This window comes from Pseudoduganella buxea (genome assembly GCF_009720835.1).
Lineage (GTDB): Bacteria > Pseudomonadota > Gammaproteobacteria > Burkholderiales > Burkholderiaceae_D > Rugamonas > Rugamonas buxea.
On sequence record NZ_WNKZ01000023.1, the window covers coordinates 1 to 57,043 of the forward strand.

The following is a 57,043-nucleotide window of genomic DNA, read 5'->3' on the forward strand; positions in this document are numbered from 1 at the left end:
GGCCGGTGCACCGTGGCCGTTCGCGCAGGTCGCGGCCGAACGGCGCGCCCGGCAGGTGGACGGTCTCGCCGCGCGCTTCGGCCCCGATGCTTGCGGTCCGTATGAGGAAGCGCCCCGGTCGGCCGTGGTGCTGCCCGTCGTGCTGCCGGGGCAGCAGGAGCCGTTCGGCTTCGTCGTGGCCGGCGTCAGCGCCCGCCGCGCGCTGGACGAGGACTACCAGAACTTCCACGCGCTGCTGCTGGCCGCCGTCAACACGGCCGTCAGCAACGTGCTTGCCTACGAGCAGGAGCAGCGCCGCGCCGAGGAGCTGGCCCAGATCGACCGCGCCAAGACGGCCTTCTTCTCGAACGTGTCGCATGAATTCCGCACGCCGCTGACGCTGATCCTCGGGCCGCTGGAGGACGCGCTGGCGGCCGAGGACGAGGCCTTGAGCCCGCGCCAGCGCCAGCGGATCGAAGTCACGCAGCGCAATGCCCTGCGGCTGCTGAAGCTGGTCAATTCCCTGCTGGACTTCTCGCGCATCGAGGCGGGCAGGGTGCAGGCCCGTTACGTGCCGGTGGACCTGGCGCGCGTGACGGCCGACCTGGCCAGCGTGTTCGAATCGGCCATGACGAAGGGCGGCCTGGCGTACCGGCTCGACCTGCCGGCGCTGGACGAGCCGGTGTACATCGACCGCGAGATGTGGGAGAAGATCGTCTTCAACCTGCTGTCGAACGCGTTCAAGTTCACGCTGGCAGGCGCTGTGACGGTGACACTGCGCCGGCACGGGGCGATGGCACGCCTGTCCGTCAGCGACACGGGCAGCGGCATCGCGGCCGCGGAACTGCCGCGCGTGTTCGAGCGCTTCCACCGCATCGAGGGCGCACCGGGGCGCACCTACGAGGGCAGCGGCATCGGCCTGGCACTGATCCAGGAGCTGGTGCGCCTGCACGGCGGCACCATTGGCGTGCACAGCACCGTCGGCATGGGCACGACCTTCGACGTCGATCTGCCTTTCGGTTGTGCTCACCTCGATCCGGCGCGCATCGGGCCGCACGATGTCTCGGCCGCCGAGGCAGCCGAGACGCGCATCGGCGCCTCGTACGTGGAAGAGGCTCTGCGCTGGCTGCCGGATGGGGATGAAGCGGCGGTCGCCGGCGCCGCGCATGCACTGCCCGCGAGCCGGCCCCGCATCCTGGTCGCGGACGATAACAACGACATGCGCGCCTACGTGAAGGCGTTGCTGGAGCCGTACGCCGACGTTGTCGCCTGCGCCGACGGCGAAGCGGCATTCGAGCGGTTGCAGCAGGACCAGCCGGACCTGTTGCTGAGCGACGTGATGATGCCGCGGCTGGATGGCTTCGGCCTGCTGTCCCGCATCCGTGCCAGCGACGACTTGCGTCACCTGCCGGTCATGCTGCTGTCGGCCCGCGCCGGCGAGGAGGCTCGCATCGAAGGCCTGGGGGCCGGGGCGGACGACTACCTGGTGAAACCCTTCTCGGCCAACGAACTGCTGGCGCGGGTGCGCCACCAGATCGACCTGGCACGCGAGCGCCAGTCGCACCGGCGCGAAGCGCAGCTGCAGGAGGCCTACTTCCGCACGCTGATCGATGCCTCACCCGTCACGCTGTGGACCACCGACGTCGACGGCTGCTGCACCTACCTGAGCCGGCGCTGGTATGACTACACGGGCCGCACGCCGGAGCAGGACCTGGGCCTGGGCTGGCTGGAAAACGTTCATCCGGACGACCTGCCGGCCACGCGCGAGAAATTCCTCGCGGCCAGCGCAACCCAGCTGCCCTTCTCGATCGACTACCGGCTGCGGCGCCACGACGGCAGCTACCGGTGGGCCATCGATGCGGGCATGCCGCTGGTCGACGGCGACGGCCGTCCCGCCGGCTTCGTCGGCACCGTCATCGACGTGCACGAGCGCAAGGTGCTGCAGCAGCGCTTCGAACGGGTGGCGCAAGCCGGCGATATCGGCGTGTGGTACGCCGACGCGCCATTCACGAACTTCCAGATGAACGAGCAGATGGCGGCGCATTTCGACCTCGATGGCCGGCGCGACATGGCACTGGCCACCTTGCTGGAACAGGTCGACGCCGGCCAGCGCGCCGCCCTTGCCGACGGCATCGCGCTGGCGGTGGCGGGCGGTCCCGCGCTGGACGTGGAACTGCGCGTGGCGGGCGCCGGCCAGCGCTGGCTGCGCGCCGTCGGCTGGTGCGACCTGGACGACACGGGCACGCCCCTGCGCTTCGATGGCGTGACTTTCGACATCAGCACGCACAAGCTGGCGCAGCAGGAACTGCAGCGCCTGGCCACCGAGCTGGCGGAAAAGAACCGCATGCAGAGCGAATTCCTCGTCACCCTGGCACACGAGCTGCGCAACCCGCTGGCGCCGATCCGCACCGGCCTGGAACTGATGCGCGCCGGCGCGCCGGCGGCGGCCCTGCCGGACGTGCGCAACATGATGGAGCGCCAGGTCGACCACATGGTCCATCTCGTCAATGACCTGCTGGACGTGGCCCGGCTGACCCAGGGCAAGCTGACCTTGCGGCGCGAATCGGTGGCGCTGGCGGACGTGGTGCACCAGGCCGTGGACATGAGCCGGCCGCTCGTCACGGCACGCAAGCATGAACTGGCCGTGCATTTGCCGGAACGGCCGATACTGCTCGATGCCGACCGCCACCGCATCGCGCAGGTGCTCAGCAACCTGCTCAACAACGCGGCCAAGTACACGCCGCCGGGCGGGCGCATCGTGCTGGACGTGAACGCCACGCCGGCCGGCGTGACGATCTCGGTGTCGGACAACGGCGTGGGCATCGGGCCGGAGCTGTTGCCGGCCGTCTTCGAGCTGTACACGCAGGCCCCGCACCGCGAAGGCGTCGTGCAGGGCGGCCTGGGCGTGGGCCTGAACCTGGTGCGCAAGCTGGTGCAGCTGCATGGCGGCGACGTGGCGGCGGCCAGCGACGGCGCCGGCAAGGGCAGTACGTTCACCGTGACGCTGCCGTGCGCCGATGCGGTCCGCGCGCCGCGGCAGGACGCCGAGCAGGTGCCGCTTGCCGCGAACGCGCTGCGCATCCTTGCGGTGGACGACAATGCCGACGCCGTCGAAAGCCTGGCCGCGCTGCTGGCGCTGCAGGGGCACGAGGTGCGGGTGGCTTACGACGGCACCAGGGCGCTGGAGCAGGCGGCACTGTTCGCGCCGCAGGTGGTGCTGCTCGATATCGGCCTGCCCGGCATGGACGGCTACGACACGGCGCGGGCCATGCGCAGCCTTGCCGGCATGGGCGAGGCGACCTTGATCGCCGTCACCGGCTGGGGCACCGAGCAGGATCGCCGGCGCTCGGCGCAGGCGGGCTTCGACCTGCACCTGACCAAGCCGGTCGAACTGGCCCGGCTGCAAGCCATCCTGGCCGCCCCCGGAGCGCGGCGGTAGGGCAGGCTGGCCGGATCAGACGCTGTCGGCGGCGACCGGCAAGCCTTCGCTGTTCCAGCGCAGCATGCCGCCGGCCAGGTTGGCGACCTGGCCGAAGCCGGCCTTGGCCAGCAGCACGCAGGCCTGGGCCGAGCGCACGCCGGAGCGGCACACGGCAATGACGGGGCGCTCCCGGTCCAGCTGCGGCAGGTACTGCGGCAGCTGCGACAGCGGTACCAGCCGGGCACCGGGCAGGTGGCCCAGCCGGTCGATGAACTCCGGCGCTTCCCGTACGTCGACGATCTGCGCATCCACCGCATGCTCCAGCAAGGCCATCGGTTCGATTTCCCACACACCGGAGAAACGCAGGGTCAGTGGCGCCCACGCGGGCGTGTCGAGGGGCAGCTCGTCGCCTTCGGGCCGGCCGCAGCGCAGGTTGGCCGGCACGGCCACGGCGATCAGCTTCGGGTGCGGCAAATGCAGGTTGTTCATATGTCCCGTGAAGTCGCCCACGTCGACGGCGCCGCCCAGGCGCGGATTGAAGCGGCGCTCCTCGGCCACGCTGGTGACGGTGATGCCCCGGTAGTCGTGCGCCGGATACAGCAGGCAACCATCGGGCAGGGTGAATATCTGCTCGTGCACGGAAGCAAACAGCTGCTGCGGACTGCCCTGCTGGAAGTCGGTGCGCCCGCAGCCCCGGATCAGCAGGCTGTCGCCCGTGAAGGCCATGCTGGCGTCGTCCAGTACATAGGTCAGGCAGCCGTTCGTGTGGCCGGGTGTCGCGCGCACCTCCAGGTGGCGGCGGCCGAAGGCGATGCGGTCGCCATGGTGCAGGGGCCGGTCGACCGGCGCGGCGCCGGCCGAGGCCGACAGCCCGATGGCGCTGCCGCAGCGCTGGTGCAGGCGCCAGGCGCCCGTCACATGGTCGGCATGCACGTGCGTATCCAGGGTCGCCACCAGGCGCAGGCCCAGCTCCTGCACCAGCGCCAGGTCGCGCGGCACCTGCTCGAAAACTGGATCGATCAGCACGGCCTCGCCGGCGTCGGCAAGCAGGTAGGTGTAGGTCGACGACGTGGGGTCGAACAACTGGCGGAAGATCATGGGCAGCTCCGGATAGGTTGTGCAGGGCATCCGGCGCGCGCGGTTGGCGTGCGCCGCCGCGCGATTATCCCATATCGAAGTCCCGGCCGGCTCAGGCGGCCGGTGCCGCCGGTATCGGTACGGCCGGCAGCGCCTGCAGGCGGTGCAGGGCCAGGAACTGGGCGCAGACGAGAGCCGAATAGGCGTACAGCTCCAGCAATTCTTCCCATACCTCCGCGCGGGGTGCGTCCAGGTGCAGGCCCAGAGCGAAGTGGCCTTCGGCGCCGGTGGACAGCACGGCCGCCACGACGGCCAGCACGATCTGGAAGGTGGCGCGGTGGCAGCCGGCGCCGATCATGCGCAGCAGCCGGTCGACCCGGTGACGCCATGCGTTCGACAGCGACCATGCGAGCATCAACAGGATCACGGGTGCCACCGCCGGCTTGTACCACAGCTCATGGGAGGAGTACACGGGCTGGGCCTGGTCGAAGCCGACCGGCGCGAAGAACACGGCGCCCCAGCTCAGTTCCCGGCCGACGAGGACGGCCCATACAGGGGCGGCACTGAGGGCCAGGGTGGCCACCGGCATGCCGCGCCGCCGCAGCGCCACGAAGCCGGCCCACAGGCAGCCCACCAGCAGCACGGCGACCTGGGCGTTCTCGATGAGGCCGTCTTCCCACGCCCATTCGGCCGGCAGGAGGCTGGACAGCTGGTAAGACAGCAGCAGCACGAGCACGCTGCAGGCCTGTGCGATGCGCACGCGGAGGGGAATCGGTCGATACATGGTTTCGCGTTAGAAATGAATACAGGGAATAGAAAACAGGCGATGCAGATGTCGGCGAGGCATGCCGCCGACGGCGAGCGAGCCTGTTGCCGACCGGTTGGTCATTAATGAATATTAGCGAAAGTTACTCAAACCGGCGGCACGATTGAACGCCGTTTGCATCGACGGATTGGCAGCACGGCGCGATGGTGGCGTCGCGGCCCGCCATTACGGCCGAGCCAGGTTGACAAAAAAGCAAACGGCACTAGGCTGGGGTCAGCGCGACCATTGTCGGCGCGCCCCTCTGCAACGACGTTTCTTTGGAGTTGATATGCGATCACCCACGTTTGTCAGATGGACGGGCGCGGCGGCGCTCGCGGCATCCCTGGCGGGGCCGGCCCTGGCCGAGACCCGGTCCGTTACCTATACCGACCTGTCAGCGAGCGCTACCGTAGAGGAGGCGCTCGGTGCCGGCGACAACCTCTTCGTCGACACCTTCACCACCCGGCACGGCGCGCTCTACCAGAGCACCAGCTTCACCTTGAGCGAACGGGGCGACATGAACGGCCTGGCGGGCTGGATTATCGACACGGCCGACGGCCAGGGCCCGCTGCTGGTGGGTGTCAATATCGATATCCTCGACCAGTGGCGTTCCGTCGTTGCCAGCGACAGCTTCACGGGTGTACTGGGCGGCTTTGGGCACTCCAGCTTCCTCGGCAGCCTGGGGCCGGGCAGCTATACGCTGGTGGCCACGGGCGACGCCGTGCGCGATGCCTCGCTGGACATCTCGCTGTCGTTTACGCAGCCCATACCCGAACCGGAGACGTACGCCATGATGTTGGGTGGACTGGCGCTGCTGGGCGCCGTGGCGCGACGGCGGCGCTGACGTCCGGCCTGGCCGGGGAGGGCGCCGCGCGTGCACGAGCGCCGGCTACCCGCGTCGAGCGGGCGGCCAATGGCACCGTGCGTGATGACGGCGCCTGCGATTGCCTTCGCTTATTCGTCGAAGTCTTCGGCCAGGTTCTTCCAGCCGCGGCTTTGCGCGAAGGTGGTGAATTCCTCCGGCGCTTCCAGCACGATCAGCTTGCTTTCCTGCAGGCCCGGATCGCCCAGGCCGAAGTCCGGGCCCTTGTAGCCCAGGCTGCGCAGGCGCTCGACGATCGACTTCAGCAGAACGCTGTCCTTGTGGCCGCAGTCGATGGTCCTGGCGAAATCGACATACACGTCGATGATGCCGTAGCCTTCGTCGAAGATACGGATGGCCTTGACGTCGTGCGCATGGCCGCTGCTGTCGGTGGCCTTGAAGGGGCCGGAGAGTTCGATATCGGATTCGGTGGTCATGGCGCCAGCATAGCAGATGATGGCGTCTCCCATGGCCTCGCACGCCCACCCTTGTCCGCTTCCTGGCATCAGGTACCGGCCGGGTTGCGCACGCCTTCCCAATAGCCGGGGCCGTTATAGATGGCCCGCAGGTAGTCGATGAAATGCCGGATCTTGGCGGGCAGGTAGCGCTGCTGCGGGTAGACGGCCTGGATCGGGTATTCCTGCACGGCATACTGGTCCAGCACCGTCACCAGTTCACCACGCTTGAGCTCCGACTGGATTTCCCACGTCGAGCGCCAGCCGATGCCCAGGCCCTGGCGCACCCAGTCGAACAGCAGTTCGCCATCGTTGCAGGCCAGGTCGCCGTCCACGCGCACGGCGATCAGCTTGCCGTCGCGCAGGAAGGTCCAGCCCCGTTGCTGGCCGCCCTGCAGGTTGAAGGCCAGGCAGTTATGCCGCACCAGGTCTTCCGGCGCCTGGGGGATGCCGTGGCGCTCGAAATAGGCCGGCGTGCCGCACACGACACGGCGGTTCGGGAACAGGGGCACGGCCACGTAGTTCGGGTCCGTCACCTCGCCGATGCGGATCGCCATGTCGTAGCCTTCGCGCACCAGGTCGACGACGCTGTCAGTGAAATTGAACGACATCTTCAGTTCCGGGTGGATGGCGCGGAACGGCGGCGCGTGCGGCGCCACGTGCGAGCGTCCGAACGCGGCCGGTGCCGACACCACCAGGTGACCCTGCACCGTGCTGCGCCCGGCGCTGATGCTGTTCTCGGCGATATCGAAGTCGCGCATCAGCTGGCGGGCCGGCTCGATGAATTGTTCGCCCAGCGCCGTCAATGTCAGGCCCCGCGTGGAGCGGTGCATCAGGCGCACGCCCAGGCGCTTTTCCAGGGTGTCCAGGCGGCGCCCCATCACCACCGGGGTGACGCCCTCGGTCAGGGCGGCGGCGGCGAAGCTGCCTTTTTCCGTGACCAGTAAAAAACTGCGAATTTCAGTGTAGCGGTCCATTCAATACTCCAAGTATCGACTGATCGGATAGTAGCAGCAATTCAACAGGGTGGGGTTTGTCCGTATGCTGATTTCACTGAACCAACATTACCAACATTTGCAGCATCTACCCATCTGTCACACTACTGGAGACCAACCATGGCCCGCATGAGAGCAATCGACGCAGCAGCAGAAGTATTGCGCAAGGAGGGAGTCAGCACCGTATTCGGCGTACCCGGCGCGGCGATCAACCCGCTGTACTCGGCAATGAAGAAGAACGGCGGCTTCAACCACATCCTGGCACGCCACGTCGAGGGCGCCTCGCACATGGCCGAAGGCTATACCCGCGCCAAGGCCGGCAATATCGGCGTGTGCATCGGCACCTCCGGTCCCGCCGGCACGGACATGATCACGGGCCTGTACTCGGCCTCCGGCGACTCGATTCCCATTCTGTGCATCACGGGCCAGGCCCCACGTGCCCGCCTGTACAAGGAAGACTTCCAGGCCGTCGACATCGAAGCCGTGGCGAAGCCGGTCAGCAAGTGGGCCGTCACCGTACGCGAACCCGCCCTGGTGCCACGCGTGTTCCAGCAGGCCTTCCACGTGATGCGCTCGGGCCGCCCCGGCCCCGTGCTGATCGATTTGCCGTTCGACGTGCAGATGGCCGAAATCGAATTCGACATCGACACCTACGAGCCGCTGCCGATCTACAAGCCGGCCGCCACCCGCGCCCAGGCCGAGAAGGTGCTGGAGATGCTGCAGGCGGCCGAGCGTCCGCTGATCGTCTGCGGCGGTGGCGTCATCAATGCCGACGCGGCCGCGCTGCTGCAGGAATTCGCCGAAATCACCAACGTGCCCGTGATTCCGACCCTGATGGGCTGGGGCGCCATCGCCGACGACCATCCGCTGATGGCCGGCATGGTGGGCCTGCAGACCTCGCACCGCTACGGCAATGCGACCCTGCTCGCATCGGACCTGGTAATCGGCATCGGCAACCGCTGGGCCAACCGCCACACCGGTTCCGTCGACGTCTACACTGCCGGCCGCAAGTTCGTCCACATCGACATCGAACCGACCCAGATCGGCCGCGTGTTCGGCCCGGACTACGGCATCGTCTCCGACGCCGGCGCCGCGCTGGAACACCTGATCGCCGTGGCGCGCGGGCTGGACTCCGTCAAGTCGCTGCCGGATCGCAGCGAATGGGTCAGCCAGTGCCAGGAACGCAAGCGCACCTTGCTGCGCAAGACCCACTTCGACGCCGTGCCGATCAAGCCGCAACGCGTGTATGAAGAGATGAACCGCGCCTTCGGCCAGGATACCTGCTACGTCAGCACGATCGGCCTGTCGCAAATCGCCGCCGCCCAGTTCCTGCACGTATACAAGCCGCGCCACTGGATCAACTGCGGCCAGGCCGGCCCGCTGGGCTGGACCATTTCCGCCGCCCTGGGTGTGCGCGCCGCCGACCCGGAACGCAATGTCGTGGCCATCTCGGGCGACTACGACTTCCAGTTCATGATCGAGGAACTGGCCGTGGGCGCGCAATTCCGCCTGCCTTACCTGCACGTCGTCGTCAACAACGCCTACCTGGGCCTGATCCGCCAGGCGCAGCGCAACTTCGACATGGACTACTGCGTCCAGCTGGCGTTCGAGAACATCAATTCGCCGGAACTGGCCAACTACGGTGTCGACCACGTCGCCGTCGTCGAAGGCCTGGGCTGCAAGGCGATCCGGGTGCGCGAAGTCGAGGACATCGGCCCGGCCTTCGCCAGGGCGCGCGAGATGATGAAGGAGTTCCGCGTGCCCGTCGTGGTCGAGATCATCCTGGAACGGGTGACGAATATCTCGATGGGCACGGAGATCAATGCCGTGAACGAGCTCGAACCGCTGGCCCAGGACGATGCCGACGCACCGACCGCCATCGCACTGCGCTGAAAGCGTCAGTTATTAGCTTCAACTAGGAGAAGAAGATGCCAAGATTTGCCGCCAACCTGACCATGCTGTTCAACGAACTGCCGTTCCCGGAGCGCTTCGGCGCCGCCGCCGAAGCGGGCTTCAAGGGCGTTGAATACCTGTTCCCCTACGCCTTCGACAAGGACGAACTGGCCGCCCGGCTGGACAAGTTCGGCCTGACCCAGGTGCTGCACAACCTGCCGGCGGGGTATTGGGAAAACGGCGAACGTGGCATCGCCTGCCATCCGGGCCGGGTCAGCGAGTTCCAGGACGGCGTCGGCCGCGCCATCGACTACGCCAAGGCGCTCGGCTGCAAGCAGGTCAACTGCCTGGCCGGCATCGCACCAGGCGGCACCAGCGAGGATGCGCTGTACCGCACCTTCGTCGAGAACCTGCGCTTCGCCGCGGGCAAGCTGAAGGAAGCCGGCATTGCGCTCCTGATCGAGCCGGTGAATACCTTCGACATTCCCGGCTTCTACCTGAACCGCACGGACCAGGCCATCCGCGTCATCGACGAAGTGGGCTCGGACAACCTGTTTCTGCAATACGACATCTACCACGCCCAGCGCATGGAAGGCGAGATCGGCAAGACCATCGAACGCCACCTGGGCCGTATCCGCCACATCCAGCTGGCCGACAACCCGGGCCGCAACGAGCCGGGTACGGGGGAGCTGAACTGGCCGTGGCTGTTCCGTCATATCGACAAGCTGGGCTACGACGGCTGGATCGGCTGCGAGTACAAGCCGGCGGGGGCCACGCGCGACGGCCTTGGCTGGATCGAACAACAACGTTAAACTCTGGAGACTATCATGGCAAATATCGGATTCATCGGCCTGGGCATCATGGGCACCCCAATGGCGGGGCACCTGGTCAGCAATGGCCACACCCTCTACACCTACTCGCAGACGCCGATTCCATCGAGCCTGATCGAGGCCGGTGCGAATGTCTGCGCCAACAGCGCGGACGTCGCGTCGAAGGCCGACGTCATCATCGTCATGGTGCCGGACACGCCGCACGTCGAGGATGTACTGTTCGGCGAGACGGGCGTCGCCAAGGGTCTGTCGGCCGGCAAGATCGTCGTGGACATGAGCTCGATCTCGCCTGTCGCGACGAAGGATTTCGCCAGCCGCATCAACGCGCTGGGCTGCGAATACCTCGATGCCCCCGTGTCGGGCGGCGAAGTGGGCGCCAAGGCCGGCTCGCTGACGATCATGGTGGGCGGCAGCGAAGCGGCCTTCGACAAGGTCAAGCCCCTGTTCCAGCTGATGGGCAAGAACATCACGCTGGTGGGCGGCAACGGCGACGGCCAGATCACCAAGGTGGCCAACCAGATCATCGTCGCGCTGACCATTGAGGCGGTGGGCGAAGCCCTGCTGCTGGCCGCCAAGGCCGGCGCCGATCCGGCCCGCGTGCGTGAAGCGCTGATGGGCGGTTTCGCCGCCTCGCGCATCCTGGAAGTGCACGGCGAGCGCATGGTCAAGCGCACCTTCGACCCGGGCTTCCGCATCGACCTGCACCGCAAGGACCTGAACCTGGCCCTGACGACGGGCCGCCAGCTGGGCGTGGCACTGCCCAACACGGCCACCGCGCAGGAACTGTTCAATACCTGCGCCGCCCACGGCGGCGGCAACTGGGACCACTCCGCCATGGTGCGGGCACTGGAAATCATGTCCAACTTCGCAATCGGCCAGGGCCAGGCGGAAAAATGAACATCACGCCGCGCGACCTGCTGAAGAATATGTTTGCTGCTGCGGTCGACGCGGCGCAGCCCGATCTCTGTATCCCGAAATACCTGCCGCCGCCGCCGAAGGGCCGCACCGTGGTGATCGGCGCCGGCAAGGCGTCGGCCGCGATGGCGCGGGCCCTGGAGCGGCACTGGCCGGCGCCCCTGTCCGGCGTCGTGGTCACGCGCTACGGCTACGCCGTGCCGTGCGAAACCATCGAAATCGTCGAGGCGGCCCACCCCGTGCCCGACGCGGCCGGCCTGCAGGCGGCCGAGCGCATCCTGCAAACGGTGCAGGGCCTGACGGCCGATGACCTGGTGATCTGCCTGATTTCCGGCGGCGGCTCCTCGCTGCTGCCGCTGCCCGGGGCTGGTGTCACGCTGGAGGACAAGCAGGCCATCAACCGCGCGCTGCTGAAAAGCGGCGCGACGATCACGGAAATGAACTGCGTGCGGCGGCACCTGTCGGCCATCAAGGGCGGCCGCCTGGCTGCCGCCTGCCATCCGGCGCGGGTGGTGACGCTGTTGATCTCCGACGTGCCGGGCGACCACCCGGCCGATATCGCTTCCGGCCCCACCGTGGCCGACGCCAGCACCTGCGCGGACGCGCTGGAAATCGTGCGGCGCTACGGCATCGAGCTGCCCGCCGGCGCCCGCGCGCAGCTCGACAGCGGTGCCGGCGAAACCGTCAAGCCGGGCGATCCGCGGCTGGCCAACGCGACGGCGCACATCATCGCTTCCCCGCAGATGGCGCTGGAAGCGGCCGCCGAGGTGGCGCGCCAGGCCGGCATCACGCCCGTGCTGCTGGGCGACAGCATCGAAGGCGAGTCGCGCGAAGTGGCCCGCGTGATGGCCGGCATTGCGCTGCAGGTGCGGCGGCACGGCCAGCCGTTCCCCACGCCGTGCGTGCTGCTCTCCGGCGGCGAGACGACGGTGACGGTACGCGGCAACGGCCGCGGCGGACGCAATGTCGAATTCCTGCTGGCCCTCGCGCTGGCGCTGGACGCAGCACCGGACGTGCATGCCGTGGCGGCCGACACGGACGGCGTCGACGGTGCCGAGGAAGTGGCCGGCGCTTTCGTGACGCCGCACACCCTCGCGCGCGCCTGGGCCCAGGGCCTGCGTCCCCGCGACAGCCTGGATAACAACGACGGCCACGGCTTCTTCGGCGCGCTGGGCGATGCCCTGGTCACGGGCCCGACTCTGACCAATGTCAACGATTTCCGCGCCATCCTGGTGCTGTGACCGAACGACTCATTAAAGGAAAACCATGGTACGCAATCGACGTTCCCGCATTCTGGCCACACTGGGGCCGTCCAGTTCCACGCCCCAACGCATCCACGCCCTGGTGCAGGCCGGCGTGGACGTATTCCGCCTGAATTTCAGCCACGGCAGCCACGAGGATCATGCCGAGCGCTATCGCACCATCCGCGCCGTCGAACGCGATATCGGGCGACCCATCGGCGTGCTGATGGACCTGCAGGGACCGAAGCTGCGCATCGGCCGCATGGCCGGCGGCAAGGCCGTGCTGGAGCAGGGCAGCCGATTCCGGCTCGACCTGGACCCGGCCGAAGGCGATGCCGCCCGCGCCAACCTGCCGCATCCCGAGATCTTCGCCGCGCTGGAAGTGGGCACGGCCCTGCTGCTGGACGACGGCAAGCTGCGCCTGCGCGTGGACGCCTGCGGCCCCGAATATGCCGACACCACCGTCATCACGGGCGGCGTGCTGTCGGACCGCAAGGGCGTCAACGTACCCGGCGTCGTGCTGCCGATCTCGCCGCTGACGGCCAAGGACCGCGCCGACCTGGCTTTCGGCCTGGAGCTGGGCGTGGACTGGGTGGCGCTGTCGTTCGTGCAGCGCCCCGAGGACATCACCGAAGCCAGGGCCCTGATCGGCGACAAGGCCTGGATCATGGCCAAGCTGGAAAAGCCGGCCGCCATCGACGCATTGACCGATATCGTCGCGCTGGCCGACGGCATCATGGTGGCGCGGGGCGACCTGGGTGTCGAACTGCCGGCCCACCAGGTGCCCGTGCTGCAGCGGCGCATCGTCCACGCGGCCCGCGCCGCCGGCAAGCCCGTGGTCGTCGCCACGCAGATGCTCGAATCGATGATCGCCGCGCCCGTGCCCACGCGCGCGGAAGTGTCCGACGTGGCCACGGCCATCTACGACGGCGCCGACGCCGTCATGCTGTCGGCCGAATCGGCATCCGGCCAGTTCCCGCTGGAAGCCGTCGTCGTGATGGACAGCGTCATGCGCGAAGTCGAACAGGACCCGGGCTGGCGCGCCGGCCTGGACGCCAGCCATACGCCGGCCACGGCCAGCACGGCCGACGCCATCTGCTGCGCACTGCGCCGCGTGGCCCGCCTGATCGAGCCGGCCGTCACGGTCACGTACACCTTCACGGGCGCCAGCTGCCTGCGCGCCAGCCGCGAACGGCCGGACACGCCGATCCTGGCCCTGACGCCGCAATTGTCGATCGCCCGCCGCCTGTCGCTGGCCTGGGGCGTGCACCCGGTACCGTTCGACGAAGCCCGCACCCTGGGTGAGATGGTCACGGACGCCGCCGCCGCGGCCGTCAGCCACGGCCTGGCCAAGACCGGCGACGACGTCGTCATCGTCGCCGGCTTCCCCGCTGGCCACCCCGGCAGCACGAACCTGCTGCACGTCGTGCGCATCGGAGAGGATCCAGCCACCGCCTGAAAAAACCGGGGACAGTCCCCTGTTTCGAAGCAGTAGAGAAGGGCGCCTGCGGGCGCCCTTTGCCGTTCACGCCCCCTGCACAGCCGAGACCGTGTCCACCTTGGGGGCGGAGGCGGGATTTCGAGGAGCGCAGCTCCTCGCCGACGTCGCGGGCACCGGCTTACAAGCCGGTGCCTCCTTCCAGACCCCGACATGGACACGGACTCGTCTACAAAAATCACTGAGCCTGTGTCCTTGCCCGTGCCTGGAGGGCGGTGCCCGCTTGCAAGCCGGCGTCCGCTGCGTCGGCGAGGCGCTGCGCTTCCCGAAACGCCGCCTTTGTCCCGGATGTTGTCGCGGGCCGAGCCCCTGTACGCGGCTGAGCTTGTGTCCATGTTGACGCGAACCCGGCGGGTTCCCGGCAGCAGAGAATGGCGGGCGAAAAAAAACGGACGCCGCGGCGTCCGTCTTGTCCCGATGCGGAAAGCTTAGTCGAGCAGGTCGAACAGCGTACGGGCGACGACTTTCGTTGCGCGGCGCAGGTCTTCCAGGTCGATATGCTCGTCGGCGCGCTTGGCGTTGCTTTCGCCGACCGTGCGCGGGCCGCAGCCGTACAGCACGGCCGGGATGCCCTGTTCGCCGAACAGGCGGGCGTCCGTGTACAGCGGCGTGCCGGCGGCGCCGATCTGCTCGTCGAAGACGGCGGTGGCGTGGCGCGACAGGGCATCTACCAGCGGCTGGTTGCCCGGCAGCGGCTGCAGGGCGTTGGCCAGCAGCATGCGCTTGATGTCGACCTTGACGCCGGCGAAATCGGCCACGGCGTCCTGGATCACGCGCTGCAGCGTCGCTTCCACTTCCAGCGGATTCTCTTCCGGGATCATGCGGCGGTCCAGCTTCAGCACGACCTTGCCCGGCACGACGTTGGTATTGGTGCCGCCTTCGATCAGGCCCACGTTCAGGTAGGGGTGGGTGATGCCCTTGACCTGGCTCGTGATTTCCTTGTACAGCACGTTCTGCTGGTACAGCGCCGTCAGGATCAGGTTCGCGGCGTGCAGCGCATCGATGCCCGTTTCCGGCACGGCCGCGTGGCCCATCTTGCCGTGGACCGTCACTTCCATCTGCAGGCAGCCGTTATGGGCCGTCACCACCTGGTAGCTGAAGCCGGCCGCAATCAACAGGTCCGGCTTGACGATGCCGTTTTCCAGCAGCCAGCCCGGTCCCAGTTCGCCGCCGAATTCCTCGTCGTACGTGAAATACAGCTCGACGCCGCCCTTGCGCGGTGTGCCCAGCGCTTCCAGCGCGCGCGTGGCGAAGGTAAACGTGGCGAAGTCGCACTTGCTGACGGCGGCGGCGCGGCCGAACAGTTTGCCGTCGACGACATCGCCGCCATATGGCGGGTGGCTCCAGCCTTCGCCCGGCGGCACCACGTCGCCGTGGGCGTTCAGCGCCACGGTGCGGCCTTCGCCGTACTTGCGGCGCACCACCAGGTTGGTGATGGTCTGCAGGCCGGCCTGGGCAACCCGGTCGGCCGGCACCACGTGCTGCTCGGCCTCGAAGCCGAAGTCCTGCAGCAGGGCGGCCGTACGTTCGGCGTGCGGCGCATTATTGCCCGGCGGGGTGTCGGAAGGCACGCGCACCAGCTCCTGCAGGAAGCGCACCTCCTCGTCGAAATGCGCGTCGATCCAGGCGTCCAGGTTTTCGTAGGGAGTAAGAGTGGTCATGTCAGGTCCGTGGCTGGTTGTTGTCGAGTTGATTGAGCAGGTGCTGGAACGCGCGCACGCACAGTTCCGTGTCGTCGTTGGTGATGGCTTCGAGCGGGTTGTGGCTGATGCCCGCGTTCAGCCCGCGCAGGAACAGCATCGCCTGCGGCATGATCTGGTGCAGCATCATGGCGTCGTGGCCGGCGCCGCTGGGCAAGGTGAATACGGGCAGGCCGATCGATTCGACGGCCTGTTCCCAGCGCGCCTGCCATGCCGGCGCACTCGGCGCGGCCGCCGCGCGCATGGTCTCTTCCAAAGTGTAGCGCAGGCCGCGGCGCTGGCAGATGGCGGCCAGTTCGGCCTGGATATCGGCGGTGGCGGCATCGCGTACTTCGTTGGTGGTGGCGCGCACGTCCAGGCTGAACTTGCAGCGGCCGGGAATGACGTTGATCGAGCCGTTCGGCACTTCCAGCATGCCGATGGTGGCCACCAGGTCCGGTACGGCCGCACCGCGCCGCTCCACGAAGAGGGCCAGTTCGGCGGCCGCGCACGCGGCGTCGCGGCGCATCGACATCGGCGTCGTGCCGGCATGGCTGGCCGTGCCGACGATCTCGCCCAGGAACCGCACGCTGCCGTTGATCGACGTGACGACGCCCAGCGGCAGGTCCAGGTCGTTCAGCACGGGGCCTTGCTCGATATGGACTTCGACGAATCCCAGGTAGTTCGCCGGATCGCGCTTGAGCGCATCGATGGCGGCGATGTCGCAGCCGGCATCGAGCATGGCCTGGCGCATCGTGATGCCGTCGGTATCGGCCTGCTCCAGCCAGCCCGTGTTGAACTGGCCCGTCAGCGCGCCCGAACCGAGGAAGACGGCCTTGTAGCGCTGGCCTTCCTCTTCGGCGAAGCCGACCACCTCGATGCCGTAGGGCAGGCGGCGCCCCTGGCGGTGCAGCTCGCGCACGCAGGCCATCGGCACCAGGATGCCCAGGCGGCCGTCGTACTTGCCGCCGTTGCGCACGGTGTCGTAGTGCGAACCGGTGAGCAGGCGCTTTGCCTGCGGGTCGCTGCCATGGTAAATGCCGACCACGTTCCCGACGGCGTCGATACGCACGTCGTCGAAACCGCACTCGTCGCGCATCCACACGGCCAGGCGCTGGGCACTGGCGCGGTGCGCCGCCGTCATGTAGGTGACGCACAATTCTCCCCGTTCGGCATAACCGGGGTCGCTGTATTCGGCCAGTTGCTCTGCCCAGTCCCACACCTGGTTGCCCAGCAGGGGCTCCTGGCCGAACTTGTCGTTCAGGCGGATTTCCGCGATGCGGTGGATATTGCGCAGCGCTTCGGCAAATTCGAAGTCGGCCGAGTTGTCCAGGCGGCGCGCGAAGGTGTCGATGATTTCCTGTTTCGGCAGGCCCTGGCCGCGCGGGCCGCGCACGGCCAGGATGAACGGGAAGCCGAAGCGCTCGTTGTAGCTGGCGTTGAGGCGCTGGATCGCGGCGAATTCCTCCGGGGTGCACTGCGTCAGGCCGGCCTTGTTCTGCTCATTGGTCGACTCGGCCGTCAGCGACTTGGCCACCATGGCCTTGCCGGCCAGCTCCGGGTGGGCACGGATCAAACCCAGTTGCGCCTCGCGCGGCGCGGCACGCAGCGCCTCGATCAGGCCGCGCTTCAGGTGCGCCAGGCTGCGGAAAGGGCGGGCCAGCCAGGCCTGTTCGGCGATCCACGGCGAATGCTCGTAGACGCCGTCCAGCAGCCGGGTGAACTCGGCCTGGCTCGAATCGTTCAGTACTTCCAGAGTCAACATGTTTACTCCCACGCGAAGGCGCTGTCGGGGTTGAAGGGATGCGCGCTTTTCCAGTGCCGCGCAATATCGACGCGGCGGGTCACCCAGACGCGATCGTGTTGTTCTATATAGTCGAGGAAGCGCTGCAGCGCGCGCATGCGGCCCGGGCGGCCCAGCAGGCGGCAGTGCAGGCCGATGCTCATCATCGACGGCCTTTCCTCGCCCTCGGCGTAATGGACGTCGAAGGCGTCGCGCAGGTACTGGAAGAACGGGTCGCCGTGCGAATAACCCTGGGGCAGGGCGAAGCGCATGTCGTTGCAGTCCAGGGTGTAGGGCACCACCAGCTGCGGCGCCTGGGTGCCGTCCGTCTTGCGCACGTTCAGCCAGAACGGCAAATCGTCGCCGTAGTAATCGCTGTCGTATTCGAAGCCGCCGAAGTCGGCCACCAGGCGGCGCGTGTTGGGGCTGTCGCGGCCCGTGTACCAGCCCAGTGCGCGCTGGCCCGTCAGGCGTTCGATGGCCGCCATGCCCAGCGCCATGTGCTCGCGCTCGACGGCCTCGTCGACGTTCTGGTAGCTGATCCAGCGCCAGCCGTGGCAGGCGATCTCGTGGCCCAGCTCCGTGAAGGCGGCCGTCACGTCCGGGCAGCGTTCCAGCGCCATGCCGACGCCGAACACCGTCAACGGCAGGCCGCGCCGCTCGAATTCGCGCAGCAGGCGCCACACGCCCACGCGCGAGCCGTACTCGTAGATGCTTTCCATCGACAGGTGGCGCGCCGGGAAGGCGGCGGGGTTGAACATCTCGGACAGGAACTGCTCGCTGCCGGCGTCGCCGTGCAGGACCGAGTTCTCGCCGCCTTCTTCGTAGTTGAGGACGAACTGCACGGCGACGCGGGCGCCGCCGGGCCAGCCGGCGTGGGGTGGATTGCGGCCGTAGCCCGCCAGGTCGCGGGGATAGGATGAAGTCATGGTTTGCCTTGGGTTGCGGTTATTTGCCGAGGATGTCGGCCAGGTCCACGCGCTGCGGGTCCAGGTTCAGGTTGTGCTGTACATTGACCAGGTGCTTGCCGACGAGGCGCACGGCGGCCTTGGCGTCGCGCCGCTCGAAGGCCTCGACGATGGCCACGTGCTCGCTGTGCGACTCCTCGGCCGAATGCGAGGACTGGTGCATCAGCGCGATCAGCGAGGAGCGCGTCAGCAGTTCGCCCAGCATCTGCGTCAGCACCTGGTTGCCCAGCATCTGGGCCAGCACCAGGTGGAAGTCGGCCAGCAGGCGCGTGCGGCCCGGCACTTCGGCGTTCGTCACGGCCGCCTGTTCCTGGCGCAGGTGCTCGCGCAGCTGGGCGACCTGCTCGTCCGTGATGGTGGCGCACAGCCGCTTCGTCACGGCCGTCTCGAGGATACTGCGCATTTCGAACACGTCGCGCGCTTCCTCGGCCGTGGGCGTGGCGACAAAGGCGCCGCGCGCCGGTTCCAGCACCACCAGCCAGTCGCGGCTCAGCTGATTGAAGGCCTGCCGCACGACGGTGCGGGACACCTTGAAGATGTCGCCGATCTTCTGCTCGGACAGTTTCGTGCCCGGCATCAGGCGGCGCTCGGCGATGGCGTTGGTGATAGCGTCGACGATGCGCTGCGTGGCACCGGCCGGCGGACCGGCGGCGTCGTCCGGCAGCACGTCGACATCGAACGGATTGCTTGCGACGATTTTCAGCGGTGTGCGGGTCCTGGCCATGGAATTTGCTAAATAAGTTGACATCGAATCTGAAGTGTATACACTTTTCAAAAAAAGAAAAGCGGAAAGTGTATGCAATCTGCATCGGCAGCACTTCCGCCCCCCAGTTTATTCACCTTGAAGGAAGCACTAGAAAATGGGACACCTCAGCACACACGTACTCGACACGATGAACGGCTGCCCTGCCGCCGGCATGCGCGTCCAGCTGCTGCGCCTGGATGGCGACACCAGCACCACCATCAAGGACATCGTCCTCAATGCCGACGGGCGCAATGACGGCGGCCCGCTGCTGGATGCCTCGACGATGGCCGTTGGCCGCTACCGCCTGGTGTTCTCGGTGGCGCAGTACTTCCGCCAGCGCGACGTGCGCCTGCCGGAACCGGCCTTCATCGACGAAGTGCCGATCGACTTCGGCATCGCCGACGCGGCCGGCCACTACCACGTGCCGCTCCTGGTCAGCCCATGGGCGTATTCGACGTACCGCGGTTCCTGATCCGTCCATACGTCAAAAAACTTATACCCTTATTATTCAAGATCGTATACAGTTGGATTGCGTCGCCGCGGAGCACACCGGACCGGACACGGAAAAGTGGTTGCGATGTTTTGCCCCTCACAGAGCCCGCTGTGGTGAAGGGACTGTACGGCGTCATGCGCCGTGCTTCCTATATGTTTGAGGCTCTATGGAAATGTACCTGCTTGACTGGGTCAACCTGCTGCTGCGGTGGACCCACGTAATCACGGCGATCGCCTGGATCGGCGCATCGTTCTACTTTGTCTTCCTCGACAACAGCCTGCACAAACCCACGGCGCCCGACCTGGTTGCCAAGGGCGTGGACGGCGAACTGTGGGCCGTGCACGGCGGCGGCTTCTACCACCCGCAAAAATACCTGGTGGCCCCGAAGGCCATGCCGGACAACCTGCACTGGTTCTACTGGGAGAGCTACGCCACTTGGCTGTCCGGTTTCGGCCTGTTCACGGTGCTGTACCTGTTCAATGCCGGTACCTTCATGGTCGACAAGAGCGTGCATGACTGGTCCGCCAGCGCCGCCGTCGGCAGCGCGCTGGCCTTCCTCGTCGTGTTCTGGCTGATCTACGACATCATCTGCCGCACCTTCGGCCGCAAGAAGAACGGTGACCTGATCGTCGGCGTCATCGTGTTCGGCTTCGTCGTCTTTGCCTCCTGGCTGGCCTGCCAGCTGTTCGCCGGTCGCGCCGCCTTCCTGCTGGTGGGTGCGATGTTGGCCACGGCGATGAGCGCCAACGTCTTCGTGTGGATCATTCCAGGCCAGCGCAAGGTGGTGGCCCAGCTGAAGGCCGGCCAGCCGGTCGACCCGATCTACGGCTGGCGCGCCAAGCAGCGCAGCGTGCACAACACCTACTTCACCCTGCCCGTGCTGATCGCCATGCTGTCGAATCACTACGGCTGGCTGTACGCCGGTGAGCACAACTGGGTCGTGCTGGTGCTGATGATGCTGGTCGGCGCGCTGATCCGCCACAGCTTCGTGGCCCGCCACAAGGCGCTGGTGCACGGCAAGCGGGTACCGTGGGAACACGCCGGTGCCGGCGTCCTCGTGCTGCTGGCACTGATCGTCTGGCTGGTACCGAAACCGGAACCGGTCGCCCCGGCCGAGGCCAGCGCGCCGGTGACGGCGCCGGCCGACGGCTCGGCCCCTGCCGCCGCCAACGGCGTTACGTTCGCCCAGGTCAAGACCATCGTCGACCAGCGCTGCGCCATGTGCCATTCGGCCCAGCTGCAAAGCAAGGGCATTGCCCTGGATACGCCGGCCCTCATCAAGCGTCACGCCCAGGGCTTGTACCAGCAGGCCGTGGTGCTCAAGCTGATGCCCCTCAATAACGCCACGCAGATCACCGCGGGCGAGCGCGACCTGCTCAAGCGCTGGTACGAGGAAGGCGCGACCGTGAACTGAGTGTAGTCCGGAGCCCAGGGGCCCCGCGGAGGACAGGCAGCATGCATTGATATGGTTTTTGAATCGCGTTCAATAACAATCAGGAGACAAGCATGACCCACCACAGCGTCGACCCGGTCGACGAGCGCTTACCTCTCGGGCGCCTCAGTGCCCTGGGCCTCCAGCACGTGCTGGTGATGTACGCGGGCGCCATCGCGGTGCCCCTGATCGTCGGGCGGGCCCTGAAGCTGCCGCCCGAGCAGGTCACGATGCTGATCTCGGCGGACCTGTTCTGCTGCGGCATCGTGACCCTGATCCAGTCGTTGGGCCTGTCGAAGTGGTTCGGCATCAAGCTGCCCGTGATGATGGGCGTGACCTTCGCCGCCGTCGGCCCGATGGTCGCCATCGCCAACGCCGTCCCCGGCGCGGCCGGGGCCCAGGCCATCTTCGGCGCCGGCATCGGCGCCGGCGTGCTGGCCATGCTGCTGGCTCCCTTGATGAGCCGGATGCTGCGCTACTTCCCGCCCGTCGTCACGGGCACCATCATCCTCATCATTGGCGTGAGCCTGATGCGCGTCGGCGTGGGCTGGGCCATGGGTGGGCCGGAATCGGCCGCGCAATCGGTCAACGTCGAAGCGCTGGTGCCGATGGTCGAGCAGGCCAGGGCGACGGCCGCGGCGCTGCCGGCCGATGCCGCCGCGCCGATGAAACTGCCGGGGAAGATCCCGATGGTGGACAACCCGAACTACGGCGCGCTGGACAACCTGGGCATCGCCGCCTTCGTGTTGCTGTTTATCCTCGCGCTGGTCCGGTACGGCCGTGGCTTCATCTGCAATATCTCCGTGCTGCTGGGGATCGTGGCCGGCTGCGCGGTGGCCTACGCGATGGGCAAGATGACCTTTGCCAAGGTCGCCAACGCCCACTGGTTCGACATCGTCACGCCGTTCGCCTTCGGCATGCCCACGTTCGACCCGGTGATGATCCTCACGCTCACCGTCGTCATGGTGGTCGTGATGATCGAATCGGCCGGCATGTTCCTGGCCCTGTCTGACATGACGGGCAAGCAGCTCGACCAGAAGCAGCTGGCGGCGGGCCTGCGCACGGACGGCCTGGGCACGCTGCTGGGTGGCATCCTGAATACCTTCCCGCACACGAGCTTCTCGCAGAACGTGGGCCTGGTGGCCGTCACGGGTGTTAAGAGCCGGTGGGTTTGCGTGGCCGGGGGCATCATCATGATCGTGCTGGGTATGCTGCCGAAGGTGGCGTCGGTGGTGGAAGCCATTCCCCAGTTCGTGCTGGGCGGCGCCGGCCTCGTCATGTTCGGCATGGTGGCGGCGGCGGGTATCCGCATCCTGACGCGGGTCGACTTCAAGGGCAACCGCTTCAACCTGTATATCGTCGCGCTGTCGATCGGCTTCGGCCTGATTCCGCTGGTGGCGCCGCGCTGGACCCAGCAGATGGCGCACAGCCTGCACCCGCTGCTGGAATCGGGCATCCTGCTGACGGCCATCGCCGCCGTCGTGCTGAACCTGTTCTTCAACGGCGCCGGCGAGGAAGTGGCCGAAGCGCACGAGGAAGTGGCGATGTCGGGCGCTTGACGTCAAGCGCCGGGGTGGAGGAGGGCGGGCGCGAGCCCGCCTTTTTCGTTAACGCCGCCTTTACAGCGCCGTCCAGCGCGACCCGGCGGCATGGCTGGCCAGTACCGCATCGATGAAACGCATGCCCGCCACGCCATCGATCACGGTCGGCAAATCCTTCGCTGCATCCGGAAGCGGCAGCCCCGCCTGCACCGCGTGGATGCAGGCCGCCGCATCCCGGTACAGCTGGGCGAACGCTTCCAGGTAGCCTTCCGGGTGACCGGCCGGCACACGGGTCGCGTGGGACGCGGCGGCGCCGCCAACCCGGCCGCGCGTGAGCCGCTGGGCCGTGCCGCCCTGAGGTGTCAGCCACAGTTCATTCGGATTCTCCTGGTCGAAGGCGATGCTGGCCTTGCTGCCGAAGACGCGCAGCTTCAAGGCATTCTCGCAGCCCGTCGCCATCTGGCTGGACCACAGCATGCCGCGCGCACCGTTCGGGTAGCGCAGCATCACCTGCACGTGGTCGTCCAGCACCCGCTCCGGCGTAAACGAGTGAAGTTCCGCCAGCAGCTCGCCAGGCTGGATACCGCTGACGAAGCCGGCCAGGTGGAAGGCATGGGTGCCGATATCGCTGGTGCAGCCAGTGGGGCCGGCGCGCCGGGGATCGTTGTGCCAGTCGTTCGCCTGGAAGTGGGCACCTTGCTTGTCCGCCTCGGCCATCCAGTCCTGCGCATACTCGACGTGCACCAGGCGCACGTCGCCGATGGCGCCGGCGGCCACCAGTTCGCGCGCATGCCGCACCATCGGGTAACCGCTGTAGGTATGCGTCAGGGCGAAGACGCGATTGCGTTCCCGCGCGAGGCGCGCCAGCGCTTCGCCTTCGGCCAGCGAAATGGCCAGGGGCTTGTCGCAGATGACGTGGATGCCTGCCTCCAGGAAGGCGGTGGCCACCGGCGCGTGCAGGTGATTCGGCGTGACGATGGCCACGACGTCGATACCGTCCGGGCGCGCCGCTTCCAGCCGGGCCATTTCACGGTAGTCCGTGTAGCTGCGCGACGGCTCGAAGCGCAGGGCCGCGCCGCTGGCCAGCGCCCGATCCGGATTGCCGGACAGGGCGCCGGCCACCACCTCGTAGCAGTCGTCCAGCCGCGCGGCGATGCGGTGCACCGCGCCGATAAAGGCGCCGTCGCCACCGCCCACCATGCCCAGGCGCAGCCTGCGGGGTACCTGATTGCTCATGTTCTTCCTCTTGTCCTATTGAATTCCCATCAGCTGGCGCAGCGCCGCCCCGTCCACGCCGCTGCCGGCAAAATCGTCGAAGGCCCGGTCGGCCACGCGGATGATGTGCCGCCCGATGAACTCCGCGCCCTCGCGCGCGCCGGCTTCGGGGTGTTTCAGGCAGCACTCCCATTCGAGCACGGCCCAGCCGGCGTAATCATACTGCGCCAGCTTCGAGAAGATGGCGGTGAAGTCGATCTGGCCGTCGCCGGGCGAGCGGAAACGGCCGGCACGTTCCAGCCAGCTGCCGTAGCCGCCGTACACGCCCTGGCGTCCGTCCGGGCGGAATTCCGCATCCTTGACGTGGAAGGCCTTGATGCGAGCGTGGTAAAGGTCGATGAACCGCAGGTAGTCGAGCTGCTGCAGCAGGAAGTGGCTGGGGTCGTACAGGATATTGGCGCGGCGGTGGCCGCCCACGGCGTTCAGGAAGCGCTCGAAGCTGACGCCGTCATGCAGGTCCTCGCCCGGGTGCAGCTCGTAGCACACGTCCACGCCGGCTTCGTCGAAGGCATCGAGGATCGGGTGCCAGCGCCGTGCCAGTTCGGCGAAGGCTTCCTCGACCAGGCCGGCCGGCCGCTGCGGCCATGGATACAGGTAAGGCCAGGCCAGCGCGCCGGAAAAGGTGGCGTGCGTGGCCAGCCCGAGACGGTGCGAGGCCCGGGCGGCCGCCTTCAGCTGGCCTACTGCCCACTGCTGGCGTGCGGCCGGGTCGCCCCGCAGCGGCACCGGGGCGAAGCCGTCGAACAGCTGGTCGTAGGCGGGGTGCACGGCCACCAGCTGCCCCTGCAGGTGGGTCGACAGTTCCGTGATCGCCAGGCCGTGGCCGGCCAGCATGCCGGCGATATCGTCGCAGTACGCCTGGCTGTCGGCCGCCACGTCCACGTCGAACAGGCGCTTGTCGGTGGGCAGCTGGATGCCCCGGTAGCCCAGCGAGGCGGCCCAGCCGGCCAGGTGCTCGAGCGTGTCGAACGGCGCCTTGTCGCCGATGAACTGGGCCAGGAAGATGGCCGGTCCCTTGATGGTCCGCATGGCGTGCTCAGTAAGGCGAATCGGGGAAGTAGAACTGCTGGGCGTTGGCCCGCGTGATCAGCACGGACGGGATGATGGTCCGCGCGGGCAGGGCCTCGCCCTTCAGGCGTGCGCTAGCCGTCATCCTGATGGCGTCGTAGATGAACTTCGGCGAGTACGACACATTGGCCTGCACCAGCGGATCGCCGTCGATGACCTTTTTCACCGCGAACTTGGCGCCGGCGCCGCCGAACACTTCCTTGATGTCGGTGCGCCTGGCCTGGCCGATGGCCTTGATGGCGCCGATGGCCATGTCGTCGTCGGCCGCCCACACGGCGTCGATCTGCTTGAAGCGGGTCAGGTAGTCCTGCATCACCTTGAAGGCATCGTCCCGGTTCCAGTTGCCGTATTTCGCGTCCAGCAGCTTGATGCCCGGGTGTTTCTTCATCTCGGCCTCGAAGGCCGTCACGCGCTCGTTGTCGATGGTGCTGGGCATGCCGCGCAGGATCACGAGATTGCCCTTGCCGTTCAGCTTTTTCGCCAGGTACTCGGCCGGCAGCCGCCCGAAGGCCGTGTTGTCGCCGGCGACGTAGGCATTCTGCGCGGCCGGGTTGGCCAGGCCCCGGTCGACCACCGTCACGTAGACGCCCTTGTTCTTCAGCTGCGCCACGGGCTGCGTCAGCGAGCTCGATTCCAGCGGCAGGATCACCAGCGCATTGATCCGGTTCACGGCCAGCAGGTCCTGCACCTGGTTGGCCTGCTCGGGCGTGCTGGCGGCCGTCTTGACGATGATCTTCAAGCCCGGGTTGGCCGCCTCCAGTTCGCGCCTGGCCTGGTTGGCCCACCACACGATGCCCCCGGTGAAGCCATGGGTGGCGGTGGGAATGGCCACGCCCAGCGTGACTTTTTCGGCGGCCAGGGCACCGGTGGCGGCGCAGGCCAGCAGGCAGGCGGCCAGTGTTTTCAATTGCATGTCGGTCCTCGTTGGATTGAATGTTCAGCGGCGGCCGCGCTGCAGGTAGGCCACCGCGACGATCACCACGCCCTGCACGGCGGCGTTCAGGTGCACGCTGATGATGCTGGTCAGGTTCAGGATATTGCCAATCACGGACAGCAGGATGGCACCGACGACGGTGCCGACGATGCGCCCGGAACCGCCCCGCAGCGACGTGCCGCCCACGACGACGGCGGCAATGGCTTCGAGCTCTCACAGGATGCCCGTGGTCGGCGTGGCCGAGCCCAGGCGCGGCACGTACAGGATCGTGGCCAGCGCCACGCACACGCCCAGCAGCAGGTAGGTGAGCAGCTTGACCCGGTCGACGCGGATGGCGGCGTAACGCGCCACCTGTTCGTTCGAGCCGATCGCCTGGACGTGCTGGCCGAAGGCCGTGCGGTTCAGGATCACGACGCCGGCCAGCGCCACCAGCGCGAAGACCCAGACGGGAACCGGCACGCCCAGCAAGCTGCCGTAGTACACGGGGCCATAGGCTTCGGACAGGTTGAAGTCCAGGGTCAGTGCGCCGCCGTCGGACAGCCATGTCAGCACGGCGCGGAAAATGCCCAGGGTGCCCAGGGTCACGATGAACGCCTCGATCCGTCCGTGCGTGACGAGCAGGCCGTGCGCCAATCCGGAAGCGGCGCCCAGTCCCAGTGCCAGCGCGATGCCGAGCGCGATGATGGCCGACGCCCCGGGCGGCGCGGCGCTTGAGGCCAGCGCATTCATTGCCACGATCATCACGCCGGCGATCAGCGCCGCCAGCGAACCGACGGACAGGTCGATGCCGCCGGAGACGATGACGAAGGTCATGCCGACGGCGATGATGCCGATGAAGGCCGTGCGGGTCAGCACGTTGAGCAGGTTGTCGACGGTGGCGAAGTCCGGATTGAGCAGGGCGCCGGCGATGCACAGCAGGACCAGGGCGACGGGCGGGCCGATGCCGCGCAGGCGGTGCAGCGCGGGCAGCGTGAGCGGTGCTTTGCCGGACAAATCAGTGGCGGGTGTTGGTGGCATGGCGGATCAGGTTTTCTTCGGTGAGTTGGTCCGGCCCGAGCACGGCCTGCAGGCGCCCGCCGTGCAGCACGGCGACGCGGTGGCACAGGCCGATCAGTTCGATCAGCTCGGAGGAGATGACGATCACGGCGCGGCCTTCGGCGGCAAGCCGGTGGATCAGCGCATAGATCTCGCGCTTGGCGCCGACGTCGACGCCGCGCGTGGGCTCGTCCAGCACGATGACCCGGGGATCGGTGCGCAGGTATTTGGCCAGTGCCAGCTTCTGCTGGTTACCGCCGGACAGGGCGCCGCCCACGCAGTCCGGGTCGCGCAGGCGGATGCCGAAGTCCGCGATGGCCCGCTCCAGCGCGGCGCGTCCGGCCTTCACGTCCAGCCAGGGGCCGTCCCGTTCCAGGGTCATCATCGTCAGGTTCTCGCGCAAGCCCAGGCCCACGTGCAGGCCCTTGCCCTTGCGGTCTTCGCTGAGGTAGGCCAGGCCGTGGCGCATGGCGTCGCGCGGGCTGCGGATGTCGGCGCGCTGGCCGCAGATATCGACAGTGCCGTCGCTGCGGGGTCGCAGCCCGATCAAGCCCTCGAACGCTTCCGTGCGGCCCGCGCCGACCAGCCCTGCGAAGCCGAGGATTTCGCCGGCACGCACGGCAAAGCCCAGGTCCTGCACCCAGCCCGGCACCGTCAGGTTCGATACGCGCAGCAGTTCCGGCGCGTCGTGCGGCGGGGGGCTCCTGGGTGGGAACATGTCCGCTACATCCCGGCCCACCATCAGGTTCGCCATCTGGCGCCGGTCGACATCGGCCGTCGCGGCGCGAGCGACGAACTTCCCGTCACGCATGACGACCACTTCGTCCGTCTGCGCTTCCATCTCGTCGAGCTTGTGGGAGATATAGACGATGGTGACGCCTTCGCTTCTCAGGCGCGCCATCAGCGCGAACAGCCGGCCCGTCTCGCCCGCCGACAGGCTGGCCGTCGGCTCGTCCATGATCAGCAGGCGCGCCTTGCGCGACAGGGCCTTGGCGATTTCGACCAGCTGCTTCTCGGCCACGATCAGGCTCGACACGGGCGTGTCGGGATCGATGTCCAGCCCCACCAGTTGCAGGCAGGCGGCCGCTTCCCGCGCCATCGCGCGCTTGTCCAGCAGCCAGCCGCGCCGCTTTTCGTGGCCCAGGAAGATGTTCTGCGCCACCGTCAGGTGCTCGGCCAGGTTGAATTCCTGGTGGATCAGCGCGATGCCCAGCGCCTCGGCCTCGCGCGGGCCGGCGAAGTGCCGTTCGACGCCGTCGATCAGCAACTGGCCCCCCGTCGGGCGCTCATGCCCGGCCAGGATCTTCATCAAGGTCGACTTGCCGGCGCCGTTCTCGCCCAGCAGCCCGACCACGCGGCCGGCCTCGAGCCCGAAGTCCACCCCATGCAGCACGCGCACGGGGCCGAACTCCTTGACGATATGGTGAAAACGCACGGACAGGCTCACACTGAATGCTCCATCGACTGTTACTGGGCAGGAAGCGTGGCCAGGACGGCCTGCAGTCCCTTCAGCGACGCGGCCACGGCTTCCAGCTGGCCCATGCCGTTCGGGTATTCCTCCTGCTCGATGATGATCCAGTCGGTGCCGCCTTCCTGGCGCACGGCGCGGGTCAGGCCGGCCCAGTCGGTGCGGTCCTGGCCGATGATGGGCGTGCCGCTGGTGCCGGCCGCGAACTTGGCCTTGTAGTGGGTGCTGACGGTGCGGCCCGGGTAGCGCCGCACGTAGGCCGCCGGGTCCTTGCCGGCATACGTCGTCCAGCCCACGTCCTGCTGCAGGATGGCGGCGGCCGGCGTGCCGCGCGCGATGACGTCCCACGGCGTCTCACCGACCTTGCCGGCGAATTCCTCGGCGTGGTTGTGGTAGCCGATGCGCATGCCCTTGCCGGCCAGGCGAGCCGCCAGCGCGGTGAGTTCCTTGCTCATCGCGGCGCTGCCCGCCGTGCTGGCGCCGCGCTTGTCCATGGCGATGATCAGGTTGGTGCAGCCCAGCGTCTTGTAGAACGCCGTCGTGGCCTCGAAGCGCGCGTCGGCCAGGGCGTCGAAGCCCAGATGGGCGCCGGCACAGCGCAGGCCTTGCCCGTCGAGGAAAGCCTTCAGGCCCCCCGGGTCGTCCTTGTACGGTCCGAATTCGCCGGCGAACTCCACGCCCTGGAAGCCCAGCTGGCCGATCTTCGCCAGCGTACCCTTGAAGTCCTGCCGGATCTCGTCCTTGACGGACCACAGCTGCACGCCCAGGCGCGGGGCGGCCGGTGCCGCATGGGTGGTGGCGGCCGCCAGCATCAGCCAGGCCAGCGCTAAAGTCTTCTTCATTGCGTCTCCGTCTCCGTTCGAATCAAATCCTGCCCGCCTTGAGTTCCTCGGCCACATGGGCGCAGGCCCGCGCCGTCAGTGCCATGAAGGTCAGCGACGGGTTCTGCCACGCGCCGGAGGCCATCGCCGCGCCGTCCGTGACGAACAGGTTCGGCACGTCATGGGCCTGGTTCCAGCCGTTCAGCACGGAAGTCTTCGGGTCGCGCCCCATGCGCGCCGTGCCCATTTCGTGGATGGCCAGGCCGGGTGGCCATTCGTCCAAGGTCCTGACATGCTTCTTGACGTCCTTTACGCCCAGCTCCTCGAGAATGGTGGCCGCCGTGTCGGCGATATCTTCCAGCATGCGCCGGTCGTTGTCGGAGTAGCTGCAGTCGATATGCAGCAGCGGCATGCCCCATTTGTCCTTGCGGGTCGGATGCAGGGAAACCATGTTCTCGTAGCGGGGCAGCATCTCGCCCTGGCCGCCCAGCGAGAAATGCCAGGGGCCGGGCTTTCTCAGCATGGCCTTGAAGTCTTTGCCGAAGCCCGGCTTCCACGCCGCCGACTGCCAACCGTCGCGCCCGGCGCCGCCGGACAGTGCGTAGCCGCGCAGGAAGCGGGGGTGCTGCTCCAGCACGTTGCGGAAGCGGGGAATGTACGGCGCCGTCGGCCGGCGGCCCTGGTAGTAATCGTCCTCGAAGCCTTCCACGCGACCGTGGGCGCCGGCACCGAACAGGTGGTCCGTCAGGTAATGGCCCAGCGCGCCGGAGGAATTGGCCAGTCCCGTGGGGAAGGCAGCCGACGTGGAATTGAGCAGGATCGCCGTCGATGCCAGGGTCGAGGCGCACAGCACGACCACCTTGGCGTGATACTCGCGCGTGGCCATGGTCTTGGCGTCGATCACGCGCACGCCCGTGGCCCGGTTCGTGGCCGGGTCGTACAGCACGCTGTGCACGATGGCGTCGGTGGCGATGCGCAAACGTCCCGTCTTGACTGCCGCCGGCAGGGTCGAGCTCTGCGTGGAGAAATAGGCGCCGAACGAGCAGCCGCGCTGGCACTGGTGGCGCGCCTGGCACTGGCCCCGGCCCTGGGCCAGGTGCGCGTCGGACGGCGTGCGCAGGTTGGCGGTGCGGCCCATGATCATTTTCGCCGGCGCGAAGCGGGCATCGAATTTCTGCTTCAACGCCAGTTCGACCGCGTTGAAATCGAAGGCGGGCAGGAATTCGCCGTCCGGCAGCACGGCCAGGCCCTCGCTGCCCCCGCTGATGCCGACGTGGCGCTCGACGTGGCTGTACCACGGCGCCAGGTCGGCATAGCGGATCGGCCAGTCCACGCCATGGCCGTCCTTCAGGTTGGCCTCGAAATCGAGGTCGCTCCAGCGGTAGGACTGGCGCGCCCACATCAGCGACTTGCCGCCCAGCTGGTTGCCCCGTATCCAGCTGAACGGCCGGCCCTCGGGGGTCGAATACGGCATGTCGCGGTCGTTGTTGAAGAACTGCTTGGTATGCTCGTCGAAGGCGTAGCACAGCCGCTGGTTGAAGAACTGTTCCGCCGCCTCCGTGGCATCGACCATGCCCCGGTTCGGCATGGTCCACGGGTCTCGGTTCTCGCCGACGTAGTCGACGCCATGTTCGACCGGCCGTCCGCGCTCGACCATCAAGGTCTTCAGGCCCCGTTCCGTCAGTTCCTTCGCGGCCCAGCCGCCCGTGATGCCGGAGCCGACGACGATGGCGTCGAAGCGTTCGGCGCTTTCCTTGATGTAGAACGACGATATGGGTTCCATGTGTTCCTCAGATGGCCCAGGCGCGGGTGGCCGGGGTAACCTTGATCCTGCCCGTAAAACCGCCAGGGACGGGCAGGTAAGCCAACTCGCGCGAAGCGCCCGCCTCGGACGTGTAATAGGCGAACGTCACGTGGCCCTTCAGCTGGCGGAAGAACTCGCGGTCGGCGGCAGTGAACGGCTCGGCGCCGGCATCGAGCCGATGCAGCAGCGCCGCCTGGCGCGTCGGCGTCAGGGCGGCGAAGCCCTTGCCGGCGTGAGCCTGCGCCACGGCGTCGATGCGCGCCAGGCCGGCCCGGAACTGGCCTTGATGCGCCGCCGTCGAACAGGCGTGCAGCAGGTGATCGATGGTGCGGTGCGCGCCCACGGCCAGCGCGCCCGGGGTGTCCGTACGGGGGATGATCAGTTCGGCGAGCACGCCCGTCAGCGCCAGTTCCGTGGGTGTCAGCAGCAAGGGTGGGCCGGCCTTGCGGGATCCGGCCACGGCGGCCAGCACGTCGCCCGACAGGGCCAGGCCGCACAGCGCGCCCAGTTGCAACAGGGCGGCGCGGCGCGAAGGCGACAGCGTATCGTCGGCCGGTACCATCATGCGGCCATGCCGGCACGTCCCGCCGCCAGCGAGCGCTGGTACTGCTTCGGCGTGATGCCGACGACGGTGCGGAACTGTTTCGTGAAGTAGCTCTGGCCGCCGAAACCCGTCTCCAGCGCCACGCGGGCGATATTGTTCGCCTGGGGCAGCAGGCGGCAGGCCTCGTGCACCTTCAGGTGCAGGATGTACTGCTTCGGCGTCATCGAGAAATGCTGCTTGAACTTGCGCTCGAAGGTCGACAGCGACATGCAGGACAGCCTGGCCAGGTGGTCGATGGCGATGTTCTCCGTCAGGTGCTGCTGCACGTATTCGAGGCAGGCACGGAACTGGTGGAAGGGCGCCATGATGTCGTGCGAACGCTGGGCATCGCGCGAAAAGCCTTCGATGCCGACGACCTTGCCGTGCCGGTCGCGGATCGGCGCCTTGGTGGTGAAGAGCCACGTCAGCGCGCCGTTCTCGCCGCCGATCACTTCGAGCTTGTTGCGCACGGCCAGTCCCCGGTCCATCACGGACAGGTCGTCGGCGCGGATGCGGTCGGCCAGATCGCGCCGCAGGAAATCGTGGTCGGTCTTGCCCAGGATGTCGCGCACGTCGGCCAGCGCGTGCTGCTCCTGCAGCAGCCGGTTGCCCCAGACGAACTGGCCGGCGCGGTTCTTGGCGAAATAGTAGGTATCGAGCAGGCTGTCGAACAGCGCACTGGGCGTCGGGATGCCGTGTTCGGCGAAAAAACCCGCGCAATCGTCCCCGTCGAACACGATGGTGTCCATGGTGTCTAGTCCCCGTATTGTTATGGGGCGATAGTAGCATTCAGTTAAGTTCGGAAGTGTCAGGAAATCGGAGATTTTTATAAGGAATTCGGCAAGGACGGCGGCAAGCCGGGACAGCGGGCACGCCAGCCAGGGGTCCCGTGCATTGCGCCCAATTCATGCTATCCCGGCGCGCCGGGCAGTTGTAAGATTGCGCTACCATCCACGATCAGAGACACCCATGACGACACCCAACCCGATCCGACGCCTCGGCCTGCTGGCCACGATGCTGGCGCTGTGCGCGCCGCTGCATGCGGCCGAAAATCCCTGGCAGACGCTGTTCAACGGCCGCGACCTGACAGGCTGGACGACGTGGGTCAGCATGCAGCCCACGTCGGACAATATGAAGTGGCCGACGTCCGTGCGGGGCGCCGGTGTCGATCCGAAAGGCGTGTTTTCCGTGGTGGACGGCAGCTTGCGGGTCTCGGGCGAGGAGTGGGGCGCCGTGACGACGACGGGCGAGTACGAAAACTTTCACCTGAAGTTCGAGGTCCGCTGGGGCACGAGGAAGTGGGCGCCGCGACTGGACGCGCCGCGCGACAGCGGTTTGCTGTACTACGCCGTCGGTCCGGCCGACGCGCAAAGCGGGCACTGGATGCGCAGCCACGAATTCCAGATACAGGAAGGCGACTGTGGCGACTACCACAGCCTCGATGGAGTGACGGTCGACGCCCACGTGGGCGACGCCAACCAGGGCGACTGGAAGTTCTACCGCTACGATCCGGCGCTGCCGCTGCGCACGAATATCGCCGCCCGCATCCTCAAGCGGGGCAATTTCGAGAAGGCCTCAGGCCAGTGGAACACGATGGAAGTCATCGCCGACGGCAGGACGCTCATCCATATCGTCAACGGCCACGAGGTGCTGCGGGCGGAAAATTCACGCCAGACCGTGGACGGCAAGACGGTGCCGCTGGCGCGCGGGAAGTTCTCGATCCAGTCGGAAGGGGCCGAGACCTTCTACCGCAATATCCAGGTGCGCAAACTGGACGGCCCCGCCGCGGCTCAATCGGCGGCGGGCGCCGTCACGACGGCCGGCAGGTAGGCCGCGCAGAATTCCGGCGGCATGCGGCGCGGCTTGCCGCTGGCGATGTCGATGCAGACCAGCTGCCAGCGCCCGCGCATGACGGTGGCGCCGTCGGCGGCGCGCAGCAGCTGGAAACGGCGCTCCATTGCCAGGCGGCCGTCGGTGGCGCACAGCCACGTCCCCAGCAGCAGTTCGTCGCCGGCGCCGGTGGGCAGCAGGTAGTCATATTCCGCGCGCTGGATCGCCATGGCGCGGTCCAGGCGCTGGTAGTCGGCCAGGTCAAGGCCCAGCGCCTCGGAATGGGACCAGCCGGCCAGCTCGCACCAGCGCACGTAGACGGCGTTATTGGTGTGCTGCAGGCCGTCGATATCGCCGGCGGCCGGGCGGACGGGCAGGATGTGCGGGCTTGGGGTGTCCCAGTTCAAGGCGGCTCCGTTGGTGCGCAAAGGCCCAATTGTAGCGTGGACGGCCTGCGGGGGCGCGGTCGCCCTTGACGAACTGGCAAGCAGCGGCCATCATTGCGCGCTTTGCAGGCGACAGGGCAATCCGAACACATGGCACTTCTGACCGTAACCGAAGCGGCGCGGCTGGCACGGCGCAGCCGCGCATCCATCTACCGCGACCTGGAAAAGGGCCGGCTGGAGAAAGTCTTCACCGCCGATGGCGCGCTGAAGATCGATTCGGCCGACCTGGCCCGCTGCTACGGCGCCATCGGCGCGCCCGAGGGCGGACCCGGCGCTTCGCCCAGGGCCACGCACAATGCCATCCACGCCGTGCTGCGCCAGGTGCAGGACACGCCGCCAGAGCCACCCGCCGGCGCGGCGCTCGAGGTGGCCCAGCTGCGCGCCCAGCTGGCCGCCGCCGAACAGCGCATGGCACTGCTGGAACGCATCGCCAAACTCGAAAAGAGCGCCCGCCAGGCCGCCGACGCCAGCTGGCGCGTGCGCCTGGAAGCGAAGGAAGAAGTGATCAAGGCGCTGACCCTGGCGCTGTCGAACGACAGCCGCTGGCCCACGTGGCACCGCGCGGCGGACGAAAAAAGCCTGGCGCTGAACTAGCCTGGCCCCTGGCGGGGGCATCGCCGCGCCGCACCGTTTGAACGATTCCGGGGCTGCCCCGGGATCGGCGGGGTTGTCGTGCATATTGCCGATCGCAGCCGCTTCATGGCTCAGGGATGCTCGCGCATATAACTATTGATTTCCTTGCCGTTCAGCTCGGTTTTCATTTCGTACCTCATGCCCAGGCGCTCGGCAACACGACGCGACGATTCATTGCCGGAATCAACCAATGCCCGGACCTTCGGCTCACGCCGGACCTCGAACGCATACTTCAGGACTGCCGCCGCCGCTTCGTTCGCGATGCCTTTTCCCCAGAATGGTCGATAGGTATTCCACCCCATCTCCATCACAGTCGAGTCGCAGCGAAAGAAGGCGCCCACGCTGCCCACCACCTGGCCGCTGTGCCGGTCCTCTACCGTCCACCAGCCGGCCCGGTTCAGGAGCCATGCTCCGGCCTGTGAATTGAAGATGCGCCAGGCGGTCTGACGGTCCGCAGCGCCCAGATACGCCGAGCTTTCAGCATTCGACAGGTGCTCCGCGAATAATGCGAAGTCTTCGACACGATATTCCCGAAGCGTCAGCCGGTCTGTGTGAAGGCGGGGCACGAAAATCGTCAGGGCGTCATTCATGAGAAATGCATCCTTTCATTGATTGGTTGCCGTCCGTTTCTGGCCGGTAGCGAACGATCGGTATGACTCAGTGTACGAGCTTGGTTGTCGCCGGACAAGCTGCAGGACGTCACCAGCTCCGGGTTGCGGCATTCCCTGGTTCGCGGTCAACTCGATCAGCGCCCACCGCGGGCCCGAATTTTCCGAGGGGTGCCGGAATCTACGGGGACTGTCCCCGAATTTTCCGGCCGGTGTAGGAATTGCCGGGGACTGTCCCCGGGTTTTCCGGGCGGTGTAGGAAGGTCCTTCCGACGGGGTGGCAAGCGCGCGTTGGCGTCCTTCGCTACAATGATTTGCTGAACCCCTACAGGAGAATCTTGATGACGGAAGTATCGAATTACGTCCCGCCCGAGGTCTGGAGTCCGCCTGCCAGCAGCGGCGGCACCTTCGGCAACATCAACCGGCCCATCGCCGGATCGACGCACGAACGTGAACTGCCGGTCGGCAAACATCCGCTGCAACTGTATTCCCTGGGTACGCCGAACGGCGTCAAGGTAACGATCATGCTGGAAGAGCTGCTGGCCCTGGGCCATGCGGGCGCCGAGTATGACGCCTGGCTGGTCCGCATCACGGAAGGCGAACAGTTCGGCAGCGGCTTTGTCGGCATCAATCCCAATTCGAAGATCCCGGCCCTGGTCGACCGCAGCGGCGACGCGCCGCTGCGCGTGTTCGAGTCCGGTTCCATCCTCGTCTACCTGGCCGAAAAATTCGGCGCCTTCCTGCCGACGGAGACGCGGGCCCGCACGGAGACCCTGAACTGGCTGTTCTGGCAGATGGGCTCAGCCCCCTTCGTCGGCGGCGGCTTCGGGCATTTCTATGCCTACGCGCCGGAGAAGCTGGAATACGCCATCAATCGCTATGCGATGGAAACGAAGCGCCAGCTCGACGTGCTGGACCGCCAGCTGGCTGAGCAGCGCTTCGTCGCCGGTGCTGACTACACCATTGCCGACATGGCGACCTGGCCGTGGTACGGCGGCATGGTACGGGGTGAGCTGTACTCGGCGGGCAAGTTCCTGTCCGTCGACGACTACCGCCACGTGCGCCGCTGGGCCGACGAGATCGCCGCACGCCCGGCTGTCCAGCGGGGCCGGCGCGTCAACCGCACCTTCGGCAACCCGGACGAGCAGCTGGCCGAGCGGCACGACGCCGCCGACTTCGACCAGCCCGCCCAGGGATAGCGCTATCGATACTTCCATCGCAGTAATCTTGCTCAAAAAATGGGGTCTGTCCCCATTTTTTGGGCAACGCTTCCCGGCGGCACTCGTCGCCCGGCCCCTTCTGTAGCGAATCCGACTTTTTTTGTGTCTTAAATGTAATCTTGCGTTATAGTTAGCGCTATCGCAATGGTTCGGTCAACGGCCGGACCGCGCGTGCGCGCTCGCCTTGCATCGGCGGCGCGATGGGGCCTTCAGGGCGGGAACCTATACCCGCTCGCCGTTACAGAGACATTCAAACTTCCGATGACTACCTTCTCCACCCTCGATACCGTTGTCTTCCTGGTGTATTTCCTGATCGTCGCCGGTTATGGACTATGGATCTACCGCAAGAAAAAGAGCACGTCCGGCCAGGCCTCGCACGACTACTTCCTCGCCGAAGGGTCGCTGACGTGGTGGGCCATCGGCGCCTCCCTGATCGCGTCGAATATCTCGGCCGAGCAGTTCATCGGCATGAGCGGCTCGGGCTACCGCATCGGCATGGCCATTGCCGTCTACGAGCTGATGGCGGCCGCCACGCTCGTCATCGTGGCCGTGTTCTTCATGCCCGTGTACCTGAAAAACCGCATCTACACGATGCCGCAGTTCCTCGAGCAGCGCTACGGCAAGGCCGTGGCGACGACGATGGCGCTGTTCTGGCTGGGCCTGTATGTGGTGGTCAACCTGACGTCGATCCTGTACCTGGGCGCGCTGGCCATTTCCAGCGTGGCCGGTCTGAACGTGTTCGCCTGCATGGTGTTCCTGGCCGTGTTTGCCGCCATCATCACGCTGGGCGGCATGAAGGTCATCGGCTATACGGACGTGATCCAGGTGCTGTGCCTGGTCGTGGGCGGGCTCGTGACGACGTGGATCGCGCTGGACCTGGTGGCCGCGCTGTCGGGCGGGCAGGGCGCCATCGTCGGTGCCAGCGAGCTGATGAAGCGCGCCGGCGGCCACTTCGACATGGTGCTCGACCGGGGCAATCCCAACTACATGGACCTGCCGGGCCTGTCCACCCTGATCGGCGGCATGTGGATCGTCAACCTGAACTATTGGGGCTGCAACCAGTACATCACGCAGCGCGCGCTGGGCGCGGACCTGCATACGGCCCGCAAGGGCCTGCTGTTCGCGGCCTTCCTGAAGCTGTTAATGCCCGTTATCGTCGTGCTGCCAGGCATTGCCGCTTATGCGCTGGACAAGTCCGGCACCCTGGGCGATGCCATGCGTCCAGGTGGCGAAGTCAACCCTGACCGCGCGTACCCGACCCTGCTGGCACTGCTGCCGTCCGGCCTGAAAGGTGTCGCGTTCGCCGCCCTGACGGCGGCCGTCGTCGCCTCGCTGGCCGGCAAGGCCAACAGCATCGCCACCATCTTCACGCTCGACATCTACCGCCAGCACTTCAACAAGGAAGCGAGCGAACAGCGCATGGTGTGGATCGGCCGCGTGACGGTCGTCATCGCCATCGCCATTGCCGTGCTGATCGCCCCGCTGATGGGCATCGACAAGAAGGGCGGCTTTGCCTACATCCAGGAATACACGGGCTTCGTGTCGCCCGGCATCCTGGCCATGTTCCTGCTGGGCTTCTTCTGGCGCGAGACGACGGCCGCGGCCGCCATGTTCGCCACCATCGGCGGGCTCGTGTTCTCGATCTTCCTGAAGTTCCTGCCTGGCATGATGGACCTGTCCTTCCTGGCCCCGATCGGCTTCGCCGCCGACAACGGCACGGGGGTCTACGAGATTCCTTTCCTGGACCGCATGTTCATCGTGTTCTGGGTCGTCGTCGCAGGCATGGTGCTGATCAGCAAGTTCGGCAAGGCCGACGGCAGCGTCAAGCGCATGATCGTCGAGCGCCGGCTGTTCCGGGTCGATGGCGGCTTCGCGGCGGGCTCGGCGTTGATCTGCGTCATGCTGGCGGCGATTTACGGCGTCTGGTGGTAAGGTAATCCCATTCGACTTTTTACTGTCCGAGATTCAGAAGGAGAAGCATGTTCAACCCCTCAGACCATCCGCACCGCCGCCTCAACCCGCTGACGGGTGAATGGGTGCTGGTGTCGCCGCACCGCAGCAAGCGCCCGTGGCAGGGCGCCCAGGAGGCGCCGGATACGTCCGTCAAGCCCGCGCACGACCCTACCTGCTACCTGTGCGCCGGCAACACGCGCATCAATGGCGTCAAGAATCCCGATTACACGGGCACCTTCGTGTTCGAGAACGACTTCGCCGCCGTCATGCCCGATACGCCGGCCGCGCCGGCCGAAGGCGACGGCGACGCGCTGTTCCAGACCATGAGCGTGCGCGGCACCAGCCGCGTGATCTGTTTCTCCCCGGATCACAGCAAGTCGCTGCCGCAGCTGTCGGAGCAAGCCATCGAAGGCGTCGTGGACACGTGGTGCGCGCAGGCCGCGGAGCTGGGCGCCACCTATCCATGGGTGCAGGTGTTCGAGAACAAAGGCGCTGCGATGGGTTGCTCGAATCCCCACCCGCATGGCCAGATCTGGGCCACCAGCTTCCTGCCCAACCAGCCGGCCACGGAGGAACGCCAGCAGCAGGCCTACTTGGCCGAGCGGGGCACGAACCTGCTGCTCGACTACGCCGAGCGCGAGGCGGCCGACGGCGAACGGGTCGTCGTCATGACGGAGCACTGGCTGGCCGTGGTGCCGTATTGGGCCGGCTGGCCGTTCGAGACCCTGCTGCTGCCGCGCTTTGCCGTGCAGCGCCTCGATGCGCTGACCCAGCCCCAACGGGCCGACCTGGCCGTCATCCTGAAGCGCCTGACGACGCGCTACGACAACCTGTTCCAGACCTCGTTCCCGTACTCGATGGGCTGGCACGGCGCGCCGTACGACGGCTCCGCGCCAGGCGGCGACGATGTCCAGGCCTGGCAGCTGCACGCCCACTTCTATCCGCCGCTGCTGCGTTCCGCGTCGGTGCGCAAGTTCATGGTGGGCTTCGAGATGCTGGCCGAGTCGCAGCGCGACCTGACACCAGAGCAGGCTGCCGCCCAGCTGCGCGCCCAGTCCGAAGTCCATTACCTTCAATCCAGCCAATAAGAGCAAAACAGAACAATGAGTGAACAACTGATCTCCCACACCCGCGCCGTGTTCGACGAGACCTTCGGCGAGGCGCCAGCGATCGTCGTGCAGGCGCCGGGACGGGTCAACCTGATCGGCGAGCACACGGACTACAACGACGGCCTGGTGCTGCCCTGCGCGCTGGACTACCGCACCGTGATCGCCGCGCGCGAGCGGGACGACCGCATCGTCCACATCGTCGCCGCCGACTACGACAACGCCGTCGACGAGTATTCGCTGGATGAGCCCATCGAGCGCCTGGAAGCGCCGATGTGGGCCAACTACGTGCGCGGCGTCGTCGACGTGCTGCAAAAGCGTGGCCTGCCGCTGCGCGGCATGGACATGGTGATCTCCGGCGACGTGCCGCAAGGCGCGGGATTGTCGTCGTCGGCGTCGCTGTCGGTTGCCGTCTGCACCCTGTTCGCCACCTTGCCCGGCTTCGAGGGCCTCAGCCCCATCGACCTGGCCCTGATCGCCCAGGAGTCCGAGAACGATTTCGTCGGCTGCAAGTGCGGCAACATGGACCAGATCATCTCCGCCACGGGCCTGGCCAACCACGCCGTGATGATCGACTGCCGTTCGCTGGAAACCCAGCCCGTGCCCGTGCCGTCAGGTGCCTCGATCATGATCTTCCACTCGCACGTGGAACGGGGCCTGGTCGATTCCGAATACAACACGCGCCGCCAGCAATGCGAGACGGCGGCGCGTCACTTCGGCGTCAAGGCCCTGCGTGACGTCGACATGGCGCTGCTGGAAGAACGGGGCGGCGAACTCGATCCGATGGTGCTGCGTCGCGCCCGCCACGTCGTCACGGAAAACGCCCGCGTGGCCGCCGCCGTCGACGCGCTGAGGGCCGGCGACCTGGCCCGCATGGGCGAACTGATGGCCGCTTCGCACGTGTCGATGCGCGACGACTTCGAGATCACCGTGCCGCTGATCGACCAGCTGGTCGACATCGTCAAGGGCGTCATCAAGACGACGGGCGGTGTGCGCATGACGGGCGGCGGCTTCGGCGGCTGTGTCGTCGCACTGGTGCCGGACGACCAGGTCGAACACGTGACGGCGGCCGTGGAGCGCGCCTATCGCGGCCCGAAGGGCGAGCTGGCGACGATCTATGTGTGCCGGGCTGCCCGGGGCGCGGGCCGGCTGCCTGCGTAGGCGCTCTGGCCTGACCAATTGTTGTATTCAGGCTGCACCGGCCTGACAGAACATCATTTGGTCAGGCCGAATTCAAATTTCTGCACGTCCTCTTTCGGCAAGTTGAACGACAAAGCCGACACGATCCCCGCACGTTAATGCAAAAGATATCGCATAACGCTGCAAGCATTCAAAATTGCTATTTGTCTATCTGATTTGCTGCTTGCATGATGGCCCCATCATGCTTACCAAAAAGCACAAGCTCGCGCGACAGCCCCCGCCGGCAGGTCGCGCGGACCATAATCAGAAAGGGAGACAAATGCAAACCCGATACAACCTCACCCTGACGGCACTGGCCTCGGCCCTCCTCGCCATCGGCAACGCCGCCGCCCAAACCCAGGAAGCTCCCGAGGACGCCCAGAGAGTCGTCGTCACGGGCCTGCGCGCCTCGCTGGAAAGCGCCCTGAACGCCAAGCGCAGCGAGAACAGCATCGTCGACGTCATCAAGGCCGAGGATATCGGCAAGTTCCCCGACACGAACCTGGCCGAGTCGCTGCAGCGCGTGCCGGGCGTGGCCATCGACCGCGATGCCGGCGAAGGGCGCAGCATCACGGTGCGCGGCCTGGGCCAGGATTTCACGCGCGTGCGCATCAACGGCATCGAAGGCCTGGCCACGACGGGCGGCAGCGACAACAGCGGCGGCATCAACCGGGGCCGGGGCTTCGACTTCAACGTGTTCGCCTCCGAGCTGTTCAGCTCCCTGACGGTGCGGAAGAGCTCCTCGGCCGAGGTGGAGGAGGGCTCGCTGGGCGCCACCGTCGACCTGCAGACCATGCGTCCCTTTGACATGGCGAAGCGCGGCTTCAATGCCACCGCCATGATCAAGGGCCGCTACAACGACCTGGCCAAGAAGACCGACCCGCGCGGCGCGTTCATGATGTCGGACACCTTCAACAACAACACGATGGGCTACCTGGTGTCTGCCGCCTGGGGCAAGCGCAACCTGCTGGAAGACGGCTTCTCGACGGGCCGCTGGGACAACGGCCCGTCCGTCGGCGGCTGGTGCGCGCCGATGGGCGTGGGCAGCTCGACGTCGCCGAATTGCAGCACGTCCGCGCCGGGCTTCCCCGTGGCAACGCGCCTGCCGGCAAGCCAGGCCGCCACCGACGCCTACAACGCGGCCAGCAATCCGGCCAACTACCACCCCCGTTTCCCCCGCTACGGCCGCATGGTGCATGAGCAGGAGCGCCTGGGCATCACGGCCTCGTTCGAATGGAAGCCGCGCCGGGGCACGCGCCTGTCGCTGGACATGCTGTATGCGAACCTGGACGCGACGCGCGAGGAAAACTACCTGGAAGGCTTCTCGTTCAGCCGCAACCTGACGTCCGGCGGCAAGCCGCAGACGTCGGTGGTGCAGGCCCAGTACGATGCTCTCGGCCGCCTGCAGTACGGCGTCTACAACGGCGTGGACATCCGCTCCGAGACGCGCTACGACGAGATGAAGACGCGCTTCACGCAGCCGACCTTGAACCTGTCGCACCAGATTAACGACGACCTGCGCCTGACGGCCGCGCTGGGCCGGGCCAAGTCCGTGTTCGACAACCCGATCCAGACCACCGTCACCCTGGATGCGCCGAACGTGAACGGCTACACGGTGGACTTCCGCCAGAACGACCGCCTGCCCGTCATCACGTACCCGTTCGACGTCACCAGGGGCGGCGTACTGAATATCTACGGCGTGCCGGCCGGCGCCACGGCGGCCGCCAATTCCCTGCCCAGCGAGATCCGCATCCGCCCGCAAGGCACGTCCAACGTCAACGACGTGCTGAGCGTGGACCTGGCCTGGCGCGCCAGCGACACGTGGACCGTCAAGGGCGGCGTCAACGCCAAGCGCTACAAGTTCACCACGTGGGAATCGCGCCGCGCCAACACGGGCGAAACCATCTACGGCCTGCCGGCGGGCGCGGACATCACGAACCTGACCTCGCTCGTCACGGGCTTCGGCGCCAAGCAGGATATGCCCGCCGGGAATGCCACCAGCTGGGTCATGCCGAACATCGGCGCCATCACGGCCCTGTATGACGCCTATTGCAACTGCCTGAAGTCCGGTCCGGCCGGCGGCCCCGGCGACTTCACGTTGACGTCCACCAGCAACGCCAGCGCGCGGGGCAACAACCGCGCCATCGAGGAGGAAGACAAGGGCCTGTACCTTCAGGGCGATTTCGACAGCACGCTGTGGGGCCTGCCCGTGCGCGGCAACGTGGGCGGGCGCTACGTGAAGACGGACCTGACAGCGCAAGGCTATGTCAGCACCGGCAACGGCACCTCCGTCACGGCGGAAAACTCGTACAAGGACTTCCTGCCGTCGTTCAACCTGACGGCCAACGTCACGCCGGAGTTCCTGGTCCGCCTGGCGGCCGCCAAGGTCATGTCGCGCCCCGTGCTGGGCAACCTGAACCCGGGCGGGTCGGTCAGCACCGTCGGCGCGCTGGGTATCACTTCCGGCAACCCGAAACTGGAACCGTTCCGCGCCAAGACTTTCGACGCCTCGTTCGAATACTACTTCAAGGACAAGGCCTTCCTCGGCCTGGGCCTGTTCCAGAAGAATATCGCGAACTACATCCAGGGCGTACGCCAGTCGATGCCGTACAACGAGACGGGCCTGCCGTTGTCGCTGCTGCCGGCCAATTTCAACGGCACGGAGATGTTCGACGTGACGAGCTTCCTGAACACGCCGGGCGGCAAGCTGCGCGGCTTCGAGCTGAACTACCAGCAGCCGTTCACCTTCCTGCCGGCGTGGGGCCGCAACTTCGGCCTGATCGCCAACTACACGCGCGTGTCGTCGAAGATCGACTACATCATCTCGGCCAACACGGCCAACAGCGGCACCGTGCGCGACGAGCTGGTCAACCTGTCGCCGAAGTCCTGGAACACCACCTTCTACTACGACGACAACCGCTTCAGCGCGCGCCTGACGGGCGCCTACCGGTCGGCCTACCTGCAGATCGTGCCGGCCCAGAACAACAACGACGTGCAGGGCAAGAACGAAACCTTCAACGTCGACCTGTCGCTGTCGTACAAGTGGAACGACAAACTGGAATTCACGCTGGAAGGCGTCAACCTCACCAACGAGTCGACCGACCAGTTCGTGGGCCGGGCCCGCAACAGCGTGATGGTGCATAACGTGACGGGTCGCGAGCTGCTGCTCGGCGCGCGCTACAAGTTCTGAGGACGACGATGGTTTCACGACGCAATGCCCTGAAAGGGGCGGGGCTGGGAGGCCTGCTGCTGGGGGCGCGAGGCGCTGGCGCAGCAGAGCCCTGTGGCAGTGCCGCGGCGCCGGCATGGGCGCGGGGCCCGGAGGGCCAGCGCAAGGCCGACCTGGGCAACGGCACGTTCCTGAATCCCCTCGTCGCCGGCGACCACCCGGACCCGTCGATCCTGCGCGACGGCATGGATTACTACATGACGTTTTCCACCTTCGATGCCTATCCGGGCCTGGTGATCTGGCATTCGACGGACCTGGTCAACTGGCAGCCGCTGGTGGCGGCGCTGCGGCGCAATATCGGCTCCGTGTGGGCGCCCGAGCTGTGCAAGCACAAGGGCCGCTACTTCCTGTATATCCCGACGAAGAAGACGGCCGAGCCGGGATCGAAAACGACTTCGTGGGTGATCTGGGCCGACGATATCCGCGGGCCCTGGTCCGAGCCCATCGACCTGGACCTGCCGCGCCATATCGACCCGGGCCACGCCGTGGGGGAGGACGGCTCGCGCTGGCTGTTCCTGTCCGGCGTCGACCGGGTGCGGCTTGCCGACGACGGCCTGTCCACCGTCGGCAAGCCGGAAAAAGTCTACGAGCCGTGGCGCTATCCGGACGACTGGGAAGTGGAAGCCTTTTCGCCCGAGGGGCCGAAGGTGCTGCGACACAATGGCTATTTCTACCTGATCCTGGCCGTCGGCGGCACGTCCGGCCCGCCCACGGGCCATATGGTGATCGCGGCCCGTTCGACATCCATCCACGGACCGTGGCAACACCATCCCCGCAATCCCCTCGTACGCACCGGGGACGTGGCCGAGAAATGGTGGTCGCGCGGCCACGCCACCATCGTGCAGGGCCCGGCGGGCGACTGGTGGGGCGTGTATCACGGCTATGAGAACGGTTACTGGACCCTGGGCCGGCAGGCCTTGCTGGCCCCCGTCACGTGGGCGCCGGACGGCTGGCCGGAGTTCGGTGGCGGCGACCTGTCGCGGCCCATCCGCAGCCCCGCCGGCGGCAAGCCCGGCCCGCACGGCATGGCCCTGTCGGACGACTTCAGCACCGACAAGTATGGCGTGCAGTGGAACTTCTTCAGTCCCGCGCCGGATGAAGTGGCCCGGCTGGCGCGCAAGAATGGCGTGCTGCACCTGAAGGCCAGCGGCGAGCAGCCGTCGGCGTCGTCGCCGCTGGTGTTCGTCGCGCCGGACCAGGATTACGAATTCCAGTGCGAGATCGACGTCGATCCCGGCGCGCGCGGCGGAATGCTGCTGTTCTACGACCACAAGCTGTATTGCGGCATCGGCTTCGGCGCGGACAAGCTGGTGCTGCACCGCTACGGCACGGAACATGGCCAGCCGGACAATCCCTTCGGCCGGCGCCTGTTCCTCCGCATCCGCAACCGGCGCCACGTGGTCAGCATCCACCTGTCGAAGGACGGCAGGACGTGGCAGCGGGGCCCACGTGGCTACGAAGTTTCCGGCTACCACCACAATGTGCGGGGCGGCTTCATGTCGCTGAAGCCCGCGCTGTATGCGGTGGGGCAGGGCGAAGTGCGCTTCCGCGATTTCCGCTACCGGGCGTTCGCGTGAAGGCGCACCTGGCAGCGCTGGCGCTGACCTGGGCGGGCGTTGCCCACGCGGGCGTGATCGGAACGACGACGACGGCGGCACCGCTCACCGAGGCCCGGGTTGCCGGCCTGGATGTAACGGGGCAGGGCCCATGGCGCGCGTACCTGGAACGTTCGCGCGCGCTGATGGCGGCGGACAAGGCGACTTTGGCGGCCGAACGGGCGGGCGGCACGGTGCCGGCCAGCGCGGCAGCCCACCTGAAGGGCGAATCGGGCATGCCGCTGGACCGGCCTGCGGCGTGGTATGCCTCCGCGCAGGCGGCGCACGTGGCGGACAATATCGTCAGCTGGCAGACGCCCGCCGGCGGCTGGGGCAAGAACGTCGACCGCGGCGGGCCGCTGCGCCGGCGCGGCGAGCACTACGCACCGGTGGACGACGATCCCGCCGGTGGTGTCGTCGCGCGGGCCGATGGCTGGAGCTACGTGGGCACCATCGACAACGACGCGACGACGACGGAACTGCGCTTCCTGGCGCGGGCGCAGGCTGCCCGGCAGGGGCCGGGTGGCGCAGCGTGGCGCGCGGCGTTCGTCAAGGGCGTGCGCTACCTGCTGGATGCGCAATATCCGAACGGCGGCTTTCCCCAGGTGTATCCGCTGCAGGGCGGCTACCACGATGCCATCACGTACAACGACGACGCGCTGGCCACCGTGGTGGCGCTGCTGGACGCCGTGGCTGCGCGCGAGGGCGACTATGCCTTCGTGCCGGCTGGCCTGGCGGCGCAGGCCGGTGCCGCCGCCGAACGGGCCGTGGACGTGGTCCTGGCCAGCCAGATTGTCGCGGGCGGGGTGCTTGCCGGCTGGTGCCAGCAGCACGATGCCTTGACCCTGGCGCCGGTGGGTGCGCGCAATTTCGAGCCGGCGGCCCTGTCGACGGCGGAGAGCGCGCGGCTGCTGTCGCTATTGATGCGCCGGCCGAAGCCGTCCGCGCGGCTGGTGGCCGCCGTCGATGCCGGGGTGGCGTGGCTGAAGCGCGCCGCCGTGTACGACGTCGCCTGGGTGCGGCAGGCCGATGGCGGACGCGTGCTGGTGGCGCGGCCGGGCGCCGGGCCGATCTGGCCGCGCATGATCGATATCGCCACCGCGCGACCCGTTTTCGGCGACCGCGACGGCACCATCCACACGGATGTCAACGAACTCAGCCTGGAACGGCGCAGCGGCTACGGCTGGTTTGGCGACCGGCCCGCCGCCGCCCTGGCGGACCATGCGCGCTGGACGGCGCGTCGTCCATGACGCAGGTTTGGATTCTGGAAATTGTTGCAGTTGTTGCGTGACCGTTCCGACCCGGCGGTTGGGTCCAGTCCTACGCGCCACTGGCCGGATGACTTATAAAAACAAAGTTCGATCGCCGTTACCATGGACTCACCTTTTCGAGACAAGCCGACAGCGGCAGGTCACTTAAAGGATGTGTATCCTGAAACCAATCTCAAGGAGTTCATCATGGCAAAGAACCAGAATCAGAACCATAATCCTGAAGGCCACAATCAGTACACCAACAACGCCGGCAACAGCCAGTCCAGCGGCGGCCAGCGCTCGGGCAATCAGCAGTTGGGCAACCAGTCGGGCAATCAATCCGGCAATCAATCCGGTAACAAGCAATCCGGCAACCAGGGTTCGGGCTCGGGCAACCGCGGCGCCGGCGTGCAGGGCGGTACGCCCGAGCAGCACGCGGCGGCCGGCCGCCAGAGCCACAAGAACGACAAGCGCTGATTTCGCGCTGCGTTCCTGATGCGACAGCCGCCCCTCGGGGCGGCTTTTTTATGGTGGGTTGCTTCCTCAGTTGCCCCGATACGTCGAGTAGCCGAACTGGCTCAGCAGCAGTGGGATATGGTAGTGACGGCTCGTTTCATCCACGGTGAACTCGACGGGGATCTGCGGGAAGAAGGCCGGCTTGCCCAGGCGCTTGTAGTGCTCGCCCGTGCGGAACACGATGCGGTAGGTGCCGGTGCTCAGCTTGCGGTCGGCAGGGTACAGGGCTGGGATACGGCCGGCCTCGTTGGTCCTGCCCGTGGCGAGCTGGCGCCATTGATCGCCATCCTGCTGTTCCAGGCTGACGGCGATATCCGTACCGGGCGCGCCCGTCTGCAAGTCCAGCACGTGGACGCTCAGGGGATTCGGGGTGGTTGCGGGGGCGGCGTGGGCATGCAGGGCGAAGGCGGCCAGCAGGGGCAAGGTAAGCTTGATCAGGTTCATGGCAGGGTCTCGTGTGGAAAACCGTTACCTTAGCGGGCGGCAGGCGGGGGCTGGATGACAATTCCGTCATCCGTGGCGCAAACGTCGATATTGCAAGCCGCACGCCTGCGGGCGCTTGTCGAGTCGACAAGTTGGGCGCATGCTTGGCAAGGCTTTACCCAACAACCACGGAGGCTGCAATGATTCGTAAAAGAAATGCGATTCGTCCGTTCCACCGCGCTGTACTGTTGACTGCCCTGGCCTGCGGTACACCCGCCGCGCTGGCGCAAAATACCCGCTTGCCCGACCCCATTCCCGGCACCTTGCCGACGGCCCCGTTCTCGGTCACCTTGCGACCGCTGCTCAAGGGCCTCGTGTCGCCCGTGGCGGGCGCCGTCGCCCCGGGCCAGCCCGGCAAGCTGTATATCGTCGACCAGGTCGGCATCGTGTGGCAGGCGGCAGTCGACGCCAGCGCCACCGAAAAAAACCGGGCCACCCCGTTCCTCGACGTGCGCAACCGCCTCGTCACCTTGGGCGCGCGCGACGAGCGCGGCCTGCTGGGCCTGGCGTTCCACCCGGACTTCGCCAGCAACGGGCGCTTCTACACATATACCTCCGAGCCGGCGACGGCCGCGCCGGATTTCAGCACGCAACCGGCCGGCGTGGCGCCGAACCATCAGAGCGTGCTGACGGAGTGGCGCGTAACGACTGCCGGCGCCGTCGATCCCGCCAGCGCGCGAGTGCTGATGCGCATCGACCAGCCCCAGTCCAACCACAACGCGGGTGCCCTCGCGTTCGGGCCGGACAAGCTGCTGTATGTCGCGCTGGGCGACGGCGGCGCGGGCGACGACCAGGGCCCGGGCCACGCGCCGGAAGGCAATGCCCAGAGCCTCGCTCCCGGCAATGTGCTGGGCAAGATCCTGCGCATCGATCCGCTGGGCAGCAATGCCGCCAACGGTGCTTACGGCATCCCGGCCGACAATCCCTTCGTCGGCAAGCCCGGCGCGGATGAGATCTATGCCTATGGCCTGCGCAATCCCTTCCGCATGTCCTTCGGCCCGGACGGCACCTTGTGGGCCGGCGACGTGGGGCAGGGTGCCATCGAGGAAGTCAACCATATCATTGCCGGGGGCAATTACGGCTGGCGCATCAAGGAAGGCAGCTTCCTGTTCGACGCCAACGGCACGGGGCCGGGCTTTGTGTATGCCCATAGCCCGAATTCGCCGCTGGGGCTGCTTGACCCCGTGGCCGAATATGATCATGCGGACGGCGTCGGCGCGCCCGTGCTGCGGCAGGCCGTCATCGGCGGCTATGTCTACACGGGCACAAGCATCGGCGGCCTGCAGGGCCAGTATGTGTTCGGCGACTATATCGGCTCGACCGGCTCGGGCATGCTGCTGACCCTGGGGCCCCGCAATGTCGTGCAGCGGCTGGCGGTGCAGCGGCGTGATCCCCTGGGGATGGCCGTGCTGGGGATGGCGCAGGATGCCTCGGGCGAGCTGTACGTGTTGGCCAGCGAAAACGGCAGCCTGACGGGGACGACGGGCGTCGTGCTGCGCATCGCGCCGCCGCCACCCCTGTAGCCGGCGGCGGTTTGCTACACTGCGGCCTTTTGCGAAGAACCTTGAAGACCGCATGAGCAAGAACGCCGAACTGCGCGCCGCCGCGCTGCAATGTCTCATCGAAACCGATCCGGCCGTCAAGGCGGCCGGGGTCGGCGCCATCGCGCAAGCGTCGCAGGACGGCCTGCTGACGGCGGACCCGGCTGCCCAACTGGCAGAATGCGCCGGCATTCCCGGCCGCCCCGCGCGGCCGGCACTGGTGCCGCCCCGTCAGGTGGGGCGCCGGGCCATGAACACGGTGGAAGGGCGCGCCATGCTGATCCACGCGCTGGCCCATATCGAGTTCAACGCCGTCAACCTGGCCCTGGATGCGCTGTGGCGCTTCCCGGACATGCCACCCGAGTACTACCTGGACTGGCTGCAGGTAGCGAAGGAAGAGGCCTATCACTACTCGCTGCTGGCGGCGCACCTGGGCACGCTGGGCTACGCCTACGGCGACTTCACGGCCCACAACAGCCTGTGGGAAATGGTGGAAAACACCCGGCACGACGTCGTCGCGCGCATGGCCCTCGTGCCGCGCACCCTGGAAGCGCGGGGCTTGGACGCCATCCCGCCGCTGCGAGCCAAGCTGGCTCAGGCTGGCGACGCGGCCGCCGCCGCCATCCTCGACATCATCCTGCGCGACGAAGTAGGCCACGTGGCCATCGGCAACCGCTGGTATGGCTGGCTGTGCCAGCAACGGGGCCTCGACCCCGCCGCCACCTACGACGAACTGGTCGTGCGCTACAGGGCGCCCGTGCCGAAGGGCCCGTTCAACCTGGATGCGCGCCGGCTGGCCGGATTCACCGACACGGAACTGGCCAGGTTCTCCTGAACGCCGTCGGCCCCGGCGATATCGGCATCGGCCAGCGCTTCCCAACGCCCGAACAAGTCGAGCAGGTCCGCATGGGCGTTCGTGAAGGGGCCGGCAGGCAGGGGCTGCTCGGCGTGGAAAACGTGGGGAAGACTGTTGCTCATGCTGACTCCTGGATGCGGCAAAACCGTGCGTCATTATCGAAGGCGCTGTCACCCGGTCGCAGTGAACTGTCCACCCAGCATTCAACTTCCTGCCGGGAATAATGCAGCCCGTAAAAATTGCTGCGGCGTGCTCAGGTGCCGACAGTCGAGTCCGTGTATCCAGCCCAGGTAGTGGGGCAGGTAGTGGCTGGCCACGCCATGGAAGCGGATCAGCCAGTTCTTGAACATGGCGTGATAGCGGTTCACGTTCTGGACATGAATTTCCCCCAGCACCCGCTCGCCCTGGCGCACATTGACGGCCCGGTGCGCGATGCCGTGATGTTTCGCAAAATCCCGATACGCTGCCGCCGCATCGGTCGCCAGCAGCACGGCCTTGTCCAGTACGGGTAATAAATGCCGCTGCAATCGCGCCACCGTGACGGGCCCGCGCCCCGGCACGAAATCGCACGTGCGCCCTTGCCGGTCGCGCGCCACCAGGATGCAGTCCAGTTCGCCGCTGATGCCCCGCTTTCTCGCGTGGCCGCCGCGCCGCCGGGCCGGGCGGGTCAGCTGGCGCGAGCCCTTCTGCGATTCCAGCAAATATGTTTCGTCCGCCTCGACGATGCCGCTCAAGGGCTTGGGCCGATCGTCCTTGGCCATGGCGAGGAAGCGGTGACGCCAGCGAAAACTGGTGTTGCGGTGGATGCCGGTGGATTCGGCTGCGGCCCGTACCGTCATCGAACCGAGCATGCACTGCAGGAACGGTAGCCATTTTTCACGCAGTCGGATAAAGGCCAGCGGCGTATCGGTCAGCGCGTTGAAGGAGCGACGGCACTGGCGGCAGCGGTAGCGCTGCAGGCCACGCAGGATGCCGTGACGGTACAGTTTGTCGCCTGTGCAGTGCGGGCAACAGCGCATGCGCGCGCCGCGCTCTTCGATGATCGCCAGACAGTCGGCCAGCGAGGCACACCCTTCAAACAGCCGTCGCAAGCCTTCGCCCTGTTCCCCGGTCAGCCTGGCCAGCCACGCCAGGCACTGCGTCCGTACGGCTTGGTACTCGTCGATTTCCATGCCCGCCTCCGTCTTGGCTGATGCCAACTCACGGTATGACAATGGTCGAGCCAACAAGTTCCTTGCGACCGGGGCACAGAGCCTTATCGAACCCCCTGCCCACCGGCGATGTAGGAGCACACGCGCCGATGCTGTCAGCGCGCCCCGTGATGGTGCATCGCCGCGCTCAAAAGCAATTCTGTGTCAGACCGCCGCGGCGCACCGACCGGTTTTGGACAAACATTTGCCGGGAAATCCGTGTCGGAACAGACCGGGCGACCGGACGGTGCGCAGGCAAGTTGTGCGTCTGCGTGATGACAGCTATATACTTTTTGATATAGCTCATGGCAAATATTGCATTGGTAATCCGTCAATGCCGCCTCTAGCATGGTGCCTTTCGAGAACCTTGAAAGGGACCCGTCGTGCCTGGGCCAATCTCTTCCGTATCCGCACCTGCCGGACAAAGCGTCGCTCCCTCCAGCTACAAGTCCGCCATGGCGTTGCTGGCGAGCCTGTTTTTCATCTGGGGCTTCATCACCGTCATCAACAACACGCTGCTGCCGCACCTGCGCAGTGTCTTCGAGCTCAGTTATACGCAGACGACCCTGATCGAATCGGTCTGGTTCATCGCTTATTTCGTCGCGTCGATTCCGTCGGCCAAGCTGATCGAGCGGGTCGGCTACAAGAAGTCCATGGTCATCGGCCTGTGCATGATGGCCGTCGGCGCGCTGGGCATGATTCCCGCCGCGCGGCTGCCGTCGTATGGCGTGACCCTGTTCGCGCTGTTCGTCATCGCCTGCGGCATCACCCTGCTGCAGGTGGCCGCCAATCCCTACGTGGCCGTCGTCGGTCCCGCCAATACGGCCTCGTCGCGCCTGAACCTGGTGCAGGCCTTCAATTCGCTGGGCGCCACGCTGGCGCCGCTGTTCGGCGGCTACCTGATCCTGGGCCGTTCGACGGGCGGCACTGCTACCGCCGAGCAGGTGCTGACACCGGCCGAACGGCTGGCCGATGCCCAGGCCGTGCAACTGCCGTACCTGATCGTCGCCGTCGTGCTGATCCTGCTGGCCATCATGATTGCCCGCTATCCACTGCCCGCCATGGGCGGCAAGCGGGTCGAAAAGAGCGAGCGCGGCAGCCATTCGCTGTGGCGCCACCGTAACCTGGTGTTCGGCATTCCGGCCATCTTCATCTACCTGATCGCCGAAATCGGCGTGGCCAACCTGTTCATCAACTTCGTGTCGCAGCCCCATATCGGCAATGTCACGCATGAAAAGGCGTCGCACTACCTGTTCCTGCTGTGGGGCGGCATGATGGTGGGCCGCTTCGCCGGCAGCATCCTGATGCGGTCGATGTCGGCCGAGCGCGTGCTGGCCGGCGCCGCCATCGGTGCCTGCATCGTCATGCTGATCGCCACGTTCACGACGGGCCCGACGGCCATGTGGGCACTGATCGCCGTGGGCCTGTTCCACTCGGTGATGTTCCCCACCATCTTCACCCTGGGCATCCGTGGCCTGGGGCCGTTGACGGAAGAAGGCGCGGGCCTGTTGATCATGGCCATTGCAGGTGGCGCGCTCGTCGTCGTGCAGGGCTGGCTGGCCGATATGTACGGCCTGCAGATGTCGTTCCTGCTGACGGCGGCCTGCGAGCTGTACGTGCTGTTCTACGCGCTGTGGGGCGCCAAGCCCACCAACGCCTTCCCCGACAACCGCTGATTTCCTTGCGCGGCGGTCCCCCGGCGGCGATGGCGGCTCCTGCAACCATCGCCGCCAGCGCATACAATGGTCGCTTTCATCAACGGGAACATCCATGAGCAATCTGATCGTCGTCGCCACCATCGTCGCCCATGCGGGCCAGGAGAACATCGTGCGCGCCGCGCTGGAACAGGTGGTGCCGCCAAGCCGCGCGGAAGCGGGCTGCCTGCGCTACGAGCTGCATGTCGATCACGCCGACGCGGCCCGCTTCGTCATGCTGGAAGAGTGGACGGGCCTCGATGCACACGCCGAACATGAAACCACGGCGCATTTCAAGGCACTGGTCGCGGCCGTGGGCGGCAAGGCCGATATCCGCGTCGACAAGCTGGCCAAGCTGGCCTGACACGGACGCCGGCAAGAAAAAAGGGCGCCGCTGGCGCCCTTGTCACATCCGCCGACCGGATCAGCCCTTGCGGCGCCGCGCGGCCGCCAGCATGCCCAGGCCGGCGAGCATCATCGCGTAGGTGCCCGGTTCCGGCACGGGCAGCGGCACACCGTCCAGGGTGACGCCGTCGAAGGCCAGTCCGGACTGGTAATCGCTGTCGTCCCAGTTCGTCACGCCGAATTCCAGGTAGTACTGGCCCGCGTTGGCGATCGCGTAGGCCGATTGCACCCAGCCCGTGTAGCCGCAGCCGGCGTCGTAGCATTCGCCCGAGTTGGGGCCGAGCGGGGACCACACGGGGCCGCCGGCGACGATGTCGACCTCGGCCGGGGTCAGCGTGGCGGCCGCCTCGGGCATCTCGAAGCCGGGAATGGCGCTGCCGCCCGACGAGGTGCGGGCGGTGAACAGCAGCGCGACCTGGTCGCCGCTGGCGTCCAGCAGGCGCGCCCAAGCGTAGTCCGTGAAGCCGGCGCCGTCGGTGGTCACGTAGTTGAACTTGAAGTCCAGCGCTTGGCCGGCCGCGGCCGTGAACAGGTTCGAGCGCAGCACGCTGCCGTTGATCGACGTGCCGGTGCTGCCCACGCCGGGCAGGGCCACGCCGTCCTGGCCGTTGTCCGTCGAGACCCAGCCGTACTGGCTGCCGCCATTCGGTGCCAGGGTCACGACGCCGTCCGCGCCGGCCGTGCCGCAGCTACCCTGGCACTGCCAGCCGCCCGGGATACCGTTTTCGAAGCCCGTCGCGGCAGCGCTGCCCGCGCCGAACAGGCCAGCCATGCACGCTGCCACTCCAATGAGACGCACTGCTTTCATTTCTTCTCCGATTAATAAAATAGTAGGTGTTGCCTGCGTGGTGCACACGCTGTACTTGAAGAGAAAAATGCAGGGCCTTTGCTCTTCATCAAAGGATGGGTGAATTGTAGCTTGATATTGTTGATAAAAGTCTATCGGAATGTCACGTGTAGCGCCGATGCTTCGCTGCTGAACGATCTCCACGCTGCTATAGTGCAAGGCATCCACCGCCACGCAGGAACACCGCATGACACCAGAATTCATCGCCCCCGTCGAACTGGCCAAGGCCTACCGGCTGCTGAACCACGGCCCCACCGTGCTGGTGTCGGCCAGCCATGACGGCACCAGCAACGTGATGGCAGCCGCCTGGGCCTGCGCCCTCGATTTCGACCCGCCGAAAGTGACAGTGGTGCTGGACAAGAGCACCCGCACGCGCGCCCTCGTCGAGGCCAGCGGCAGCTTCGTGCTGCAGGTGCCGACCGTGGCGCAGTTGCGGCTGACGCAGGCCGTCGGCAGCACCAGCCTGGCCGAGGACCCGGACAAATTGCGCCGCGCCGGTGTCCAGCTGTTCGAGCTCGAAGGCCACGCCGGGCCGTTCGTGGCAGGCTGCTCGGCATGGCTGGCCTGCCGGCTGGTGCCGGAGCCCCACAACCAGCAGGCGTACGACCTGTTCATCGGCGAGGTCACGGCTGCCTGGGCCGACACGCGCATCTTCGCCAACGGCCACTGGCGCTTCGAGGAAGCGCCGCCCGAGTGGCGCAGCCTGCACCATGTGGCGGGCGGTCATTTCTACGCCATCGGCGCGGCCATGAAGGCCGAACCGGAAGGCTGAGCGGGCCTCTACCAGTCCACCTTCGCCGTCAGCTTGACGGTGCGGGGCAGCCCGGCCGCCAGGCGCGTGCCGGTGCCGGCCCAGTAGCGCTTCTCCAACGCGTTGTCGACATTCATCTGCCAGGTGGTGCGCCGTCCGGCCAGCTGCGTCACGTAGCGCGCACCCACCGAGAACAGCGTGGTGCCGCCGATGAAGGCCTGGTTCAGATCATTCACGGGCCGGCGCCCCGTGTAGTAGGCGCCACCGTTGACGACCAGTCCCGCCAGGCCGGGCACGTCCCAGGCGAGGTAGGCGCTGGCCGTCTGCCTGGCCGCGTTCTCCGGCAGCTTGCCGTCGTAGGCGGCGCCGATATCGTGGAAGGCCGGATCGATCGCCTGGGCCGAGGCCTGCCACGCCATCGTGCGCGTCAATTGGCCCTGGGCGGACAGTTCGACGCCCCGGTAGCGCTGCTCGCCATCGGCCGTGAAGCGGTTCGCGGCGTTCGTATAGTAGCCGGGCCGGTCGATATCGAACCAGGCCAGTTGCAGCAGGCTGCCGTTCGGCGCGCGCCAGCGCAGGCCCAGTTCCTTCTGGCGACTGACGCCCGGCGCCAGGCGCTCGCCCTGGTTGCCGGTACCGGCGGGCGCCGTCTCGCCTTCCTCCAGCCCCTGCGCGGCCGACGCATACAGCGACAGGCTCGCCGCCGGCCGGTAGACCAGGGCCGCCATCGGCGTCGTCTTGCTGACGTCGTAGCGGTTGCTTCCCTGGTCGCTGGCGAACTTGACGGCCCGTGCGCCGGCGATGAACTGCCACCGCGGCGACAAGGTCATCCTGTCGACGGCATACAGGCCCGTGTCGCGGCTCTCCAGCGCGGCCGTCGTCGGCGCCGCCGGTACCGCGCCCAGGGTCACGCCGGCCATTCCCGTCACGAAGATGGGCTGATAGAGGTTCTGCGCGGCGATGGTGTAGTTGGCCTGATAAATCGGGGCCTGGCCCTTGTCGTTGCGGCTGGCGCCGAAGGTCAGCTCGTGCCGTACGGACCCCGTCGCCACGGTGCCGAACAACTCGGCGCGCAGCATGTCCGCGTCGACGTCCAGATGCTGCATATTGCCGGCGATGCGTCCCGCGCCCGTGGCGATGGCGGCGTTGTTCGCGAAGCGGAAGATGGCCAGATTGCGTTCCCGCGCCGTCTCGGCACGGCCCGCCTCCAGGGTCAATACCCAGTCATCGTTGACGGCATAGTCGGCCCGCAGCTGGACGTTCTTCGTCTCGGTCCTGAACAGGGCCCAGTCCGGACCGATGGCCTGGCGCGCATCGACGGGATGGGGCAGGGCGATGACACCATCGACGGCGCTGGGCAGGGCGACGCCGGCCTGCTCGGTGACGCGGCGCCGGTCGTACTCGACGTCCGCCTTCAGGCGCAGGCGCGGGCTGACCTGCCAGTCCAGCGCGACCGATGCAAACGCCCGGTTGCCGTTGCCGACACGGTCCATGTGCGAACCCAAGGTGCCGCCGGCGCCGTTGACGCGCACGCCGACATTGCCGTTCGGGCCGAAGCGGCGCGCCACGTCCACCGAGACGTTGGTGCTGCCGTTGTCGTCCACCACCAGCGCCGTGCTGGTGACGGGCTTGCCGCCTGCCCGCTTCGTGACGAAGTTGACGACACCGGCCGGCGACGTGAAGCCGTAGTACAGGGCCGTGGCACCCTTCAGCACTTCGACCCGCTCCTTGTTCTCCATCGGCACCTGGGAGAAGTTCATGACGGGCAGCGTGCCGTTCAGCCGGTAGTTGGCGCGGTTCTCGACGGCGATGCCGCGGATGACCAGCTGGTCCCACGTTTCGCCGCCGTTCTGCTGGCGCGTCACGCCCGCCGTGTTACGCACGGCGTCATACAGGCCGCCGGCCGCCTGCAGTTCCAGCACCTCGCGCGTGATGACGTTGACGGTGGACGGCACGTCCATGATGTCGCCGCCCCGGAAGGTGCCCGCTTCCACCGTGTAGGGCGTGAAGCCGCTGGCCCTGGCAGCCGTGACCTTGACGCGTTGCGGCGGCTCGCCGTCGGCCTGGGCATGGACGGAAAATGGAAAAGCGATGGCCAGGGCCAGACACAG

The 57,043-nt window shown here is 67.0% G+C and carries 48 protein-coding genes and 1 pseudogene (1 of these 49 cut by a window edge); 25 read left to right on the forward strand and 24 right to left on the reverse strand.

From position 1 onward, the window contains the following. Positions 1 to 3,418 (forward strand): ATP-binding protein (locus GM672_RS10325; protein ID WP_155470448.1); only part of this gene is annotated, 3,418 nt, incomplete at its 5' end. A gap of 15 nt (positions 3,419 to 3,433) precedes the next feature. On the opposite strand, the gene GM672_RS10330 is transcribed toward GM672_RS10325, so the two are convergent. After that, the gene (locus GM672_RS10330) at positions 3,434 to 4,498 is read right to left on the reverse strand and encodes an MBL fold metallo-hydrolase (RefSeq protein ID WP_155470449.1); all 1,065 of its coding nucleotides are present in this window, start codon (positions 4,496 to 4,498) and stop codon (positions 3,434 to 3,436) included. A gap of 91 nt (positions 4,499 to 4,589) precedes the next feature. Further along, positions 4,590 to 5,261, reverse strand: coding sequence for a hypothetical protein (locus GM672_RS10335; protein WP_155470450.1), 672 nt, complete (start codon positions 5,259 to 5,261; stop codon positions 4,590 to 4,592). 310 nt (positions 5,262 to 5,571) lie between these two features. Between GM672_RS10335 and GM672_RS10340 the strand changes: the two genes are divergently transcribed. Further along, on the forward strand, positions 5,572 to 6,126 hold the full coding sequence (locus tag GM672_RS10340; RefSeq protein ID WP_155470451.1) for an FxDxF family PEP-CTERM protein: 555 nt from the start codon (positions 5,572 to 5,574) through the stop codon (positions 6,124 to 6,126). A gap of 110 nt (positions 6,127 to 6,236) precedes the next feature. On the opposite strand, the gene GM672_RS10345 is transcribed toward GM672_RS10340, so the two are convergent. Both GM672_RS10345 and GM672_RS10350 read right to left on the reverse strand, forming a co-directional pair. Then, a complete protein-coding gene (locus GM672_RS10345; protein WP_155470452.1) occupies positions 6,237 to 6,581 on the reverse strand; it encodes a hypothetical protein in 345 nt (114 codons plus the stop codon). A gap of 68 nt (positions 6,582 to 6,649) precedes the next feature. Next, on the reverse strand, positions 6,650 to 7,576 hold the full coding sequence (locus tag GM672_RS10350) for a LysR family transcriptional regulator (protein ID WP_155470453.1): 927 nt from the start codon (positions 7,574 to 7,576) through the stop codon (positions 6,650 to 6,652). Between the two features lie 138 nt (positions 7,577 to 7,714). Between GM672_RS10350 and gcl the strand changes: the two genes are divergently transcribed. The 5 genes from gcl to pyk are packed head-to-tail and all read left to right on the forward strand — an operon-like array spanning position 7,715 to position 13,932. Further along, positions 7,715 to 9,487: a glyoxylate carboligase gene (gene gcl, locus GM672_RS10355; RefSeq protein WP_155470454.1), complete on the forward strand. Its 1,773-nt coding sequence runs from the start codon at positions 7,715 to 7,717 to the stop codon at positions 9,485 to 9,487. Positions 9,488 to 9,522: 35 nt separating this feature from the next. Then, on the forward strand, positions 9,523 to 10,299 hold the full coding sequence (hyi, locus tag GM672_RS10360; protein WP_155470455.1) for a hydroxypyruvate isomerase: 777 nt from the start codon (positions 9,523 to 9,525) through the stop codon (positions 10,297 to 10,299). Positions 10,300 to 10,314: 15 nt separating this feature from the next. Then, on the forward strand, positions 10,315 to 11,214 hold the full coding sequence (locus GM672_RS10365) for a 2-hydroxy-3-oxopropionate reductase (RefSeq protein WP_155470456.1): 900 nt from the start codon (positions 10,315 to 10,317) through the stop codon (positions 11,212 to 11,214). Next, positions 11,211 to 12,473, forward strand: coding sequence for a glycerate kinase type-2 family protein (locus tag GM672_RS10370; RefSeq protein ID WP_155470457.1), 1,263 nt, complete (start codon positions 11,211 to 11,213; stop codon positions 12,471 to 12,473). The genes GM672_RS10365 and GM672_RS10370 overlap by 4 nt, the downstream gene beginning before the upstream one ends. 25 nt (positions 12,474 to 12,498) lie before the next feature. Then, positions 12,499 to 13,932, forward strand: coding sequence for a pyruvate kinase (pyk, locus tag GM672_RS10375; protein ID WP_155470458.1), 1,434 nt, complete (start codon positions 12,499 to 12,501; stop codon positions 13,930 to 13,932). A 467-nt stretch (positions 13,933 to 14,399) separates the two neighbouring features. Here pyk and GM672_RS10380 read toward each other — a convergent pair whose 3' ends face one another. The 4 genes from GM672_RS10380 to GM672_RS10395 are packed head-to-tail and all read right to left on the reverse strand — an operon-like array spanning position 14,400 to position 19,125. Continuing rightward, the gene (locus GM672_RS10380; protein WP_155470459.1) at positions 14,400 to 15,632 is read right to left on the reverse strand and encodes an ArgE/DapE family deacylase; all 1,233 of its coding nucleotides are present in this window, start codon (positions 15,630 to 15,632) and stop codon (positions 14,400 to 14,402) included. 1 nt (position 15,633) lies between these two features. After that, entirely contained in the window at positions 15,634 to 17,415 is a 1,782-nt protein-coding gene (locus GM672_RS10385) for an allantoate amidohydrolase (RefSeq protein WP_155470460.1), read from the reverse strand. A 2-nt stretch (positions 17,416 to 17,417) separates the two neighbouring features. Then, positions 17,418 to 18,362, reverse strand: a complete 945-nt coding sequence (gene puuE, locus GM672_RS10390) for an allantoinase PuuE (RefSeq protein ID WP_155470461.1) — start codon at positions 18,360 to 18,362, stop codon at positions 17,418 to 17,420. A gap of 19 nt (positions 18,363 to 18,381) precedes the next feature. After that, positions 18,382 to 19,125 (reverse strand): GntR family transcriptional regulator, encoded by a 744-nt coding sequence (locus GM672_RS10395; protein WP_155470462.1) that lies wholly within the window; start codon positions 19,123 to 19,125, stop codon positions 18,382 to 18,384. Between the two features lie 136 nt (positions 19,126 to 19,261). Between GM672_RS10395 and uraH (GM672_RS10400) the strand changes: the two genes are divergently transcribed. From uraH (GM672_RS10400) to GM672_RS10410, 3 genes are all read left to right on the forward strand, one after another. Then, positions 19,262 to 19,618, forward strand: a complete 357-nt coding sequence (uraH, locus tag GM672_RS10400) for a hydroxyisourate hydrolase (RefSeq protein WP_155470463.1) — start codon at positions 19,262 to 19,264, stop codon at positions 19,616 to 19,618. A gap of 187 nt (positions 19,619 to 19,805) precedes the next feature. Beyond that, positions 19,806 to 21,053 carry a urate hydroxylase PuuD gene (locus GM672_RS10405; RefSeq protein ID WP_155470464.1) on the forward strand — a complete coding sequence of 416 codons (1,248 nt, stop codon included), beginning with the start codon at positions 19,806 to 19,808 and terminating at the stop codon, positions 21,051 to 21,053. A 92-nt stretch (positions 21,054 to 21,145) separates the two neighbouring features. Continuing rightward, complete coding sequence (locus GM672_RS10410; protein WP_155470465.1) at positions 21,146 to 22,630, forward strand: nucleobase:cation symporter-2 family protein; 1,485 nt, start codon at positions 21,146 to 21,148, stop codon at positions 22,628 to 22,630. A gap of 60 nt (positions 22,631 to 22,690) precedes the next feature. Here the strand turns inward: GM672_RS10410 and GM672_RS10415 are convergent, their stop codons facing one another. The 9 genes and pseudogenes from GM672_RS10415 to GM672_RS10455 form a co-directional block, all read right to left on the reverse strand. Next, positions 22,691 to 23,848 (reverse strand): Gfo/Idh/MocA family protein, encoded by a 1,158-nt coding sequence (locus GM672_RS10415; RefSeq protein WP_229417664.1) that lies wholly within the window; start codon positions 23,846 to 23,848, stop codon positions 22,691 to 22,693. Between the two features lie 15 nt (positions 23,849 to 23,863). Further along, positions 23,864 to 24,916, reverse strand: a complete 1,053-nt coding sequence (locus GM672_RS10420) for a sugar phosphate isomerase/epimerase family protein (RefSeq protein ID WP_155470466.1) — start codon at positions 24,914 to 24,916, stop codon at positions 23,864 to 23,866. A 7-nt stretch (positions 24,917 to 24,923) separates the two neighbouring features. Beyond that, entirely contained in the window at positions 24,924 to 25,868 is a 945-nt protein-coding gene (locus GM672_RS10425; protein WP_155470467.1) for a substrate-binding domain-containing protein, read from the reverse strand. A 24-nt stretch (positions 25,869 to 25,892) separates the two neighbouring features. Further along, positions 25,893 to 26,906, reverse strand: a pseudogene (locus tag GM672_RS10430) (ABC transporter permease). Next, positions 26,884 to 28,371 (reverse strand): sugar ABC transporter ATP-binding protein, encoded by a 1,488-nt coding sequence (locus GM672_RS10435; RefSeq protein WP_170300009.1) that lies wholly within the window; start codon positions 28,369 to 28,371, stop codon positions 26,884 to 26,886. Before GM672_RS10435 ends, GM672_RS10430 begins: the two are co-directional and overlap by 23 nt. Positions 28,372 to 28,391: 20 nt before the next feature. Beyond that, positions 28,392 to 29,234, reverse strand: coding sequence for a sugar phosphate isomerase/epimerase family protein (locus tag GM672_RS10440; RefSeq protein ID WP_155470468.1), 843 nt, complete (start codon positions 29,232 to 29,234; stop codon positions 28,392 to 28,394). 22 nt (positions 29,235 to 29,256) lie between these two features. Next, positions 29,257 to 30,996 carry a GMC oxidoreductase gene (locus GM672_RS10445; protein ID WP_155470469.1) on the reverse strand — a complete coding sequence of 580 codons (1,740 nt, stop codon included), beginning with the start codon at positions 30,994 to 30,996 and terminating at the stop codon, positions 29,257 to 29,259. A 7-nt stretch (positions 30,997 to 31,003) separates the two neighbouring features. Then, a complete protein-coding gene (locus GM672_RS10450) occupies positions 31,004 to 31,582 on the reverse strand; it encodes a gluconate 2-dehydrogenase subunit 3 family protein (RefSeq protein ID WP_155470470.1) in 579 nt (192 codons plus the stop codon). Beyond that, the gene (locus tag GM672_RS10455; RefSeq protein WP_155470471.1) at positions 31,579 to 32,349 is read right to left on the reverse strand and encodes an AraC family transcriptional regulator; all 771 of its coding nucleotides are present in this window, start codon (positions 32,347 to 32,349) and stop codon (positions 31,579 to 31,581) included. Before GM672_RS10455 ends, GM672_RS10450 begins: the two co-directional genes overlap by 4 nt. 220 nt (positions 32,350 to 32,569) lie before the next feature. Here GM672_RS10455 and GM672_RS10460 point away from each other — a divergent pair, with 220 nt between their 5' ends. Then, positions 32,570 to 33,430 (forward strand): 3-keto-disaccharide hydrolase, encoded by an 861-nt coding sequence (locus GM672_RS10460; protein ID WP_155470472.1) that lies wholly within the window; start codon positions 32,570 to 32,572, stop codon positions 33,428 to 33,430. On the opposite strand, the gene GM672_RS10465 is transcribed toward GM672_RS10460, so the two are convergent. Continuing rightward, complete coding sequence (locus GM672_RS10465) at positions 33,391 to 33,837, reverse strand: acyl-CoA thioesterase (RefSeq protein ID WP_155470473.1); 447 nt, start codon at positions 33,835 to 33,837, stop codon at positions 33,391 to 33,393. The genes GM672_RS10460 and GM672_RS10465 overlap by 40 nt on opposite strands. A gap of 129 nt (positions 33,838 to 33,966) precedes the next feature. On the opposite strand from GM672_RS10465, the gene GM672_RS10470 reads away from it, so the two are divergent. Continuing rightward, positions 33,967 to 34,470, forward strand: coding sequence for a hypothetical protein (locus GM672_RS10470; RefSeq protein WP_155470474.1), 504 nt, complete (start codon positions 33,967 to 33,969; stop codon positions 34,468 to 34,470). 110 nt (positions 34,471 to 34,580) lie between these two features. Here GM672_RS10470 and GM672_RS10475 read toward each other — a convergent pair whose 3' ends face one another. Further along, positions 34,581 to 35,099 carry a GNAT family N-acetyltransferase gene (locus GM672_RS10475; RefSeq protein ID WP_155470475.1) on the reverse strand — a complete coding sequence of 173 codons (519 nt, stop codon included), beginning with the start codon at positions 35,097 to 35,099 and terminating at the stop codon, positions 34,581 to 34,583. 359 nt (positions 35,100 to 35,458) lie between these two features. Here GM672_RS10475 and yghU point away from each other — a divergent pair, with 359 nt between their 5' ends. The 8 genes from yghU (at position 35,459) to GM672_RS10515 (ending at position 47,126) form a co-directional block, all read left to right on the forward strand. After that, complete coding sequence (gene yghU / locus GM672_RS10480; RefSeq protein ID WP_155470476.1) at positions 35,459 to 36,316, forward strand: glutathione-dependent disulfide-bond oxidoreductase; 858 nt, start codon at positions 35,459 to 35,461, stop codon at positions 36,314 to 36,316. Between the two features lie 282 nt (positions 36,317 to 36,598). Further along, positions 36,599 to 38,269, forward strand: a complete 1,671-nt coding sequence (locus tag GM672_RS10485; RefSeq protein ID WP_155470477.1) for a sodium:solute symporter family transporter — start codon at positions 36,599 to 36,601, stop codon at positions 38,267 to 38,269. 47 nt (positions 38,270 to 38,316) lie between these two features. Continuing rightward, positions 38,317 to 39,378: a UDP-glucose--hexose-1-phosphate uridylyltransferase gene (locus GM672_RS10490; RefSeq protein WP_155470478.1), complete on the forward strand. Its 1,062-nt coding sequence runs from the start codon at positions 38,317 to 38,319 to the stop codon at positions 39,376 to 39,378. A gap of 15 nt (positions 39,379 to 39,393) precedes the next feature. After that, positions 39,394 to 40,557 carry a galactokinase gene (gene galK, locus GM672_RS10495; RefSeq protein WP_155470479.1) on the forward strand — a complete coding sequence of 388 codons (1,164 nt, stop codon included), beginning with the start codon at positions 39,394 to 39,396 and terminating at the stop codon, positions 40,555 to 40,557. 298 nt (positions 40,558 to 40,855) lie between these two features. Beyond that, positions 40,856 to 43,765: a TonB-dependent receptor gene (locus tag GM672_RS10500; RefSeq protein ID WP_155470480.1), complete on the forward strand. Its 2,910-nt coding sequence runs from the start codon at positions 40,856 to 40,858 to the stop codon at positions 43,763 to 43,765. 8 nt (positions 43,766 to 43,773) lie between these two features. Further along, complete coding sequence (locus tag GM672_RS10505; protein WP_155470481.1) at positions 43,774 to 45,381, forward strand: family 43 glycosylhydrolase; 1,608 nt, start codon at positions 43,774 to 43,776, stop codon at positions 45,379 to 45,381. Continuing rightward, positions 45,378 to 46,649 carry a pectate lyase gene (pelA, locus tag GM672_RS10510; RefSeq protein ID WP_170300010.1) on the forward strand — a complete coding sequence of 424 codons (1,272 nt, stop codon included), beginning with the start codon at positions 45,378 to 45,380 and terminating at the stop codon, positions 46,647 to 46,649. Before GM672_RS10505 ends, pelA begins: the two co-directional genes overlap by 4 nt. Before the next feature lie 123 nt (positions 46,650 to 46,772). Next, positions 46,773 to 47,126, forward strand: coding sequence for a hypothetical protein (locus tag GM672_RS10515; protein ID WP_155470482.1), 354 nt, complete (start codon positions 46,773 to 46,775; stop codon positions 47,124 to 47,126). A gap of 66 nt (positions 47,127 to 47,192) precedes the next feature. On the opposite strand, the gene uraH (GM672_RS10520) is transcribed toward GM672_RS10515, so the two are convergent. Beyond that, positions 47,193 to 47,609, reverse strand: a complete 417-nt coding sequence (gene uraH / locus GM672_RS10520) for a hydroxyisourate hydrolase (protein ID WP_155470483.1) — start codon at positions 47,607 to 47,609, stop codon at positions 47,193 to 47,195. A gap of 179 nt (positions 47,610 to 47,788) precedes the next feature. Here uraH (GM672_RS10520) and GM672_RS10525 point away from each other — a divergent pair, with 179 nt between their 5' ends. After that, entirely contained in the window at positions 47,789 to 49,171 is a 1,383-nt protein-coding gene (locus GM672_RS10525) for a PQQ-dependent sugar dehydrogenase (protein WP_155470484.1), read from the forward strand. 52 nt (positions 49,172 to 49,223) lie between these two features. After that, positions 49,224 to 50,024 (forward strand): ferritin-like domain-containing protein, encoded by an 801-nt coding sequence (locus GM672_RS10530; protein WP_155470485.1) that lies wholly within the window; start codon positions 49,224 to 49,226, stop codon positions 50,022 to 50,024. On the opposite strand, the gene GM672_RS10535 is transcribed toward GM672_RS10530, so the two are convergent. Both GM672_RS10535 and GM672_RS10540 read right to left on the reverse strand, forming a co-directional pair. Then, positions 49,934 to 50,167 (reverse strand): hypothetical protein, encoded by a 234-nt coding sequence (locus tag GM672_RS10535; protein WP_155470486.1) that lies wholly within the window; start codon positions 50,165 to 50,167, stop codon positions 49,934 to 49,936. The two genes, GM672_RS10530 and GM672_RS10535, sit on opposite strands and share 91 nt — an antisense overlap. 81 nt (positions 50,168 to 50,248) lie before the next feature. Next, the gene (locus tag GM672_RS10540) at positions 50,249 to 51,217 is read right to left on the reverse strand and encodes an IS1595 family transposase (protein ID WP_155470487.1); all 969 of its coding nucleotides are present in this window, start codon (positions 51,215 to 51,217) and stop codon (positions 50,249 to 50,251) included. A 473-nt stretch (positions 51,218 to 51,690) separates the two neighbouring features. On the opposite strand from GM672_RS10540, the gene GM672_RS10545 reads away from it, so the two are divergent. Together GM672_RS10545 and GM672_RS10550 are read left to right on the forward strand one after the other, a co-directional pair. Beyond that, positions 51,691 to 52,911: a sugar MFS transporter gene (locus GM672_RS10545; protein WP_155470488.1), complete on the forward strand. Its 1,221-nt coding sequence runs from the start codon at positions 51,691 to 51,693 to the stop codon at positions 52,909 to 52,911. A gap of 94 nt (positions 52,912 to 53,005) precedes the next feature. After that, positions 53,006 to 53,293: a putative quinol monooxygenase gene (locus tag GM672_RS10550; protein WP_155470489.1), complete on the forward strand. Its 288-nt coding sequence runs from the start codon at positions 53,006 to 53,008 to the stop codon at positions 53,291 to 53,293. 60 nt (positions 53,294 to 53,353) lie between these two features. Here the strand turns inward: GM672_RS10550 and GM672_RS10555 are convergent, their stop codons facing one another. After that, positions 53,354 to 54,142 carry an NF038132 family protein gene (locus tag GM672_RS10555; RefSeq protein ID WP_155470490.1) on the reverse strand — a complete coding sequence of 263 codons (789 nt, stop codon included), beginning with the start codon at positions 54,140 to 54,142 and terminating at the stop codon, positions 53,354 to 53,356. Positions 54,143 to 54,368: 226 nt separating this feature from the next. Between GM672_RS10555 and GM672_RS10560 the strand changes: the two genes are divergently transcribed. Beyond that, positions 54,369 to 54,953 (forward strand): flavin reductase family protein, encoded by a 585-nt coding sequence (locus tag GM672_RS10560; protein WP_155470491.1) that lies wholly within the window; start codon positions 54,369 to 54,371, stop codon positions 54,951 to 54,953. Between the two features lie 8 nt (positions 54,954 to 54,961). Here GM672_RS10560 and GM672_RS10565 read toward each other — a convergent pair whose 3' ends face one another. Continuing rightward, positions 54,962 to 57,043: the 3' portion of a TonB-dependent siderophore receptor gene (locus GM672_RS10565; protein ID WP_188915964.1), read on the reverse strand. Its footprint extends 27 nt past the window's final position; 2,082 of the gene's 2,109 nt are visible here — the last part of the coding sequence; its start codon lies beyond the right edge, outside the window; the stop codon is at positions 54,962 to 54,964.

What these genes read in the sequence shown, in the direction of transcription:
- GM672_RS10525 (WP_155470484.1), top strand. Translation starts at nt 47,789, where the DNA reads ATGATTCGTAAAAGAAATGCGATTCGTCCGTTCCACCGCGCTGTACTG.
- GM672_RS10515 (WP_155470482.1), top strand. Translation starts at nt 46,773, where the DNA reads ATGGACTCACCTTTTCGAGACAAGCCGACAGCGGCAGGTCACTTAAAG.
- GM672_RS10340 (WP_155470451.1), top strand. Translation starts at nt 5,572, where the DNA reads ATGCGATCACCCACGTTTGTCAGATGGACGGGCGCGGCGGCGCTCGCG.
- uraH (WP_155470483.1), bottom strand. Translation starts at nt 47,609, where the DNA reads ATGAACCTGATCAAGCTTACCTTGCCCCTGCTGGCCGCCTTCGCCCTG.
- GM672_RS10395 (WP_155470462.1), bottom strand. Translation starts at nt 19,125, where the DNA reads ATGGCCAGGACCCGCACACCGCTGAAAATCGTCGCAAGCAATCCGTTC.
- GM672_RS10455 (WP_155470471.1), bottom strand. Translation starts at nt 32,349, where the DNA reads ATGGACACCATCGTGTTCGACGGGGACGATTGCGCGGGTTTTTTCGCC.
- gcl (WP_155470454.1), top strand. Translation starts at nt 7,715, where the DNA reads ATGGCCCGCATGAGAGCAATCGACGCAGCAGCAGAAGTATTGCGCAAG.
- GM672_RS10420 (WP_155470466.1), bottom strand. Translation starts at nt 24,916, where the DNA reads ATGCGGACCATCAAGGGACCGGCCATCTTCCTGGCCCAGTTCATCGGC.
- GM672_RS10500 (WP_155470480.1), top strand. Translation starts at nt 40,856, where the DNA reads ATGCAAACCCGATACAACCTCACCCTGACGGCACTGGCCTCGGCCCTC.
- GM672_RS10385 (WP_155470460.1), bottom strand. Translation starts at nt 17,415, where the DNA reads ATGTTGACTCTGGAAGTACTGAACGATTCGAGCCAGGCCGAGTTCACC.
- yghU (WP_155470476.1), top strand. Translation starts at nt 35,459, where the DNA reads ATGACGGAAGTATCGAATTACGTCCCGCCCGAGGTCTGGAGTCCGCCT.
- GM672_RS10445 (WP_155470469.1), bottom strand. Translation starts at nt 30,996, where the DNA reads ATGGAACCCATATCGTCGTTCTACATCAAGGAAAGCGCCGAACGCTTC.
- GM672_RS10555 (WP_155470490.1), bottom strand. Translation starts at nt 54,142, where the DNA reads ATGAAAGCAGTGCGTCTCATTGGAGTGGCAGCGTGCATGGCTGGCCTG.
- GM672_RS10405 (WP_155470464.1), top strand. Translation starts at nt 19,806, where the DNA reads ATGGAAATGTACCTGCTTGACTGGGTCAACCTGCTGCTGCGGTGGACC.
- GM672_RS10460 (WP_155470472.1), top strand. Translation starts at nt 32,570, where the DNA reads ATGACGACACCCAACCCGATCCGACGCCTCGGCCTGCTGGCCACGATG.
- GM672_RS10345 (WP_155470452.1), bottom strand. Translation starts at nt 6,581, where the DNA reads ATGACCACCGAATCCGATATCGAACTCTCCGGCCCCTTCAAGGCCACC.
- GM672_RS10535 (WP_155470486.1), bottom strand. Translation starts at nt 50,167, where the DNA reads ATGAGCAACAGTCTTCCCCACGTTTTCCACGCCGAGCAGCCCCTGCCT.
- GM672_RS10545 (WP_155470488.1), top strand. Translation starts at nt 51,691, where the DNA reads ATGGCGTTGCTGGCGAGCCTGTTTTTCATCTGGGGCTTCATCACCGTC.
- GM672_RS10410 (WP_155470465.1), top strand. Translation starts at nt 21,146, where the DNA reads ATGACCCACCACAGCGTCGACCCGGTCGACGAGCGCTTACCTCTCGGG.
- GM672_RS10490 (WP_155470478.1), top strand. Translation starts at nt 38,317, where the DNA reads ATGTTCAACCCCTCAGACCATCCGCACCGCCGCCTCAACCCGCTGACG.
- pyk (WP_155470458.1), top strand. Translation starts at nt 12,499, where the DNA reads ATGGTACGCAATCGACGTTCCCGCATTCTGGCCACACTGGGGCCGTCC.
- GM672_RS10370 (WP_155470457.1), top strand. Translation starts at nt 11,211, where the DNA reads ATGAACATCACGCCGCGCGACCTGCTGAAGAATATGTTTGCTGCTGCG.
- galK (WP_155470479.1), top strand. Translation starts at nt 39,394, where the DNA reads ATGAGTGAACAACTGATCTCCCACACCCGCGCCGTGTTCGACGAGACC.
- GM672_RS10550 (WP_155470489.1), top strand. Translation starts at nt 53,006, where the DNA reads ATGAGCAATCTGATCGTCGTCGCCACCATCGTCGCCCATGCGGGCCAG.
- GM672_RS10485 (WP_155470477.1), top strand. Translation starts at nt 36,599, where the DNA reads ATGACTACCTTCTCCACCCTCGATACCGTTGTCTTCCTGGTGTATTTC.
- GM672_RS10530 (WP_155470485.1), top strand. Translation starts at nt 49,224, where the DNA reads ATGAGCAAGAACGCCGAACTGCGCGCCGCCGCGCTGCAATGTCTCATC.
- GM672_RS10365 (WP_155470456.1), top strand. Translation starts at nt 10,315, where the DNA reads ATGGCAAATATCGGATTCATCGGCCTGGGCATCATGGGCACCCCAATG.
- GM672_RS10380 (WP_155470459.1), bottom strand. Translation starts at nt 15,632, where the DNA reads ATGACCACTCTTACTCCCTACGAAAACCTGGACGCCTGGATCGACGCG.
- GM672_RS10335 (WP_155470450.1), bottom strand. Translation starts at nt 5,261, where the DNA reads ATGTATCGACCGATTCCCCTCCGCGTGCGCATCGCACAGGCCTGCAGC.
- GM672_RS10470 (WP_155470474.1), top strand. Translation starts at nt 33,967, where the DNA reads ATGGCACTTCTGACCGTAACCGAAGCGGCGCGGCTGGCACGGCGCAGC.
- GM672_RS10505 (WP_155470481.1), top strand. Translation starts at nt 43,774, where the DNA reads ATGGTTTCACGACGCAATGCCCTGAAAGGGGCGGGGCTGGGAGGCCTG.
- GM672_RS10560 (WP_155470491.1), top strand. Translation starts at nt 54,369, where the DNA reads ATGACACCAGAATTCATCGCCCCCGTCGAACTGGCCAAGGCCTACCGG.
- GM672_RS10450 (WP_155470470.1), bottom strand. Translation starts at nt 31,582, where the DNA reads ATGATGGTACCGGCCGACGATACGCTGTCGCCTTCGCGCCGCGCCGCC.
- hyi (WP_155470455.1), top strand. Translation starts at nt 9,523, where the DNA reads ATGCCAAGATTTGCCGCCAACCTGACCATGCTGTTCAACGAACTGCCG.
- GM672_RS10330 (WP_155470449.1), bottom strand. Translation starts at nt 4,498, where the DNA reads ATGATCTTCCGCCAGTTGTTCGACCCCACGTCGTCGACCTACACCTAC.
- GM672_RS10475 (WP_155470475.1), bottom strand. Translation starts at nt 35,099, where the DNA reads ATGAATGACGCCCTGACGATTTTCGTGCCCCGCCTTCACACAGACCGG.
- puuE (WP_155470461.1), bottom strand. Translation starts at nt 18,362, where the DNA reads ATGACTTCATCCTATCCCCGCGACCTGGCGGGCTACGGCCGCAATCCA.
- GM672_RS10350 (WP_155470453.1), bottom strand. Translation starts at nt 7,576, where the DNA reads ATGGACCGCTACACTGAAATTCGCAGTTTTTTACTGGTCACGGAAAAA.
- GM672_RS10425 (WP_155470467.1), bottom strand. Translation starts at nt 25,868, where the DNA reads ATGCAATTGAAAACACTGGCCGCCTGCCTGCTGGCCTGCGCCGCCACC.
- GM672_RS10540 (WP_155470487.1), bottom strand. Translation starts at nt 51,217, where the DNA reads ATGGAAATCGACGAGTACCAAGCCGTACGGACGCAGTGCCTGGCGTGG.
- GM672_RS10415 (WP_229417664.1), bottom strand. Translation starts at nt 23,848, where the DNA reads ATGAGCAATCAGGTACCCCGCAGGCTGCGCCTGGGCATGGTGGGCGGT.
- GM672_RS10440 (WP_155470468.1), bottom strand. Translation starts at nt 29,234, where the DNA reads ATGAAGAAGACTTTAGCGCTGGCCTGGCTGATGCTGGCGGCCGCCACC.
- uraH (WP_155470463.1), top strand. Translation starts at nt 19,262, where the DNA reads ATGGGACACCTCAGCACACACGTACTCGACACGATGAACGGCTGCCCT.